This is a genomic window from Paenibacillus apis (assembly GCF_018333295.1).
Lineage (GTDB): Bacteria > Bacillota > Bacilli > Paenibacillales > Paenibacillaceae > Fontibacillus > Fontibacillus antibioticophila.
Window position 1 is genome coordinate 1 of record NZ_BORS01000009.1, and the last position, 57,671, is coordinate 57,671.

47 protein-coding genes and 1 riboswitch (1 of these 48 running past the window's edge) are annotated in these 57,671 nt (G+C 50.0%); of the genes, 15 read left to right on the forward strand and 32 right to left on the reverse strand.

Annotation, left to right across the window (positions count from 1 at the left end; all coding sequences use genetic code 11):
- Window positions 1-90: 90 nt before the first annotated feature.
- The 4 genes from KI362_RS13795 to KI362_RS13810 all read right to left on the reverse strand — a co-directional run bounded on the left by KI362_RS13795 (window position 91) and on the right by KI362_RS13810 (window position 8,368).
- Complete coding sequence (locus KI362_RS13795) at window positions 91-453, reverse strand: hypothetical protein (protein WP_301627800.1); 363 nt, start codon at window positions 451-453, stop codon at window positions 91-93.
- A 207-nt stretch (window positions 454-660) separates the two neighbouring features.
- A complete protein-coding gene (gltB, locus tag KI362_RS13800) occupies window positions 661-5,253 on the reverse strand; it encodes a glutamate synthase large subunit (protein ID WP_301627801.1) in 4,593 nt (1,530 codons plus the stop codon).
- 240 nt (window positions 5,254-5,493) lie between these two features.
- Complete coding sequence (locus KI362_RS13805) at window positions 5,494-7,686, reverse strand: YhgE/Pip family protein (RefSeq protein WP_301627802.1); 2,193 nt, start codon at window positions 7,684-7,686, stop codon at window positions 5,494-5,496.
- Between the two features lie 94 nt (window positions 7,687-7,780).
- Window positions 7,781-8,368 carry a TetR/AcrR family transcriptional regulator gene (locus KI362_RS13810; RefSeq protein ID WP_212938775.1) on the reverse strand — a complete coding sequence of 196 codons (588 nt, stop codon included), beginning with the start codon at window positions 8,366-8,368 and terminating at the stop codon, window positions 7,781-7,783.
- A 266-nt stretch (window positions 8,369-8,634) separates the two neighbouring features.
- Here KI362_RS13810 and KI362_RS13815 point away from each other — a divergent pair, with 266 nt between their 5' ends.
- The gene (locus KI362_RS13815) at window positions 8,635-9,831 is read left to right on the forward strand and encodes an MGDG synthase family glycosyltransferase (RefSeq protein ID WP_301627806.1); all 1,197 of its coding nucleotides are present in this window, start codon (window positions 8,635-8,637) and stop codon (window positions 9,829-9,831) included.
- Here the strand turns inward: KI362_RS13815 and KI362_RS13820 are convergent.
- Window positions 9,822-10,673: a cell wall hydrolase gene (locus KI362_RS13820; protein ID WP_301627808.1), complete on the reverse strand. Its 852-nt coding sequence runs from the start codon at window positions 10,671-10,673 to the stop codon at window positions 9,822-9,824. The genes KI362_RS13815 and KI362_RS13820 overlap by 10 nt on opposite strands.
- Window positions 10,674-10,944: 271 nt before the next feature.
- Here KI362_RS13820 and KI362_RS13825 point away from each other — a divergent pair, with 271 nt between their 5' ends.
- Window positions 10,945-12,642, forward strand: coding sequence for a methyl-accepting chemotaxis protein (locus KI362_RS13825; RefSeq protein WP_301627809.1), 1,698 nt, complete (start codon window positions 10,945-10,947; stop codon window positions 12,640-12,642).
- 75 nt (window positions 12,643-12,717) lie between these two features.
- Here KI362_RS13825 and KI362_RS13830 read toward each other — a convergent pair whose 3' ends face one another.
- Complete coding sequence (locus KI362_RS13830; protein WP_301627811.1) at window positions 12,718-13,182, reverse strand: Dps family protein; 465 nt, start codon at window positions 13,180-13,182, stop codon at window positions 12,718-12,720.
- Window positions 13,183-13,471: 289 nt separating this feature from the next.
- Window positions 13,472-13,849, reverse strand: coding sequence for a DivIVA domain-containing protein (locus tag KI362_RS13835; protein ID WP_301627813.1), 378 nt, complete (start codon window positions 13,847-13,849; stop codon window positions 13,472-13,474).
- Window positions 13,850-14,043: 194 nt separating this feature from the next.
- Between KI362_RS13835 and KI362_RS13840 the strand changes: the two genes are divergently transcribed.
- Window positions 14,044-14,982, forward strand: coding sequence for an MraY family glycosyltransferase (locus tag KI362_RS13840; RefSeq protein WP_374705665.1), 939 nt, complete (start codon window positions 14,044-14,046; stop codon window positions 14,980-14,982).
- Window positions 14,983-15,070: 88 nt separating this feature from the next.
- On the opposite strand, the gene tatA is transcribed toward KI362_RS13840, so the two are convergent.
- Window positions 15,071-15,271 (reverse strand): twin-arginine translocase TatA/TatE family subunit, encoded by a 201-nt coding sequence (gene tatA, locus KI362_RS13845; RefSeq protein WP_301627814.1) that lies wholly within the window; start codon window positions 15,269-15,271, stop codon window positions 15,071-15,073.
- An 89-nt stretch (window positions 15,272-15,360) separates the two neighbouring features.
- On the opposite strand from tatA, the gene ytaF reads away from it, so the two are divergent.
- The 3 genes from ytaF to KI362_RS13860 all read left to right on the forward strand — a co-directional run bounded on the left by ytaF (window position 15,361) and on the right by KI362_RS13860 (window position 17,403).
- A complete protein-coding gene (ytaF, locus tag KI362_RS13850) occupies window positions 15,361-16,008 on the forward strand; it encodes a sporulation membrane protein YtaF (protein ID WP_374705666.1) in 648 nt (215 codons plus the stop codon).
- Between the two features lie 146 nt (window positions 16,009-16,154).
- Window positions 16,155-17,087 carry a hypothetical protein gene (locus KI362_RS13855; RefSeq protein WP_301627818.1) on the forward strand — a complete coding sequence of 311 codons (933 nt, stop codon included), beginning with the start codon at window positions 16,155-16,157 and terminating at the stop codon, window positions 17,085-17,087.
- Window positions 17,050-17,403, forward strand: coding sequence for an NHLP leader peptide family RiPP precursor (locus tag KI362_RS13860; protein ID WP_306432839.1), 354 nt, complete (start codon window positions 17,050-17,052; stop codon window positions 17,401-17,403). Before KI362_RS13855 ends, KI362_RS13860 begins: the two co-directional genes overlap by 38 nt.
- 35 nt (window positions 17,404-17,438) lie before the next feature.
- On the opposite strand, the gene KI362_RS13865 is transcribed toward KI362_RS13860, so the two are convergent.
- The 4 genes from KI362_RS13865 to KI362_RS13880 all read right to left on the reverse strand — a co-directional run bounded on the left by KI362_RS13865 (window position 17,439) and on the right by KI362_RS13880 (window position 25,255).
- Window positions 17,439-19,334, reverse strand: a complete 1,896-nt coding sequence (locus KI362_RS13865; protein WP_301627820.1) for a sensor histidine kinase — start codon at window positions 19,332-19,334, stop codon at window positions 17,439-17,441.
- A 265-nt stretch (window positions 19,335-19,599) separates the two neighbouring features.
- Window positions 19,600-22,821 carry a cellobiose phosphorylase gene (locus KI362_RS13870; RefSeq protein WP_301627822.1) on the reverse strand — a complete coding sequence of 1,074 codons (3,222 nt, stop codon included), beginning with the start codon at window positions 22,819-22,821 and terminating at the stop codon, window positions 19,600-19,602.
- A 13-nt stretch (window positions 22,822-22,834) separates the two neighbouring features.
- Window positions 22,835-24,175, reverse strand: coding sequence for a glycoside hydrolase family 30 protein (locus tag KI362_RS13875; RefSeq protein WP_301627824.1), 1,341 nt, complete (start codon window positions 24,173-24,175; stop codon window positions 22,835-22,837).
- Between the two features lie 72 nt (window positions 24,176-24,247).
- Window positions 24,248-25,255 (reverse strand): LacI family DNA-binding transcriptional regulator, encoded by a 1,008-nt coding sequence (locus KI362_RS13880; RefSeq protein ID WP_301627825.1) that lies wholly within the window; start codon window positions 25,253-25,255, stop codon window positions 24,248-24,250.
- Window positions 25,256-25,455: 200 nt separating this feature from the next.
- Here KI362_RS13880 and KI362_RS13885 point away from each other — a divergent pair, with 200 nt between their 5' ends.
- Window positions 25,456-25,632: a hypothetical protein gene (locus KI362_RS13885; RefSeq protein ID WP_187375120.1), complete on the forward strand. Its 177-nt coding sequence runs from the start codon at window positions 25,456-25,458 to the stop codon at window positions 25,630-25,632.
- A gap of 81 nt (window positions 25,633-25,713) precedes the next feature.
- The gene (locus KI362_RS13890; RefSeq protein ID WP_049894752.1) at window positions 25,714-26,031 is read left to right on the forward strand and encodes a hypothetical protein; all 318 of its coding nucleotides are present in this window, start codon (window positions 25,714-25,716) and stop codon (window positions 26,029-26,031) included.
- A 72-nt stretch (window positions 26,032-26,103) separates the two neighbouring features.
- On the opposite strand, the gene KI362_RS13895 is transcribed toward KI362_RS13890, so the two are convergent.
- The 4 genes from KI362_RS13895 to KI362_RS13910 all read right to left on the reverse strand — a co-directional run bounded on the left by KI362_RS13895 (window position 26,104) and on the right by KI362_RS13910 (window position 30,913).
- Window positions 26,104-27,219 carry a Ger(x)C family spore germination protein gene (locus tag KI362_RS13895; RefSeq protein ID WP_301627830.1) on the reverse strand — a complete coding sequence of 372 codons (1,116 nt, stop codon included), beginning with the start codon at window positions 27,217-27,219 and terminating at the stop codon, window positions 26,104-26,106.
- Window positions 27,216-28,364, reverse strand: coding sequence for a hypothetical protein (locus KI362_RS13900; RefSeq protein WP_301627833.1), 1,149 nt, complete (start codon window positions 28,362-28,364; stop codon window positions 27,216-27,218). Before KI362_RS13900 ends, KI362_RS13895 begins: the two co-directional genes overlap by 4 nt.
- The gene (locus KI362_RS13905) at window positions 28,351-29,706 is read right to left on the reverse strand and encodes a spore germination protein (RefSeq protein ID WP_301627836.1); all 1,356 of its coding nucleotides are present in this window, start codon (window positions 29,704-29,706) and stop codon (window positions 28,351-28,353) included. Before KI362_RS13905 ends, KI362_RS13900 begins: the two co-directional genes overlap by 14 nt.
- Before the next feature lie 142 nt (window positions 29,707-29,848).
- The gene (locus tag KI362_RS13910) at window positions 29,849-30,913 is read right to left on the reverse strand and encodes a diguanylate cyclase (protein ID WP_301627837.1); all 1,065 of its coding nucleotides are present in this window, start codon (window positions 30,911-30,913) and stop codon (window positions 29,849-29,851) included.
- Between the two features lie 197 nt (window positions 30,914-31,110).
- On the opposite strand from KI362_RS13910, the gene KI362_RS13915 reads away from it, so the two are divergent.
- The 6 genes from KI362_RS13915 to KI362_RS13940 all read left to right on the forward strand — a co-directional run bounded on the left by KI362_RS13915 (window position 31,111) and on the right by KI362_RS13940 (window position 37,046).
- Complete coding sequence (locus tag KI362_RS13915) at window positions 31,111-31,869, forward strand: threonine/serine exporter family protein (protein WP_301627839.1); 759 nt, start codon at window positions 31,111-31,113, stop codon at window positions 31,867-31,869.
- A 28-nt stretch (window positions 31,870-31,897) separates the two neighbouring features.
- The gene (locus KI362_RS13920) at window positions 31,898-32,344 is read left to right on the forward strand and encodes a threonine/serine exporter family protein (protein WP_301627840.1); all 447 of its coding nucleotides are present in this window, start codon (window positions 31,898-31,900) and stop codon (window positions 32,342-32,344) included.
- 76 nt (window positions 32,345-32,420) lie between these two features.
- Window positions 32,421-33,212, forward strand: coding sequence for an SDR family oxidoreductase (locus KI362_RS13925; RefSeq protein WP_301627842.1), 792 nt, complete (start codon window positions 32,421-32,423; stop codon window positions 33,210-33,212).
- A gap of 137 nt (window positions 33,213-33,349) precedes the next feature.
- Window positions 33,350-34,846 (forward strand): spore germination protein, encoded by a 1,497-nt coding sequence (locus KI362_RS13930; RefSeq protein WP_301627844.1) that lies wholly within the window; start codon window positions 33,350-33,352, stop codon window positions 34,844-34,846.
- Window positions 34,847-35,944: a GerAB/ArcD/ProY family transporter gene (locus tag KI362_RS13935; protein WP_301627846.1), complete on the forward strand. Its 1,098-nt coding sequence runs from the start codon at window positions 34,847-34,849 to the stop codon at window positions 35,942-35,944.
- The gene (locus KI362_RS13940; protein ID WP_301627848.1) at window positions 35,934-37,046 is read left to right on the forward strand and encodes a Ger(x)C family spore germination protein; all 1,113 of its coding nucleotides are present in this window, start codon (window positions 35,934-35,936) and stop codon (window positions 37,044-37,046) included. Before KI362_RS13935 ends, KI362_RS13940 begins: the two co-directional genes overlap by 11 nt.
- A gap of 9 nt (window positions 37,047-37,055) precedes the next feature.
- Here KI362_RS13940 and KI362_RS13945 read toward each other — a convergent pair whose 3' ends face one another.
- From KI362_RS13945 to KI362_RS13975, 7 genes are all read right to left on the reverse strand, one after another.
- A complete protein-coding gene (locus KI362_RS13945; protein ID WP_301627850.1) occupies window positions 37,056-38,234 on the reverse strand; it encodes an SGNH/GDSL hydrolase family protein in 1,179 nt (392 codons plus the stop codon).
- Window positions 38,225-39,802, reverse strand: a complete 1,578-nt coding sequence (locus KI362_RS13950; protein ID WP_301627853.1) for a histidine kinase N-terminal 7TM domain-containing diguanylate cyclase — start codon at window positions 39,800-39,802, stop codon at window positions 38,225-38,227. The genes KI362_RS13945 and KI362_RS13950 overlap by 10 nt, the downstream gene beginning before the upstream one ends.
- 80 nt (window positions 39,803-39,882) lie before the next feature.
- A complete protein-coding gene (locus KI362_RS13955) occupies window positions 39,883-41,037 on the reverse strand; it encodes a GGDEF domain-containing protein (RefSeq protein WP_301627854.1) in 1,155 nt (384 codons plus the stop codon).
- A 222-nt stretch (window positions 41,038-41,259) separates the two neighbouring features.
- Window positions 41,260-42,231, reverse strand: coding sequence for a DMT family transporter (locus KI362_RS13960; RefSeq protein WP_044477317.1), 972 nt, complete (start codon window positions 42,229-42,231; stop codon window positions 41,260-41,262).
- A 125-nt stretch (window positions 42,232-42,356) separates the two neighbouring features.
- A riboswitch (FMN riboswitch) is annotated at window positions 42,357-42,514 on the reverse strand.
- A 192-nt stretch (window positions 42,515-42,706) separates the two neighbouring features.
- On the reverse strand, window positions 42,707-43,591 hold the full coding sequence (locus tag KI362_RS13965) for a MetQ/NlpA family ABC transporter substrate-binding protein (protein ID WP_301627858.1): 885 nt from the start codon (window positions 43,589-43,591) through the stop codon (window positions 42,707-42,709).
- Window positions 43,592-43,641: 50 nt separating this feature from the next.
- Window positions 43,642-44,304, reverse strand: a complete 663-nt coding sequence (locus KI362_RS13970) for a methionine ABC transporter permease (RefSeq protein WP_301628170.1) — start codon at window positions 44,302-44,304, stop codon at window positions 43,642-43,644.
- Between the two features lie 10 nt (window positions 44,305-44,314).
- Window positions 44,315-45,064, reverse strand: a complete 750-nt coding sequence (locus KI362_RS13975) for a methionine ABC transporter ATP-binding protein (protein WP_301627860.1) — start codon at window positions 45,062-45,064, stop codon at window positions 44,315-44,317.
- Window positions 45,065-45,315: 251 nt separating this feature from the next.
- Between KI362_RS13975 and KI362_RS13980 the strand changes: the two genes are divergently transcribed.
- Window positions 45,316-46,305, forward strand: coding sequence for a hypothetical protein (locus KI362_RS13980; protein WP_301627861.1), 990 nt, complete (start codon window positions 45,316-45,318; stop codon window positions 46,303-46,305).
- A gap of 255 nt (window positions 46,306-46,560) precedes the next feature.
- Here the strand turns inward: KI362_RS13980 and KI362_RS13985 are convergent, their stop codons facing one another.
- The 9 genes from KI362_RS13985 to KI362_RS14025 all read right to left on the reverse strand — a co-directional run.
- On the reverse strand, window positions 46,561-46,872 hold the full coding sequence (locus KI362_RS13985) for a YciI family protein (protein ID WP_049894746.1): 312 nt from the start codon (window positions 46,870-46,872) through the stop codon (window positions 46,561-46,563).
- Between the two features lie 48 nt (window positions 46,873-46,920).
- Window positions 46,921-49,329, reverse strand: a complete 2,409-nt coding sequence (locus KI362_RS13990; protein ID WP_301627863.1) for a glycoside hydrolase family 65 protein — start codon at window positions 49,327-49,329, stop codon at window positions 46,921-46,923.
- Between the two features lie 46 nt (window positions 49,330-49,375).
- Window positions 49,376-50,470, reverse strand: coding sequence for a carbohydrate ABC transporter permease (locus tag KI362_RS13995; RefSeq protein ID WP_301627864.1), 1,095 nt, complete (start codon window positions 50,468-50,470; stop codon window positions 49,376-49,378).
- Window positions 50,470-51,564 (reverse strand): carbohydrate ABC transporter permease, encoded by a 1,095-nt coding sequence (locus KI362_RS14000; RefSeq protein WP_306432842.1) that lies wholly within the window; start codon window positions 51,562-51,564, stop codon window positions 50,470-50,472. The genes KI362_RS13995 and KI362_RS14000 overlap by 1 nt, the downstream gene beginning before the upstream one ends.
- Window positions 51,565-51,702: 138 nt before the next feature.
- Entirely contained in the window at window positions 51,703-53,121 is a 1,419-nt protein-coding gene (locus KI362_RS14005; protein ID WP_301627867.1) for an ABC transporter substrate-binding protein, read from the reverse strand.
- Window positions 53,122-53,429: 308 nt separating this feature from the next.
- Entirely contained in the window at window positions 53,430-54,443 is a 1,014-nt protein-coding gene (locus KI362_RS14010; protein ID WP_301627869.1) for a LacI family DNA-binding transcriptional regulator, read from the reverse strand.
- Window positions 54,444-54,599: 156 nt separating this feature from the next.
- Window positions 54,600-55,898, reverse strand: a complete 1,299-nt coding sequence (locus KI362_RS14015) for an S-layer homology domain-containing protein (protein WP_301627870.1) — start codon at window positions 55,896-55,898, stop codon at window positions 54,600-54,602.
- Between the two features lie 177 nt (window positions 55,899-56,075).
- The gene (locus KI362_RS14020; protein WP_301627871.1) at window positions 56,076-56,849 is read right to left on the reverse strand and encodes a protein-glutamine gamma-glutamyltransferase; all 774 of its coding nucleotides are present in this window, start codon (window positions 56,847-56,849) and stop codon (window positions 56,076-56,078) included.
- 90 nt (window positions 56,850-56,939) lie between these two features.
- A protein-coding gene (locus KI362_RS14025) for an ABC transporter ATP-binding protein (RefSeq protein ID WP_301627873.1) crosses the window boundary here: on the reverse strand, window positions 56,940-57,671 show its end. 1,023 nt of this gene lie beyond the right edge of the window; 732 of the gene's 1,755 nt are visible here — the last part of the coding sequence; its start codon lies off the right edge, out of view; it ends in the stop codon at window positions 56,940-56,942.

Sequence of the window (57,671 nt, forward strand, 5' to 3'; positions counted from 1 at the left end):
TCACAGCTTGCATTTTAAATTCTTCATTGTAGCGCTGACGCTGCTCTCCCATAGCGGACACCTCTTTCATCGTTAAGTATATTATTGGGGTCACTTAACGCTGTGTCCACTTTTTATTCTAGACGCATTCTGCACTATAATTTCCATACGAGCGACCACATCAGCATTTTTAATGACTTTCTGCACTATAATCGCCATACGAGCGACCACATCAGCATTTTTAATGACTTTCTGCACTATAATCGCCGAACGAGCGACCACATCAGCATTTTTAATGACTTTCTGCACTATAATCGCCATACGAGCGACCACATCAGCATTTTTAATGACTTTCTGCACTATAATCGCCATACGAGCGACCACATCAGCATTTTTAATGACTTTCTGCACTATAATCGCCGAACGAGCGACTACATCAGCATTTTTAATGACTTTCTGCACTATAATCGCCAATCGTCACATGAGCTCCCAACGCACGAGTGCCCGGCCGACCAGGGCTAGCCCCTAGATCTTCTCGCGAGCGAGCAAGCGATGATGCCAGTGGCTCTAGTGGCTCTGGGCCTAGTGGCTCTCAGTTGCTCTAGTGGCTCTCAGTGGCCGGCCATAGTCTCTCAGTTGCTCTAGTGGCCCTAGCGGCTCTCAGCGGCCCTAAAGCTGCCGCTAGTTGCCGGATCCAGCCAACTCGCGTGTGTTGGCTTCAAAGGCTGCCAGCAAGGCAGCTTCGCCCTGCAGCCCTGCGGCCTCAACCTTGCTGATCTGCTCCAGCATCCGCTTGTAATCCTTCGGAATAACGCGGACAAAACGCGGCAGCAGCTCGCTCCAGTTGTCCAGCACACGCCGCCCGGCGGCGCTCTCGGTGTAGAGCGTATGGCGGCTGATCAGCGTGCGAAGCTGCTCCACCTCAGCTGGCTCGCTAACCGGCTCAAGCAGCACCATCTCAAGGTTGCACCGCTTCACGAAATCGCCTTGCACATCAAGCACATAGGCGATCCCGCCGGACATCCCGGCCGCAAAGTTACGGCCCGTACCGCCGAGCACTACGACCCGGCCGCCTGTCATGTACTCGCAGCCATGGTCGCCGACGCCCTCCACGACGATGTCCGCGCCGGAGTTCCGGACCGCGAACCGCTCCCCGGCAATACCGCGAATGTACGCTTCCCCGCCGGTCGCACCGTAGAAAGATGTATTACCTACGATGATGTTCTCTTCAGCGGCGAACGTGGCACGCGGTGAAGGCTTCACAATGATCTTGCCGCCCGACAAGCCCTTGCCGGTGTAATCATTGGCATCGCCTTCCACCGTCAGCGACATCCCCTTCGGCACGAAGGCGCCAAAGCTTTGCCCCGCCGATCCCTCGAACCGGAACGCAATCGTATCCTCCGGCAGACCGGCCGCACCGTATTTGCGGGTCACTTCGCTGCCCAGGATCGTCCCTGTCGCCCGGTTCACGTTGCAGATCGGCAGCACAGCATTAACCGCCTCGCCGCGCTCCAGTGCCGGCTCCGCCAGACTCAACAGTGCCGTCACGTCCAGCGTCTCCTCCAGCCCGTGATTCTGCTGGCGTGTGCAATAACGAACGCTGCCTTCCGGCACTTCCGGCATGTGCAGCAGAGCCGTCAGATCCACGCCCTTCTTCTTCCAATGGTCGACTGCCTTGAAGGTGTCCAGGCAGTCCGTCCGCCCGATCATTTCATCCAGGCTGCGGAAGCCGAGCTCTGCCATCCATTCGCGCAGATCCTCTGCCACAAAGGTCATGAAGTTGACCACATGCTGCGGATCTCCGGTGAAATTCTTGCGAAGCTCAGGATTTTGCGTAGCTACCCCTACCGGGCAAGTATCCAATTGGCATACGCGCATCATAATACATCCAACCGCTACAAGCGGCGCTGTGGAGAAGCCATACTCCTCAGCTCCAAGCAGGGCGGCTACGGCGAGGTCGCGTCCCGTAAGCATCTTGCCGTCCGTCTCCAGCACAACCCGGTCGCGCAGGTGATTAAGCATCAGCGTCTGATGCGTCTCGGCCAGCCCAAGCTCCCAAGGAAGCCCCGCGTGGCGGATCGAGCTCTGCGGCGAGGCTCCTGTGCCGCCGTCATAACCGCTGATCAGAATAACATCCGCGCGTCCCTTGGCCACGCCGGCCGCAATCGTGCCAACGCCGGCCTCCGAGACCAGCTTCACATTGATTCTTGCCCGCGGATTCGCATTCTTCAAATCATAAATCAGCTCAGCCAGGTCTTCGATGGAATAAATATCATGATGCGGCGGCGGGGATATCAAGCCTACACCCGGTGTCGATCCGCGAACCTCAGCCACCCAGGGATATACCTTGCGGCCCGGCAGTTGCCCGCCTTCGCCCGGCTTGGCGCCCTGAGCCATCTTGATTTGAATCTCATCCGCATTGACCAGGTAGTTGGAGGTTACGCCGAAGCGTCCGGAAGCAACCTGCTTGATCGCACTGCGGCGCAGATCCCCGTTGGCATCCGGAACATACCGGGCCGGGTCCTCTCCGCCTTCCCCCGTATTGCTCTTACCGCCGATCCGGTTCATTGCGATGGCAATCGTCTCGTGGGCTTCCTTGCTGATCGAGCCAAAGGACATGGCCCCGGTCTTGAAGCGGCGCATAATCGAAGAAGCCGGCTCAACCTCCTCCAGCGGCACCTTCGGTCCTGCCGGTTTCAGCTCCAGCAAAGAACGAAGCGTGAGGAACTTTTCATGTTCTCCCAGCACAAGGCTCGTAAACTTTTTATACGTCCCGTAATCTCCGGTCCGCACAGCCTGCTGAAGCAGGTGAACCGTCTGCGGATTGAACAGATGCTCCTCCCCGTCGCTCCGCCACTGGTACTCTCCAATAGAATCGAGCACCTTATCCCCATCCAGATGGTTGAAGGCACGGCGATGATGGGCCAGCGTCTCGACGGCGACCTCTTCAAGCCCGATACCTCCGATCCGGGACGGTGTCCAGGTAAAGTAACGGTCCACAAACTCCTCGCGCAAGCCAACCGCCTCGAAAATTTGAGCTCCCCGATAGGATTGAATCGTTGAGATCCCCATTTTGGACAAGGTCTTTATGACGCCTTTCGTTGCCGCCTTGATGTAATTGTAAACGGCCTTTTGCAGCGTAACTCCTTGCAGCAAGCCTTGCCGGATCATATCGTCCAGCGTCTCGAAGGCCAGATAAGGATTCACGGCACTCACGCCATACCCAAGCAGCAGGGCAAAGTGGTGCACCTCCCGTGGCTCGCCTGATTCCAGAAGCAAGGCTACCTTTGTCCGCGTCTCCTCATGAATCAAATGGTGATGCAGACACGATACCGCAAGCAGAGCCGGAATGGCCGCATTCTCCGCACCCACCCCGCGGTCAGACAGAATGATTACATTATGTCCCTTCGAGATAACACGGTCAGCAGCCTCACAGAGCGTATCCAGCGCTTCACGCAGTCCTTCTGCACCGCGACCTGCTTCAAACAAAATCGGAATCGTGGCAGCCTTGAAGCCGGGACGGCGGATATGCCGCAGCTTGGCAAAATCCTCATTGGACAGAATCGGAGCTTCCAGACGGATTTGACGGCAGCTCTCAGGCTCTGGCTTCAACAGGTTCCGCTCCGCCCCGATCATGGTCGCCGTCGAGGTAACCAGCTCTTCGCGGATCGCATCAATCGGCGGATTCGTGACTTGCGCAAACATCTGTTTGAAATAGTTATACAGCCGCTGGGGCTGCTCCGAGAGCACGGCCAACGGAGCGTCGTAGCCCATCGAGACAATGCCTTCCGAGCCCGTAAGCGCCATCGGTTCAAACACCTTGCGCAGATCCTCAAAGGTATAGCCAAAGGCCATTTGCCTCTGTGAAATATCGTCGCCGCGTTCGTCCGGAAGCTCTGGGGCTTCAGGCAAATCCTCAAGCGACAGCATATGCTCGTTCAGCCACTCCTGATACGGGTTCTCCTTGGCGATCGAGGCCTTGACCTCTTCGTCGGAGATGATCCGCCCCTCCTTGGTATCCACCAGCAGCATCCGTCCCGGACGAAGACGATCCTTGTACAGGACCTCCTCCGCAGGGATATCCAGTACCCCTACCTCCGACGACAACACAATCAAATCGTTCTTTGTCACGTAATACCGGGAGGGACGCAGACCGTTGCGGTCCAGAATGGCGCCAATCTGCACACCGTCGGTGAAGCCCATGGCTGCCGGTCCATCCCACGGCTCCATCAATGTACTGTGGTATTCATAGAACGCCTTTTTATCCTCATCCATCTCCGCGTGATTGCTCCAAGGTTCAGGCACCATCATCATGGCTACATGCGGCAACGAACGTCCGCTCAAGTAGAGGAACTCGAAGGTATTATCAAACATCGCTGTATCCGATCCATCCGGATTGATAACAGGCTTTACCTTTTCCAGATCGCCTCCAAAGGTTTCCGTCTCGAACAAGGACTGGCGTGCTCGCATCCAGTTGACGTTGCCCCGAAGGGTGTTAATCTCGCCGTTATGAATCATGAAGCGGTAGGGGTGGGCGCGTTCCCAGCTTGGAAAAGTATTCGTGCTGAACCGGGAGTGCACCATCGCAATGGCTGATTCAAGCAGTTCATTGTTCAGATCCAGGTAAAACTGCCCTACTTGTTCGGTTGTAAGCATTCCCTTGTAGACAACTTTGCGGCAGGACAGACTGGATACATAGAAGGCATCTCCTTCCTTCAGACCGCTATAACGTATCGCCTGCTCGGCACGACGCCGGATGACATACAGCTTCCGCTCGAAATCCAGCTCCGAGCCTATACCAGCACTGCGCTCAATAAATACTTGCCGGACGAACGGCTTTGCCTCACGGGCGGATTTGCCAAGCATATGATCTTCTGTCGGCACCGTACGGAAACCGATCAGACGCTGTCCTTCCTCTTCGATAATTCGTGCAAGCTCACGTTCTTGTTGCTGCCGTACTTCTTCGTCCTGAGGCAGAAACAGCATCCCTACCCCGTAATAGCCGGGGGCGGGCAATGGATAGCCCAGCTTCTCGGCTTCTGATTGCAGAAATCGGTGAGGGATTTGCAGTAAAATACCTGCGCCGTCACCGGAATTCGGCTCACTGCCCTGACCGCCGCGATGTTCCATATTGGCCAGCATGGTAAGCGCCTGAGCAACGATATCATGCGATGACTTGCCTTTAATATGAGCAACGAAGCCCATGCCGCAAGCATCCTTTTCAAATGCGGGATCGTAGAGTCCTTGCTTTGGTGGTATAACGGTATGTTTCATGATCAGCGCAACCTTTCTATAGATAAAATATCCTAAATAAACGACAGGTAATGTTAGTATTTTTATTCTAACGGAAAATGGTTGCGGTGTTTTTGCACTATCTTCTCTTTCTTTTGCACTAAACTTGATTTTTTTCAGGATTTTATTGGCGATTAGGGACAAAAATCCTTATAAATGACAAAAGTCCGTCCCCCGGAAGCCTCCGGGGAAACGGACTCAGTTCAGGACATGCGATGCGGACTATGCCTGCAGAGCCATATCCACATTTGTACTTTCACGCCGATCCTCATTCTTGCTATGGGTCAGGAAGTAGACCAACGTAATGGCTAGGAAGCAGAATGCATACATACACAAAATTCCTGCTTGCTGCCATACACTGCCCATGTCTCCAATGGAAATAACGGCCTTATAGCCTTTGACACTATATGTCATTGGCAGTAATGGATTGAATACCTTCATCCAGTTCGGAATCAGCTCCAGCGGGAAGGTACCGGCCGATGTGGTCAGTTGGAAGATCAGCATCAGGATGGCCAGGAAGCGGCCAGGATTATCCAACCAGGTAACCAAAGCCTGGATAATAAACATATAGCTTAGACTGGTAATGAAGCTGAACAGATAAAATAACGGGATGTTCGTTACCTCAAGTCCCAGGCCATACAGGGCCAGTGCAGCAGCCAGCAAGGACTGCACCAGACTCATGCCCGTAAAGGAAAAGGTACGGCTAACGAACCGATTCCACCCGCTCGCCCCAGCTACCGTTGAAGCGCGCAGCGGAACAACCAGCGTAGAGATCAAAGCTCCCACGAATAACCCCAAGGACAAGAAGTAAGGGGCAAAGCCGGTGCCATAGTTAGGCACCTCGCTAACCTTCTCTTCTTGAATCGTAATCGGCTCAGCATACATATTCACCAGCGCATCCGATTTCTTGACGCTGGAGGTCTGATCTGCCGCATCATTCAGCTTAGCAGCCAATTCTTCCGATCCCTCAGCCAGCTGATCCATGCCGCTCTTGATCTCTCCGGCTCCGGCATCCAATTGCTTGGAGCCGTTAGCCAAGGTCGATACACCGCCTGACAGCTGCCCCATACCTCCTGCAATCTGCCCGGCGCCCGCACTCAGCTTGCTCGCGCCTTGCGCCAGCACATTACTGCCTGCAGCAGCTTCAGTCAGCTTGCTGTCAAACAGGCTCATCCCATCAACCAATTGAGTCTGACCTGCCGTGAGCTGACTTGCGCCTTGTACTAGCTGCTGTTGCCCTTGTACAAGCTGTTCACTGCCTTGTAGTAATTGCTGCCCTGCAGCGTGCAGCTCCTGTCCGCCAGAGAGCAGCTGTGCCTGGCCTTGGGCAAGCTGGGTACTGCCCTGAGCTACCGCTTTGCTGGCAGTTACCAGCTGTTGCACCATCGGATTCTTAGCCAGCTCCGGATTTGCCTGCACCAGTTGCTCCAGTCCCTGAGCAACTCCTTGTGCGCCTTCAGCCACCTTATTGCTTCCTTCTACTGAGGATTGCAATCCGGCAACCAGTGAGGCACTGCCTGCCTCTGCAGCTGTAAGTCCGGAGTGAAGCTGCTCTGCACCTTGTGCGGAAGCCTTAAGTCCCTGCTCCAATTGAGCGCCGCCCTGCTGTGCCTTTGCAGCCCCATCCGCCAATTGCTTATGAGCCGTGGACAGTTGCTGGAGGCCGCTGTTCAGGGAAGCCGCTCCTGTACTCAGCTCTGTTGCCCCTTGATTCAGGCTGGAGGCTCCTTGCTGAAGCGGGGAGATCCCCTGGCTCAGCTGTGCTGTTCCCTCTGCGAGCTTTGCCAGATTCTTCTTCAGCTTCTCGGCGCCGTCGTCCAGCTTGACTGCCCCTTCGTTGATCTTGGACGCACCGCTGCCTGCCTCGCCTAGGCCACCGGAAATTTGCTCCACCTGATCCAGCAAGGTCTCTGTATATGCCTCCGTAACCTTGGCGGATACCTTGGATTTGATCTCCTTCACTGCGGTGCCGCCAATCTGTGCTGCCAGGAAATTGTAGCCTTCATTCGGCTCATACAGCAATTCGGCCGGCTGCGGATTCTCATCCATCAGCGTCGTTGCCTGTGATGAGAAGTTATCCGGAATGACGATGGTCATATAGTATTTATTGGACCTCATCCCCTCTTCCGCTTGCTCGCGAGTCACAAAGTCCCAGGCAAAATCATTCCCCTTCCTGAGCTCATCTACCAGTTCATCGCCAACCTGCAGCGATTGCCCGTCGAACTCAGCGCCTGCATCCTCATTGACAACGGCTACCGGAATCTCATTCATCTTGCCATAGGGATCCCAAAATGCCTTCAGGAACATTCCGCTATACAGTACGGGAATAAATAGGACGACAATGATCGGTATAATGACCTTCGGTTTCTTGAAGGAATTGACCATGTCTTGAAAAAATACTGAGACTGACTTCATGTTGATCTTCTCTCCTTAGTATTGCTCTCTCTAATTTACTAACTATATAAGTTTGAACTAATGATTGTAATCGGGGTCTGCATGTGAAATATGCTCACAATGACTTCTCCGGAGACAAGCCGCCTGCAACAAATCGCTGAACGAATTCTTTAATCTGCTCCTTGCTTAGCGGCTCATGGATTTTGTTCCAATCGGAAGTGAGGGCAATATACAGCTTCATCAGGACAAAGGATACCACCTTGGGGTCCAGCCCTGATACTTCGTTGCGCTGCATCGCCCGCGTCACCTGCTTCTCGAGATAATCCAGAATGGCATGCTCGATCGTCTCAAGACCTTCACGCGCCTTGGGTGTCCCGAAATCACGGACCTCCTGGAACAACTTGATCAGCAGATTGTGCTGAGCCCGATATTCCAGCAATTTATCGACCGTATGGTACAGGTTATCGAAGAAGGTTCGGTCATCCCGCAACTCTTCCTCTGCGATCCGCCGCATATCCAGAATGACAGAGCGAAGAATCTCATCGAACAGCTCTTCCTTATTCGTAAAAAAAGTGTAGATTGTCCCTTTGGCGACATTTGCGATTTTGGCGACCTGGTCCATCGTCGTCGCTTTATATCCGAATAATGCGAACGATTTCTCAGCAGCTTCAACGACCAGTCTCCTTCGATCTACTACAGCCATAATCGGCACCTCCCAATCAAGATAAAACATCAAAATGACTAAAAATCAATTTTGGTCATTTGGTCATAAATCACTTTAACACGCCTATATCTCATTTGCAAGTGGTATTTCATGCAAGTTTCATTTCAGTTTTCACTCGTGATCAGCCTTTGCTTAATCCCCGACTTTAGTCCAGCCTGTGACCCGCCCGCAGACTCTGTACCATTTCCCAACAAAAAAATAAACTGGAAATGCGGATGATTCCTTACTCCGCAAATCCAGTTTGAATGATGCAGGTGATATCTATGCTTAAGAAGCAAACCGTGCTGATCCTTTCGGAAGGCTTTGGCTGCGGACATACGCAAGCCGCTCATGCACTTGCCGCCGGCTTGGAAATAACGGATTCGCGCATTCAGGCAAGGGTGCTTGAACTGGGTTCCTTCCTAAACCCAAGAATCGCACCGATGATTCATGCAGCATATCGGACTGCGATCTCTACTAACCCCGGAATGATCGGCAAGCTATATCGCAATCAGTATGAGAAACCGCTGGGCGGATTTTCTGTATTAGCCCTACATAAATTATTTTACAGCCAGGCCTACCAGACCATCCAAGAGCTGAAGCCGGATTTCATTATATGTACCCATCCGATTCCATGTGCGATCGTCTCACGCTTGAAGGAGTCCGGGCTGGAGATCCCGATGTACACTTTGATTACAGATTATGATGCCCACTCCTCCTGGATTCATCCCGGCGTCGATTGTTATTTTGTCTCCACGCCGGAAGTCCGGAGCCTGCTTATGCAGCGCGGAGTACGTAGTGAAGCCATTCAGGTGACAGGCATCCCCGTACACCCCGATTTTTGGACCAAGCAAGATAAGGGTCTGGTCCGGAGTCAACTGGAATTGGCAGATCTGCCTACGGTAATGATGATGGGAGGGGGCTGGGGGCTGCTGTATAACGAGGCATTAATCAAGACCATCTCCGCTTGGAGGGAGCACGTTCAGTTTATCTGCTGCACCGGCAGCAATGACAAATTAGCCGCAAGGCTGAACCGTCTTACGGAGCTGCAGCATCCCCATATTCGGGTGCTTGGCTTCACCACAGAAATCAGTAAGTGGATGGATGCCTCCGATCTGCTGGTGACCAAGGCGGGAGGTATGACCTGCACCGAGAGCATGGCTAAAAGATTACCCATGTTGTTCTATGACTCCATCCCGGGACAAGAGCTGAAGAACCAGGAGTATTTTGTCAAAAACGGTTATGGTCTTGCCTTGTCCTCCACGGATTTGCTGGATCAGTTGCTCGCTCAGGCCTGCTTTGGAGCACGTCAAGAAGGCGGCAGTCCTATGGCGGAAATCTGCAAATTCACCTCCCGCAGTACGATGCCTTCCCCGTATCGCCCGGATCTTTGCATCAGGCAAATTGCAGGCATTCTAATGCCCGGGACGCAGGAACTGAGCCTCAGTCAGGCTTATTTATAGAAGGTATGGTTACCGATGGCTTTTGCTTCATCCTTGGTTTTGGCGATCGTCAGATCGCTAGCCAGCTTCAAGGACAGGAAATAATACGTATCGTCGGTAACTTCCTTTCTACCGTTCAACGCTTCATTAACCGCTGCAATTGTCTCCTCATCCGCTGTAACTCTTTTCAGTCTTCCATTATGAACCGGACTGAATTGAGATTTTTGATAGATTACTTCTTTGATAGTGTCGGGGAAATTAGCTGACCGTAGCCGGTTCAAAATTACGTTTGTAACCGCAATCTTGCCCTCGTACGGCTCTGCCTCTGCCTCTGCCATGACGATTTTCTGCAGCAGCAGCAGTTCTTCATCAACCAGAGCGTAGCTCCATTGAGCATCCTTCTGCTCAGCTGGACTCAGCAGCTCGGTTCGGGTGAAGAATAATTTGTCGGGGGGACCTGCAGGCTGAGATATCTCTTCGCCATTCTGCAGGGATTTGTTATTATTTTGTTGCAGCAATATTCGTTCCCTGTTCATTTCCTCGAGCATGACACAATGACTGATCCCTATCTCCTCCTCTGTTATCCCCTTCAGTTCAAGGGTAATCAGATGAGGCATAAAGGACAACGCGTGCTCCGCACTGCTATCTCCTTGCATAGGCCTCTCTACTAATAGACTTGGTTCTTCTTTGGCTGGCAGAGCCTGCAGACTTGCAGGAACTAAAATATGAACCGAGCCGGACTCCAAAGTCCTTTCCTTTTCCGGCACAGCTTCATCTTCTCCCAGCAAGCAGATGGATCCTGCTCCTACCAATATCACGCCAAGTAATAAAGCGACATAAGAATTTTGTCGAAAAATTTGCATTTCAAACTAGACCTCCTACAACTATCCTATATCTTTCTATCTCTCTTTTTTATGTAACCGCAATATTAACTTTTGAATACTTCATCCAAGAAGTTAACTATTCTGTTTTACATTCTTCTTACCCATCATGTCAAGTTCGTGGATAATATAATCATTGTTCGATTTTTCGACACAGAACCTTAATATAGTCCATTTTGCTCATATCACATCCTATATATAATGATGCATGTAGCATTTAGTACCATATCTTATATGACTGGGGATAGTCCACATGGGATTTGCTAGAAAAATAACATCAGGAATCATTGCCGTTCTAATATTAGTCAGCGTACTAATCGGCTTTTTCAGCTACAAGACGGCTTATCGTCAAGTTGAAGAGTCAGTCGGTATTGAGACTGTCGGTTGTGCGAATATTACAACCGGTCTCGTTGATCCGGCCGTCATTGCCGGCCTTGCCCAAGGAGACAACAGCGGACTTGCGGCTCTGGAAGAGCGGCTTAACTGGACGGTGGATCATAAGTCACTGTTCAAGGAAGTATTCATCATGTCGCTTGATGGGACAATCCTTGCCGCCGACCAGAATCTGAAATCCCGCGGTTATCAAGCCGGGGATGCTTTTTATTTTAATGAAGCAGATCGCGAGGCCATTCAGAGCACCAAGCATTCCGTATACACCAAAATCTACTCCTTCGAAGGTGCCGATCTTCTCAGCGGATACGGTCCAATCTACCAGGATCATGATCATACGAAGGAAATTGTAGGCCTCATGGTAATTAACTTTGACGCATCGATCATTCAGGAACGAACCTGGGAGATCATTGCCTTGCCGTTTGCCATTGGCGGCGGAGTATTTTTGCTGGCGATCATCGTCACCTACATATTTATCCACCGCATGGTTCGTCCATTGGAGAAGCTGTCGCTCAGCGTCAATCGGGTTGCCGAAGGCGATCTGTCTCTGAATGAGCCGCCGCTCGCAAGCAAGGATGAGATCGGTAAATTATCAAGGGATTTCGCCCATATGACCTCTAACCTTCGCCAGCTTATTTCAGAAGTTAATGAGACCTCGATGCAGGTCGCTGCTTCCTCGGAGCAGCTGTCTGCCAGTGCTGAAGAGACCGGACAAGCCGGAGAGCAGACGGTACATATTATTCAAGATTTGGCGGACGGCGCAGAGACTCAGCTTCAGAGTCTGGAGAAGAGCTCTTCAGCGCTCCAGGGAATGTCCAATTTCATTGAACGGATTGTAAGCAAGGTCGACAGTGTCTCCAATGAAGCTAATGTATCTGCCCTAGCCTCCAAGGAGGGCGCTACCTCCATGCAGCTTGGCGTCACCCAAATGAATAAAATCGATCACAAGATTACAACACTGGCCTCCAGCATCGATAAGCTCAGCGGCCATTCCAAGGAAATTCAAAGCATTGTTGATGTGATTACCGGGATCGCCGCAGAGACGAACCTGCTTGCCCTGAACGCCGCAATTGAAGCAGCTCGGGCCGGAGAAGAGGGTAAGGGCTTTGCGGTCGTTGCGAACTCCGTCCGCAAGCTCGCGGAACGCTCTGCTTCCTCTTCCTATCAGGTCAGTGAACTGATTAACCTGATTATTCAGCAAATGGAAGCTACTACAGAAACAATGAGTGAAGCTACCCGGGAAGTGAAGCTCGGAACCGATTTAGTCGACAAGGCTGGAAGCTCATTCGAGGTGATCTATCAATCCAACCAATCCTCTGCAACCGCAGTAGAAGAGGTACGTCAAACCGTCCATCAGTTGTCACAGAATGCCCAGCTTCTGGTTCAGTCTATGGAGCAGCTCGTTCATTTCGCCAATGCTACCGTAGACGGGACTCAGACGATTTCCGCTGCTTCCCAAGAGCAGCTGGCAGCCATGCAGGAAGTGGATACTTCGGCGAACTTCCTGTCCGGCTTGTCCGAGAAGCTTCATACCCTGATCGAGCGGTTCAAGCTGTCCTGAACATAGAGAAACGCCCCGCAAACGGTACTACTGCCGATTGCGGGGCGTGGAATATGCGGCTAGCGTTCCGAATCATTATTTGCCCAAGTATGCACTCAGCATCCAGTTATGCTTCTCAATTGAAGTCAGAATGCCGAGCAAAAGATCGCCAGAAGCTTCATCTTGAGCTTCCTCCGCAGCATTCATTCCTTCCTTCAGTTCATTAGCAAGCTTCTTGAAATCATCGATGACGGCACTTACCATCGCTTGCGGAGATTCTCCACCCACTGCTTCGGCAACAGTCGCAATCGAAAGCGATTCGCGAAGTGTCGCTACAGGCTTGCCGCCAATGGCGAGCAGACGTTCAGCGATTTCATCGATGTAGCCTGCCGCTTCATTATAGAGCTCTTCGAACTTTTCATGAAGGGTGAAGAAGCTTCCTCCGGTTACATACCAATGAAAATTGTGGAGCTTTGTATACATTACCGTCCAGTTAGCAATCTGAAGATTCAGATGTCTCTCCAACGCTACTTCGTTTTGAGTCAAGCTTTGATTGGTCATGATTAATATCCTCCATTCATGTTTTCATTTTCAACAGCTCTTTAAGTGAATCATTTCTTTAAATTTAGACTAATTCTAAATCCTGTATTTATCTTATCACTTTGTTTTTGAAAGTGCAATCTTTAAAAGATGAACATCCTATGAAGAAGGGTTGTCCGCTGGATCTTCAATAATGAAGTCTGCTCCTGTTGGGCAGCCCCTATTCATATTCACAGATATTTCCCACATAGCATAGCAAAAAAAATACCGCAGGGCTGCGGCATACATAAATTGGACTGATAACGTATCCTTAATCTCGAATCTGGATTTTTAGCTGCTCCAAACTACGCTCCAGTTGACGTATACCGTCTTCAACCACTCTTCGGTCCACCGATTGTGTCGGGTCGAGCGCTGGCTTGCGCATGGCATTCGCCTTCTTCTCTTCTTCCCAGGAGGCTTGGCGACGCTGAATTTCTTTATATTTATCCAGCAGATCGGTTATGATATCGTAAAAACGCTCATAGTCCACGATCACATCATCAAGAAAGCGGTCGACCTCTTCCTTCTCATAGCCCCTCATCTTCACATCAAAGTCTTTCTCATGAATCGTCAATGCATTTAATTTAATTCCAAGCTGTTTGAACAAGCCTTTCTGATCTTCCAGCTTGCGTGCATAATCATCCTGCATATATATCCCTCCGTACCCAATGCATGTGGTTCCTTGATTCCTTATATAATGTACCATAAATACGCCGGATTATCGATGTTATGACCTTGCGTTCGACTTGAGTGTTCGACAACTTTCCCAAATGTTCTTATAATAGAGCTAGCTAAAAAACTTGCTTGTGGTGGTGACTAATCATTTTATACTTATACTCGTTCTTGCTATCGTTCCTGATTGTGTACTTACTTATCCCGCCGCTTGGCAAACTTGCCTTCCGCTTGGACTTTGTAGACAAGCCTCGCGAGGATGTCGAGCGCAAGCTGCATCGCAAGCCGATTCCGCTGACTGCCAGTTATGCCATCTTTATCGGCTTCTTTTCATCCTATTTGCTGCTGACAAGAGACTTCTCCTATGAGACCGGAGCATTGTTCTTGGGAGGAGTGTTATTGCTCGCCATTGGAACTGTGGATGATTGGTACAAGACCAAGGGCAAGGACTTTCCCGCTCTCCCGAAGTTTGCCGTTCAAGTCTCGGCTGCGATACTGGTATTCTTCTCGGGGATTTCTTTTACGGGCTTCGTAAATCCATTTAGCGGCGACTATGTCCTGCTTCCGATCTGGCTGCAATTCATACTGACCATTCTCTGGATCTTCGGAGTAACTACGGTCATTAATTTCTCGGACGGCCTGGACGGCCTCGCCGGCGGCTTATCGGCGATCTCCGCGGCTACCTTGTTTATAGTCGCCTTAACCAAGGGACAAACGACATCTGCAATGCTGTCCATTACGCTAATCGGTGCGGCGCTTGCCTATTTACGTTACAACAAACCGCCTGCGAAAATATTTATGGGCGATGCCGGGGCAACCTTCCTGGGCTTTATCCTTGCCGTAATTGCTCTGGATGGCGCCTTCAAGCAGGCCACCGTCTTGTCGTTATTCATTCCTGTCCTTGCACTCGGAGTTCCGATTTTTGATAATTTATTTGTCGTAATCCGGCGCTTCCTGCAAGGGAAAGCCATCTATGAAGCAGATGCAAGTCAGGTCCACTATCGCCTGCTTCGAGCAGGCTTAAGCGGCAAGCAGGCTGTCATGTTCCTCTATCTGATCAGCACCTGTCTGGGTCTCTCTTCAATCATACTTCTACTCCTGCAAGGATGATCAGGTCTTAGGACGGCGCATCGTAGAGAAAACAGGATGTCCCCAACCAGCAGAAGAACTGCTTCGGGACATCCTGTCTTTATTTCGGTCAGGATTTGTTTGTCTCTTGCACGGGCTGGACTTCCTGCGATTTCTGTTCATCCTCATCTCCGCGTGCACCCTTCTTGAATTCCTTAAGCATTGTTCCAAAGCTTCGCCCCAATTCCGGAAGCTTGCTCGGTCCAAATAACAGCAATGCGGCAATAATCAGTAACAGTAAGTGAGTAGGTCGCAACAAATTTTCAAGCACGTTTGTCACCTCTTCGCCATATTTTTGTTAAAATTATACTACACTATTCAGATAACGTCGACAAGAAACCAATTCCTGCTTCTGGGCATATGCTGTGGCATCAAGCTTGCAAAGGAGCGAAATACATGGATATGCTCAGCCTGTTGGCTGCCATTATTATCGGATTGGCTTCTAACCTGGATAATGCAGGAGTCGGAATTGCTTATGGAGTTCGAAAAATACACATCCCCTGGTTCTCCAACCTAATGATTGCTCTCATTTCTTTCCTCGCGACATTACTGTCTGGTATGTTTGGAAATTGGCTAGCTATATGGATCCATCCCTGGATTGGTCAATGGATCGGAACCATTGTCATTGTCTCCGTCGGAGTCTGGGTATTGCTTCAGCCCTATGTGGAGAAGAAGCAGGCCATGAGAGAGCAGGATGCCTCTGTGTTAACCCGGCTGCTCCGCAACCCTGAGGAGGCCGACCGAGACAGTTCAAAGACATTAAGCCTCGGAGAGTCTGTTCTGCTTGGCCTAGCACTTGCAATGAACGCGCTTGCCGGCGGATTCAATGCAGGCATCACTCATCTGAACATCTGGCTCACTTCATTATTTGTCGGCGTATTCAGCTATCTTCTGCTTGCCTTTTGTGCCGGACTGGGAGAGAAATATGCGGCCGATAAATTAGGAAGCCGAGCAACCATCGTCTCCGGATTACTCCTTATTCTTATAGGTATTCATCAAATCCTTTGAGCCCGCCAGGAGATTGTTCCTGCAGGCTCTTTTCTTCTATGAATCTGGGGCAGGGATACAAATTTAAGTTTTAACGGAATTCATGGTATTCTATTCTTACACCTATAGATTTCCAGACTGGCCAATTTAGAGAGGAGGTTCATATCTTGAAATGGCTTTCAAACTATGAAAAAGAGCTTGACCTGGCCTTCTCCGAAGCTGAGTCAATTCTGTATCAGCTTCCCGTTCCTTTTAGCAAGCAGGCTGTAGATTATTTAGACAAATTCCATGCGCTGAAGGAGCATCGTTCCAAGAATTACATATGCTACTTACTTCCGTTCTGGCTTCAGTCTTATGCCGGAATTGATCGGGAGACATGCCGCCGTATCGCGGTAGCTAACTTATTCAAGATGATGTATTTTCATTTAGTTGATGCCTGCATGGATGATCCGGATACAGACGTATCGCAGCAGCTGACACTGGCAGAATTCATTCACATTGAATTCATTAGTGCTTATCAAGAATGTCTGAAGGATCGGGCACCCTTTTGGGTCTACTATAAAAAGTATGTCTCCGAATGGGCTGCTGCTGTATCCACCGAGAAAGTTGCAGACTTTTACTATGAGAATCCGGTGCGATTGGGGCATAAAGCAGCACCGGTTAAGTTGAGCGTGGCTGCCTCCATGATTCTTGGCGGGCGCGAGCAAGAGATTGACATGTTTGAGTCAGCCGTTGACACGGCCTTGGTGACGCTTCAGCTTCTGGATGATTGGGAGGACTGGGAAAAAGACCTTGAGCAAGGCAGCTATAATTCCCTGGTCTCTGTCGTACAAGCCCAACTAAACCTCCCCTCAGGAACACGCCCTTCTCCGGAGGAGATCAGAGAAGGCATGATGGTCCACGATGTATTAAGCGAGCTGTCAGCCCTGGCCAATCGCAACCACGAATCGCTCGAAGCCATCAAGAACCTGGCGCCGGATCTCTATCACTTTCACCATGATCTGGTCAGGAACCTCAATGAAGGGGCGCAGGAGGTCATAAATAACAGACGTATGCTGCTCAATGGGGGACTCGGGTACTGGCTCGCAAAAAACATCTAATATTGCTAGATTAGTGGGTATTATGGTATACTTAATAGGAAAATATAACCATTTTAATGGAAAGGGTGATCTTATGACAACAAGTGCTCTTCAATCACAAGTTATTGAAAAGGCGTGGCAAGATCCTAGTTTTAAGGCAAAGCTTCTTGCAAATCCTAGAGAAGCAATCCAAGAGGCACTGGGAATAGCTCTACCAGAACACATTAAGATTAAAGCTGTTGAAGAGAATTCTGACGAATTCTACGTCGTTTTACCGCCAAGCCCTTCCAAAGCGATTAAATCCGACATCAAACCGCAATTTATCTGGGGTAACTAGAATTAAGGGAGCAGGGATACAGGAAGCTTCGAATCCTATGCAGGATCAACTGCCGGGAAACGAACAATGACTTCTGTCCCTGCTCCCTTTTCACTTCTGAATTGAATCTTACCATTCATAACCTCAATAATTCGAAACGTGACCATCAAGCCCAGTCCCGTTCCCTTTGTCTTATTTGAAAAGTAAGGTTCTCCAAGGCGTGCCAGAACTTCTTCATCCATGCCTTCACCGTCATCCTTAATATGAATGCATATTTCTCCCTTCTCTTCGTATGCCCATGCTTGAATCTCTCCTTCTCCATGCAACGATTCTATGCTGTTCTTGATAATATTGATAAAGGCTTGCTTAAACTTAGAGGAGTTTCCCCTGATATTTAAATCCTTTGGAATTTGTACGGATATTCTGCCCCCTTGTAAATTAGCCATCGGAACTAGAATGCCCTCAATATGGATAAACTCATTCAGCACGTTCAATGTGGTAACTTTACCCACCTCAGGCTTGGCAAAGGTGAGAAAATCGGTAATGATATTAGAGGCTCGATCAAGCTCCTCCAACGCCATACTCAGGTAGACCTTGTCTGCTGTATTTTGCTTGGCTACGAGCAATTGAAGGAAGCCGCGCGTAACCTGCAGTGGATTCCGTACCTCATGAGCCACAGAAGCAGCGAGCTCGCTAATGATCTCCATTTTTTCAGAGCGCTGCAGCTCGTTATTAAACATTTCCAATTGTTTTGAATACTCAACTACCTGATCATGATTCTTGGCGAATCGCTTCCCTAAAATGATAATCAGCGCAATTAAAAAGCACACGATTCCCCATTTCCATAAGAAGAGCTCATAATAAGTTTGCTTGAAAAAGAACCAGATAATTTCCCCTAATCCCAAGCCTGAGAATATCGCAAACCCGATGGAAAAAATCACGGCTTCCTGATTGCCGCGGATAGTATAGATGGTAGAGACAACAATCATTAGGATGAACTGCAAAATCATGAATAAGCCGAGCAATGTCACCGAAAAAAATTCGTATAATCCATCTGTTTTTCCGTTGTTTCCTAGATTTATGAATAGAAGGATAGAGCAAAGTACGGAATAACCCACCTGAAACCTTCCATACCTTGCAATAATCGACTTAAATCCTCTGCCAAAGATGGTCTCAAAGAAAAGTGTAAAGGAAGGTAGCAGGATAAATAAGGATAGGTCAAATAAAGCAACATAAATATTCCCGAAAACTCCATACAATGAGTAAAGAAACGGGGAGTATGTAAGCACCATAGTTCCGCCGGATAGAATAACAAGACACAACGATAACCATCCAGCCATATTTTCGTTTTTAAGAAACAGAGCGCAGATCAACATTATAGCCGCGACAAAAATTAAGGCACTGCCTATAATGAAATCCACAATATTATTCTTGATGTATAATTTTTGGAGATTCTTATAATCTCCAACCAGGACATTTCCTTGCGGGCCTATCCGCTTTATAGAATCAATTCCCATATAGATGATATCCCGGTCTCCATTACGGTCCAGAGGAAGTAAAATTGTATTAACGCTATATCTGTAGTCTCTTTGAGACTCATAAATTAATTCATCGTTTATCTTAACAACAATATGACTGCCATATACCTTTTCAAATAAAATGGCAGGTGACCGCGATGTAATCGGGGGGGCATCTATTCTTACCCATTGCCCCTGTTTCCCCTGAGGGCGCTCTGGAGTTGGCTCATTAGCTTCAACTCGTTCCCAGGCCTGGGATGCCTCCAACTCTTTAGTGCTCATATCCGGATCGAATTCATCAGTCCAAGTCATTTGCCATTCAGGAATAACCTGCTGATCAATATTATTTCCTGCAGAAAATTCAAGTGATACTGCACACAAAACGACGATGCCAAGTATCACGAAGATCGAAAATACCTTTAGAAACCCCTTCATTCCAGCACCCCTGCCAAAATTATTATGCATTCCTCTTACTTCGATAATATGATCAAAAATACCTTTATCAACTTCAATAATATGGTAAAATTACGAGGTTTTATAGCTTTTATACAACAAAATTATTTTACCTTTAATGGAATATTAAATCCATGAATAGTTTTATCGATAAAAAATCTACCTTGCCAAAATAAGAGAGAGCCTTTCAACCTGATGCGTTGAAAGACTCTCTGATTTATCGGCAGATGATACCGAATTTAAACACTTAAGCCAGTTCTGCTGTAATGGATTCTACCAAGCCATTACGCACAGCTTCAGCCAAAGTACCTGTAATGGCGTTACCGTCGATCTGAATCTGCTGTCCATCTCTCTTCACGACCGTCATCCTGCAGATCACAGCTGCGTTTCCGCCGAAAGTATCACGACGATCCGGATTACGATACGTGACTAATGTGCTTCCCAGGAAGGTAAAGGATACTTCTCCCTGATCATCAAAGAGCCATCCCGGCAATGCAGGATTCAACTGCAACTGCAATTCTCCGTCAGCCATACGGAAAATATGCTTCCCGGCCATCATCATCACCCACATGCTGAGGAATTCAGCGGTCGAACCGCTGAGTCTGGCGACGAATCCTCTGCCATGAACCTCCGGATCCGGGTTGACGCTTGACGCGATAAAGGAGGAGTTCTCCAGGGTGCTGCGACCATACACTGCCGGATCCAGGAACGGGATCAGCGATGTTTTCATCTCCGCGAAGAAGGCTTCCTTCAAGCCATTCTTAAGCAAGGAGAGCAAATACTTGTAGCTCATATGCAAGAAGATGGATTCCCGCTCCAGCCAGCCCGGCGTAAACGCGCGAATGCGGCCGATCTCATGAGTCTCTTCATCAAGGCTCACCGAGGTCTTGTACATGCTAAGCTTCTTGTCGAACAGGTCACTGCTGCGAATCACTTCATAGGCTCTTTGAGCCTCTTCCGGATCCTCAATCGTCTTCATCCAGCGTGCCGGTCCTTCCAGGAAGTACGGCAACGGCCGAACCGCAAACTTCTTCACGGTAGCCTTAGGCAGACCGTATCCGCTGATCTCCGCTTCTCCCTGCGCATTCAGTACCGGTTCAAATTCCATGGCTTCAAAGGCAAAATAGGTCGGTGTCAGGCCGTTGCCCAGCTTAACCGCCTCGGCAATACCCTGATTCACTTTGCCCAGCATCTTCAGAACCGCGTCCTCCAGCTCTGACAGGCTCAGCTTGCGCTCCACTCCGCTGATGCCAAAGCGAATCCGATCCCGGTAAGCCTCGCGGGCTAATGATGTCTGATCCCAATAGGCGAAGGAGTCCAGCTTGCCGTCCAAGTGGCTGCCGAGCAGTTCTTTCACTTGATCGAACAAATCGGCGATTTCCTCCGGAACGTCTGCCGTATATGCTCCGTACTCCCGGACGACCTCCAGCACAAATTTCAGCATCCGCTTCAATTCGAACGTCTCGCTCATGCCCGATCCGAACAATCCAGGCAAACCGTTCATCGCATCGTTCCAGCCCGGCTTGTTGCCTTCCATTTCAATTCCCATGCCGAAAGGATCCAGCGTTGCAAACTTGACAAGGGACAGCGACAGCACCTTCACGAACAGGTTGGTCTGATACACCTCTCCGCTGCCGTGCGCCGTCTTCAGCCAGTTCGTGCCCTTAGGTGAAATGCCAAGCCTCTGCAGCTTCTCCTCATCATGCACCAATGAACCATATTGGCGCACCTGCCCGTGATTCAGCACATATTTTTCGCTGCGCGGCAATACTCTCGCCGGACTGTCAAAGAAGGTGTAGTCAGCCTCTTCAAATAACAGCTCCGCCTTACGATCAGGAAAAATATCCAGATAGCTGTCAATCAGATCCATATTGTACGTCCAGTGGTCCGACCAGTACCCTTCGCCGAAGTTAGCCTCAATATTTTGCTTGGCCAGTGAGAACACGCCCGTGAGGAATTGCTCTTCGCTCACATTCAGTCCTACTCCATGGCTGGCAATATAAGAAATCAGCTTGCCAGGCGTGAATTTAGCGTGACATAGCGCTGCCAATTCCTCACGATGATTCTGAACAGCCTTGTCCAGCCAGGCGGACAGTTCGCCGGAACGCTCCTTCTCGACCTGGAAGCTCGTGCCTTCAACTCCCAGCGGGTTATAGCCGTCTGCCTGCATCAGACTAAAGAATGTCTTGATATTGAACGTGCCCACTCTCGGATTAAAGTAAATATCGCTGCGGCGGTTTTGGTTGGCATCGCGGAAGTTGCCGTTCCCCTGCGAGTAATACTCCGGCGCAATGGAGAAGAAATTATAATCCCGCTCAAGATCCCCGTGCTTTCTGGAATAGAGATGGATCACAAAGCCTTCCTTCCCATTCTCAAAAATAAACGGATAGCCCCCGCGCAAGAAATTATCGAGATAATTCTGCTTGCAGTAGGCATCGAAATGCGGCATCGAGGTCTTGGTAGCAATATCGGCCGTCAGGTTCTCAGTCAGTTCCCGGGCTTCCGCGAGCTTCTGCTCCACATAAGCCGGCGAGGAAATATGCCGGGCTTTTTCATTCAGGCGCTCCACACTGTCAAAGTGGCCGATCAGGGTGTATACCTGCTTCGTCTCCCCCGCGGCCAGGTCAGCTGTAATTGCAGAGAATCCGCAAGGGACCTTGTTCTTGCAATACTGCGGTTTCTCAAGCAACTCCTGGATTGATGAATCAGCAAATCCGTCGGGATAGGCGAGCGAAGTGTTCGCTCCAAATACCAATTCAAAGTCTGCAATAGGCGAGAAGCGTCTTCCTTCTTCGTCAAATGACAGGTAAAAATGACCGCTGCGCACTTCACTGACTTCCGCTTCGTCATGCGTACTGGAACGGTTGCGGTAATAGGGGATGCCCTCCTCCAGATTATCGACTTCCATCCAGCTGCGAAGCAGGTTGCCGATCTCCTTGTAGCCGGAGTTCTCCACACCGAACGGCAAGATCTCAGGCAGACCATCGAGCATTTCCAGACTGATCGCCTCGCCGGAAATATTGGTCAGTTCTACTTTACGAACCAGTGCGGCGTAATCATCATTCGGGATGTGGAAATAAGTAACCTTGATCTGCAGTCCCTTCGCTTCATTGCGCTCCTCGATCACGAATTCATTCGCCGAAATGCGCATCGTCCGCTTGGCAGAGGCATCGGGATAAGCGTTCTGAAACGGCTCGTAAATCAATTCCTGATCCTTAAGCTTCACAAACGTCCGGAAGCCCTGCATGGATACCGATTGATAAGTGATGTTGGCAGGCGAAAATTCCATGATCGGACTGTTCTTGTCCCGGATTCCGAAGCTGCATACGCCTTGACCGCGGTTTACATAGAAGGTCCACATCGGTATGCCCTTGAGTCCGGCAAGGCCCGGCAGGAAGCTCGAGAACGGCTTCGCTTTATCAAACTGCTCAATCACAAATGTTTCTTTTTCAAAACCGTATTTTGGCATGGGATTCATCTCCTTATGGTTTAATAAGATAGGTTGCAATCGAATGAGCGGACAGGTGATCGGATACGGAATCGGCACCCAGCTCCAAAGTAAAGTCTTGCCCCGCATCTCCTTCGTTCTGGACAACAACTGCAATGCTTCCGTCCTCATTTTTGAAGGCAGTCATGTATAGATTCGTAATGTCCGATTCCAGGCCGATCCGAACCGCTCCGGGACGAATGTACTTGCTGAAATGGCCGATGTAGTAATACGAGCTATTATAATGAACCGTATCCGTAGTCGTATCAGCGATAATCGGAGCATCACACAAATTGTTCACATGATTCGGCCCGCCCGTCTCATCCAGCACCAGATTCCAGTCCAGATATCCTTCGGTCCAGTTGTTCAAATCACCGATGATGTTGCGTCCGTAGCGTTCGCCGGTGAACCATTCGCCCAGCTTGACGCCGCCCTCCTGGCAGCCTTCTGTAAAGAGCAGATGCTTGTCGGGGAACAGCTCATGAACCTTGCCCACTTCCTCAAAGGCTTCGCTGACATACCAGTGGAAGCCGGTGCCCCATACATACTTGGCTGCTTCCGGATCAGACAGCACAGCAGAGGCGCGTTCCACGATCAGATCCCGGTTATGGTCCCAGATCAGAATGTTCACGTCTGCCAGTCCTTCGCGATGCATCGTCGGGCCAAGATGATCTCGAACGAAATCCCGCTCCTCTTCCCCGCTATAAATACAGGAATCCCAGGTCTGTACAGCCGCCGGTTCATTTTGCACCGTAATCGCCCAGATAGGCACCCCTTCTTCACGGAAGGCCTTAATGAATTTAGTATAATAAAGCGCCCAGGCTTCTCTGAATTCCGGCTTTAACTGGCCGCCATGATTCATTTCTCCATTCGTCTTCATCCAGGCGGGCGGGCTCCAGGGAGAAGCCAGCATCGTAATGTCTTGGCCGGCAGCCTTAGCAGCATCATGGATGAGCGGCAGCACCCATTTCCGCTCGCGGGAAATATCAAAGGTCTTGAGCTCGGCATCATTGTCTTCCACATACGTATAATTGCCCAAAGCAAAATCACAGCTATGAATATGCACACGGCCAATCGTATAGCCGAGGCCTTGTTCGAGATCGAAATATTTGGAGATGACCTCGGCTCTCTTCTCTGGACTGATCCGGGAGAGTGTGTAGGCCGTTGCCTCCGTAAAAGCGCCTCCAAAACCAACAATGGATTGATACGTCCGGGCAGGATCCAGCTTAATGTGAGCTTGGCCCTCTGCGGAATTAACTCCGGCTGCCAATTCGCCTTGATAGGCCAGCCGTTCTCCGGAATCCCGGGAGGTTAGCACTTTCGTCCACTTCGCCATGCAAGAATCGCTCCTTTTTCATTTTTCGAAACCGGTTTCGACTTTACCGAAAAAATAATATATGCTGTAAATTTATTCAATGGCTCGGCAAGAGTCTCTGGCAACAAGCTCTACCGGGATCACTTCCGAAGAGATCGTCGTACCGCCTTCTATTGAATAGATTAACATGTCGGCTGCCTTATTGCCAAGGGCATGGGTGTTCTGGCGAATCGTTGTTAAAGAAGGGGTCAGAAAGCCGGCCATAGCAATGTCATCAAAGCCGATGATAGATATATCCCCGGGGATGCTCAGGCCATGGTCCTTAATCGCCTGCATTGCGCCAATGGCCAGATTATCCCCGGCAGCAAATACCGCCGTCGGAGAATCAACCGCTTGAAGCAGCTGTTCCATCGCAATTTTTCCGCTCTCAATCGTATAGTCATAGCTTCCTTGTATGATGTGTTCCTCACAAATAGGAAGTCGGAGCTCCTGCATTGCTTGAAGGTAGCCTTGCATACGCTTGACACCGGCAAAAGTGTTGCCCCCGCCGATGTGGCCGATCTTGCGATGACCAAGATCATACAAATATTGAACAGCACGAATCGAGCCGTCCAGATTATCGGAATAGACCGTCCCTTTGATCTCTGACTCCTGATCAAGCAATACCATGGGAACATCCGAATCCAGCAGCTCTGTAAAGTCCGGATCACTGTAATCCGGCAGAATACCGACTACTCCATCCACACCGCGAATTTTGCAATGCTCCAGATATCCGCTCTTTTTGCCGCCAATATCCTTGGAGATGAACATTAAATCATATCCGCGCGAGGTCGCGACCTTTTTGAAGCCTTCAATAACCCCTGCAAAATAAGGGTGCAGCATGCCAATGCCCGAGGACTCGTTATAGAGTATCCCAATCGTCCAGGAGCGCTTCGTGGTGAGCGAGCGGGCATGTGCATTCGGCAAATAGCCAAGCTGCTCCGCGGCCTCCAGAATTTTACGGCGAGTCTTCAGGCTGACGTCCGGGTAGTCATTGAACACCTTGGATACGGTGGTTGGAGAAAATCCGGTTAATTTGGCAATATCATAAATCGTGATCACTTGGTCAAGCCCTCCTGCAACAAGATCAACCTAAAACCGTCCGCGAGTTTATGTGTGACATTGTAGACGTCACGCTCCGCTAAGTCAATACTTTGTTTCACAGGCCTGAATCCCGTTTATTAAGTAGACAAACGGATGAAGACGAAGCAATGTGCTGATAAAACGGCTTCCACACTTTACACTCTGAAGGAGGAATTGCAATGTATGATCCGCACGAACGCAACGAGACAACCAATGTAGATGTAGAGCGCAAAGAGGTGCAGCACAGATCCGAGCCGAGCATGGTAGCAGCAACCTTCATCAAATATGCCGCCTACATCATTCTCTTCTTCGGCTTTTTATACTTTATCGTCAAGTACGTATTCCCTAAATTTTGAGTCTCCGCGCGTTGATTTTCCCGAATCAGGGCAAACTTCAACTAAAGCTGAAGCATCGCTTACACAAGGAGATGACAAATCATGCCTAATGAGGATTTTATGAAGGAAGAAAGCGACTTTACCTATGACCGTTACCTGATTCAACGCGATTACCGGCCTGAGAATGATATACCTGCGGATGATCTTCTGCCTCACGATACGCGAATTACGCAAGGAATCAGCGAGTCTGACGAAGGTGACAACGAGGACTACACTGCGCTGGACGATACAGCTCTGCCCAATGTGCCCGACGCGGATGCGGTTCAGCCGGGAAGTCCCGTTGACGGGAGTGCGCCGGACCCGGATGCGATGCCAGGGATTGACCTGCTGAACGGCTTCGATGGTGATGAGAACTCTTAATCAACAAAGCTGCGTTTGAGGGGGCAACGTGTGAAGATCATTTCACACGTTGCCCCCTCAACGCAGCTATTTTTAGCGAATCAGCCCGGTATACTTCATCTTCACATCCGCCTTGACTTGAAATTCAAGCTCCGGATAGAGCTCCTTCCACTGCTGAACCTCCTGCTCATTATTCCAATTTCTTGAGAAATAGCGGAGCCCCCATCCCAGCGGATCTACCCCCAAGCCTTGAAATTTTTGACACAGAGCCTTGATATCCTTCTCCCACTGCTCATTTGCCGCACGGGATACCTCGCGTAATACCGGTCCTGTAACGGGGATTCCTTCATCGTTCATTTCAATCGTTCCACTTCCGCTCACTTTATAACTAACCGTAGCCTTTCCAGCTTTGGCAGGGTTAATTTTATATTCTGATTTCGAGGATTCCAGATAATAATCATAAGCATTCCCTTCTGCCGTGACTCGGAAGCTGGTAATCAGATTTTTGGTAGCCAACAGATTGAACAGTCGGGTCTCATCAGGTGTCAGCGTACCCACCATCTTGGATTTGTTGAATACAGCCAGCTTGTTCACGACAAGCATATCCGGGTCCTGGGTATGCACAACTGGCATGATTGGATCAATCCCGCGCTCTGTCATCTTCCTGGCCAGGTCAAATGAGTATACCGTATGGACAAACGGCGATTCACTGCCATCCTTGCTTAGGGACAGAATCAGGGCATTGCCCGGCACCCTTTCCGTTTTCGGTTGCATTTGGATCACTTCCTTGGCATTGGGAACCCCAACTGCACAGTACATAATCAATTGAAGGTCACGCCGACGGGTCGTCCAGTCCAGCACTGCAGCGATATTCTCCTTGGCTAAGGCCTGCCCGTACACAACAACCTTGCAGTGGCTGAAGTCCAGCTCCTTATCAATTTTAGATTTCATTAGCCGTACGGCCTCTGGAATGCTGGGAGCCAATTGCGTAATCATAATGGACTCCTGAGTGCGAGCGGTGGGATCTCCTTCCGGCAAAGCGGTCTTTAAAGTAACTTCATAAAGATGCTTGGTCTCCGGGTCCTCGGGACGATCCACGCCAATCGCGAGGACAAAGGAACGCTTGTCAATATCCTTGAACTGACATCCGCTCAATAGCGAGACCAGCAAGCCTATCACGCATAGCTTAGCCCACAGGCTTCTTTTCATCTTCTTGCACTTCTCCTTTTTTTCCATACCAGAAATATCAACAACAGGATCAGGGGCATTTCCGCGAAAAACCGAAAGTTTAAAAACCACTGACCTGCCTGAGCCAATTGAACTTGGTTGAGCTCCTCGACCAAATAGACCATGACCGCAGAGAGCATAAAGAGAATTATGGCTTGGATCCACTGACTCTTTCTCGTCTTTTTACCTGTACCCTTCTCTCCGTCCTCGGACTCCCCTTTACCTTCCTTTCCGTTGAAGCAGCCCTTGAACAGCTCCAATCCAACATGCCAGTAAATCACTACCGTAACAAGCGACATACTGAGATAGGTAATGTAAAACAAATACAGAACCCGTTCAACAACAAACGTCTCCATTCGTAAAGAATCCGCAGTTGAGAACCAGCTATAGACATGATCCTCTACTCCGATCGTACCGTGATACCCAATCGGCACAAGCAGAGTAATCAACAGAACGAGAAGTCCTGATACCGGAACCAGCCAGAAATGGCGCAGCTCGAGCTTTAGATTCTGAAAGCTGCGATTGAAAATCGCCAGATTTACATATCCGGTAAACGCGAAGCTGGCTCCGGCAACCGTAACCAGCTTAGGCTTGGTCCATAAATAGGTAAATACCTGCATAACCGAGTCCCAATTAAAGGCGGGATTGATCAAGGCCTTGACTAAAATGAACACCATTGCAGGCAAACACAGCATGAGTACAGTCTCTGTTGCATACAAAATGGAGGTTGTCTTAATACGACTGGCTCCGACCACCAGAATCAAAAAACCTGTCATGACAGCTCTCCCCCGTATATCCGGGCTGATGAAGCGAATCGTGATATCTACGAAGGACAACAGCAGAATACATCCCGCAATAAACCAAAAGATAGAGTATAAGATGAGGAGAGGAGCCGCTGCAGCCTTGGGTAAATAAGTATTGAAAATTTCCGGAAAGCCCTGTCCCTCAAACTGGATAATCAGGCGGGTGAAAATATACATTGTTAAGGTGCAGTAAGCAACCGCAAGCAGAATCGACCAGAATACGCCGTCGAACCTGGTGAGAATAAGAACTCTCGGTACAAGATTGATAATATTGATAACCATACTGATCATAAACAGATAATAGTAGTACCTACGACTTACCATGCTGGTGCCCTACCTTCTCCTTGGATTCCCACAATGTTAGTCTGAAGTAGGGTTTGCCGAAGCTGCGGACATCGGACAAGTACATAATGATTCCGACCACAGAGATCATAACGCCTACTATTCCGAAGAGCATCGCCGTCAGAACAATAATGTACTTGATCACACGGATCGTGTAACCCATCATACTCAGCGGAATCACGAAGTTGGAGATTGCAACGGCGGATACGAGAATGATCATAATATTACTAACAAGCCCTGCCTGGGTAGCTGCCTGTCCCAGAATCAGCCCACCTACAGTGGTTGCGGTCGGGCCAATCGCTTTGGGCAGGCGCAAGCTTGCTTCGGTAAGAAATTCCATCATCAGCAGCATAAAAAGGACCTCCATAAAGGATGGATACGGAACGGCCGCACGGCTGCCTGCAATTAGAAGAACAAGTTGGGATTTTAATATTTCGGGATTGTAAGAGGCAAAGGTGACGTATAACCCGGGCAAGGTCAAGGTTATAAACAATCCGACGTATCGAATCAGCTTCAAGAACTGGCTGACAAGAGGAATTTGTATTTTATCATCCATCGCCGAGAAGAAATCAGTGAATACTGCTGGAGCAATAATGGCAAAGCCAGTCGTATCCATCAGAATGGCAACCTTTCCTTCTGTCAGGTTGAGTACAACCCGGTCCGGACGCTCTGTCACGACCATATTGGGAAAAATCCTGAACCGGTGAGGACTTATATATTTCTCTAATTCTCCGGCAGATTGCAAGATATCGATTTTAACCTTTTTCAGCCGGTCTTTTACTTGTTGGAGTACGCTCGAATCCACCCGCTTCTGATCATAGACGATCGCGATAGCCGTTCTGGACAGGCTCCCCAGCGTCATCGTCTCAACCTTCAATTCTGAAGTCTGATACCTGCGGCGAATTAGATTCAGATTCGTCTCAATACTCTCACTGAAGGCCTCGCGAGGTCCTTGAACAATCGCTTCATTTATCGCTTCTCCGACACCGCCGGACTCCACCTTCACCGAGTTAAACAAATAACTGTTAGGGCCGATACTGACTAAGGTATAGCCCTCTAAAATTCCTTCAATCAGTTTCTGCAGATCATCCGCTTTACCTGTTCCGGGAAAGGTTGCTATATACGCTTCATAGGCTTCCACATCATCCATCTCATAACTGGGAACTACTACATATTGGTACACCAGGTTCGAGTTAGTCACACTCTTCAAATATTGAAGCTGAATTTGTGAGGATGCGCCCAGCGTGATCTCCTCGTAGTCCGATTGCTCGGCCAGCTTCTCTCTCAGCCAGTTTGCAGCATTGCTCGCCCGATGAGTCGTCATTCCCGCAGCCTCCTACATTCATCTGTACATGCCACTATTTTGCCAAATGACCCCACATTCATACATAACGACAAAAAAGCGATACAGGGAATCCTCCCTATACCGCCAGTTTCCAGTTCCATTTCATATTGCAACTGATTCTTCAGCATACCCGGTTCCGGCCCTCCGATTTGGCACGATAGAGCGCCTGGTCTGCCTTGTCAATCAGATCATGCTCCGGAACATCCGGATATGTCGCGCTGCCCGCAGAAATCGTCACCTTAAGCTCTGAGCCGTCCGGCAATAAGAATGGGTTAGACTCCACATTTTGCCGCAGACGCTCTGCAATGCCAAGGACTTTATCCGCTGCGCAATGATCCACAATGACCGCAAATTCCTCCCCGCCCTTCCGGGCAATATGATCGCCGGGCCGGAAGGTGTCCCTTAACACATCCGCCAATTGCGCCAGAACCGCATCTCCTGCGGAATGGCCATACGTATCATTTACCTTCTTGAAATGATCGATATCAATCATAACCAGTGAAAATGGCGTATTATACCGCTTGGAGGACAGTATTTTCTGCTCCATCATAAATTCGAAGGCTCTCAGGTTGGACAATCCCGTCAAGAAATCACGGTTTGCCGCTTCGCGCATAATTCTCAAGGAATCATCCGATTTGCGCAAATATTGAAGCATCATGAAAGTAAACAGGCCGGAAATCAGATAAAGGGGAGTAAACATTCCGATGGTAATCCAAAGCCTTTCCTGAAAAATAACATAGATAAGAATGACACTGGAGCATGCAGAGCACGCCAGCGCCCACCCCCATCTGGGAAAAGACAATTTCCGGCGCTGGATCAGCAGAATGCTGAAGAGGAAGGTGATCAGAATATTTACAGCCCCCAATATGGAAGCAAGATGTAACCCATTTAGGAAAAACAACCGGTAAATCAGAATCAGAACAGCAGAAATCAAACCGGAGAGCCATCCTCCCATATAGACAGACACGAGAATAGGAAGCTGACGAAAGTCAACATAGGCCGTTTGGCCGCTATAAAACCCGGAGTACATCAGGATAATCCCGAATACACCCAGAATAAAGCCAAGTAATACTTCAGTCTCCCATTCCTTCTTGGGATACTTCTGCTGCCATATTCCCCATACAATGTTTCCAAAGAACAAAAACGTCGTCAAAATCGTAAAGTTATAAAACAAGCTTTCAAGCATATTACGTTCCCTCTCAATACAAAAGACCTTACCATCAGCAAGGAAATAATACACAAAGCATAACATATCAAACGCCATAATTCGACAATTTAAAATAATTTTCGACATTCAATGACATCAGGAGATATTTGTGGATGATTCCGCTTTTTGTAAGGCTAATGTATAATGTCCGATAGTAAGCTAAGGGGGTTTGTCCTATGGAAGAATCGCTGATTCCTCCCGATCAGGAGCCGGTGGAGATCTGCCTGCTGGCAGGAAAAATCATGCTGCAGAGCGGTGCAGAGACTTATCGGGTTGAAGATACAATGACCCGACTTGCGACTTCGCTCGGCCTGCCCGGGTCGCAAAGCTATGTAACTCCAACCGGGATTGTGTTTCAGTCCGGAGAGATGCAATGGGCCAAATTGATCAGAATTGTCGAAAGAACCACGGACCTGGAAAAGGTAGCTGCTGTGAATAATATCTCACGACAGCTAGGCAATGGTACCCTTTCTCCGGAAGCTGCATATCAGCAATTAGTTCGGATTGATACGTCCAGGCATGCTTATCCGCTGCCATTGCAAATAGTTGCCGCTGCTATAGCCAGCGGCTGCTTCACATTTATGTTCGGAGGAGTCGGGAAGGATCTCCTTCCCGGCATTCTATGCGGAGGACTGGGATTTGCAGCCTTTCTATGGCTTCATCGGCTGGTTCGGGTCAAATTTTTTGCAGAGTTCACAGCCTCATTAATGATCGGAATCGTCGCTTATCTGTTGGTTCAGATCCATTTGGGAACAGCCTTGGACAAGATTATCATCGGATCCGTGATGCCCCTTGTTCCGGGGCTGTTGATTACGAATGCCGTGCGTGATTTGATGGCAGGACACCTGGTTTCCGGCTTATCCCGAGGCGCAGAAGCCTTTCTCACCGCCTTTGCCATCGGTGCGGGGATCGCGGTTGTATTCACGGTCCTCTGAATATTATTCAGAATCTGGAGGAAGAAGAATGAGTCTAGTGCTGCATAGTCTAGCCAGCTTTGTTGCCGCTGCGGCCTTCGGTATTCTATTCAATGCCCCGAAGCGTACGCTGCTTCAATGCGGGATATCCGGGATGTTGGGATGGGCAGCCTACTACCTGCTTACCGCTCCCTTCAATGCGATCTTTGCTACCGTTAGCGCCACCTTTATAGTAGGATTGGTCAGCCTAATCTTTGCACGAGTCTATAAGGAGCCTGTCATCTTATTCAGCGTATCCGGGATTATTCCTTTGGTTCCCGGCGGACTTGCTTATGATGCCATGCGCAACTTTGTGGAGAATCAATATGATATCGCCGTTCAATTAGCGGCGCAAGCGTTCCTTATCTCCGGTTCTATTGCGATCGGACTGATTCTATCCGAAGTGATGAATCAGATTGCAAAGAGCATTCCAATCAGACGTGCTCCCCGTCTTTGATTGATTCAGGGATGCTGGTTCGGGTAGTTAATTACTGAACCTATAACCATCCGGAATCAGGAAGGGAGAGCTGGCTATGAAGCAAGTTCGTTTGAAGGATCAAGTCGCTGCCGTCACCGGAGGAGGCTCCGGGATCGGCAGGGCGGCAGCAATAAGGTTTGCCCAGCAGGGGGCCAAGGTCTATATGCTTGACCGGACGCCAGAGGAAGCGGAAGAAACGCGGAAGCAGATTGTGGATGCCGGCGGTGAGGCGAAAGTCATTCCTTGCGATATCTCCAAGCCGGAAATGATTGAGCAGGCGTTCGCCCGAATTGCTGAAGAATCCGGCTCTGTTCAGGTCGTATTCGCCAATGCCGGGATCAATGGCACCATGGCTCCGATCGAGTCCATGAAGATCGAGGATTGGGACCAAACGATGGATATCAATTTGCGCGGAACGTTCGCTACCGTGAAATATGCAATTCCGCATATGAAAGAGCACGGCGGAAGTATTATCATCACAAGCTCTATCAACGGGAACCGAGTCTTTTCCAACACTGGATTTTCCGCCTATGCTTCGACTAAAGCAGCTCAAGTCGCTTTCATGAAGATGGCTGCGCTCGAACTGGCCCAGTACGGGATTCGCGTTAATGCGATTTGTCCCGGAGCAATAGAGACTAATATCAGTGACAATACTTATCCAGCAGAGGATATGGAGGAGATTAAAATTCCCGTGGAATTTCCCGAGGGGAGCCAGCCGCTGGAGAAAGGCCCCGGCAAGCCCGAGCAAGTAGCTAATCTGGCCCTGTTCCTTGCCTCGGATGAATCATTTCATATTACCGGAACAGAAGTATATATCGATGGCGCGGAGTCTCTCCTTCGCGGATAAATAAGAGGTACCATCAAAAGCGGCGATGCCATGATTCTTTCCGGCTCCGCCGCTTTTTGCTTGAATCCGGAGATCTCTTTGCATAAACTTCCCTCCCCATCACATAATACCTAAAAATTGCTGTGGAGGGGATAGCCATGTCCATGCTCCAATTCATCAGTAAGTGGGTGCAGGCCAAAAACAAAAAAAACGATCATAGCGACAGTCCGCAGGGCTCTCCACAAGCCCCGGGCCCCCTTACTTTACGGAATGTTCAAGAGGAATTTAAGGATTGCAGCGACCTGACTCACTACACCATGCCCGAGCTCCGGGCAGATTTGCTGTTCTTCGCTCATCAATTGGACGCCCAGGCGTATGAAAGGGATGTTCTTCGTCCTTTGCTGAATATCAAAAGGGAGGAATTGGAGCAATTGCTCCGGCGCTCGCAATTCATTGCTGTCGAGGATGTTGTCCATACCGTTCACGGAATTCTGAATGGTTACGTGGCTCTCTTTCTTCCTCAGGGGGTGTATCTGGTGGATGCTTATGGCCCGGAGAAAAGGTCCATCGAGCAATCCGAATCGGAAAGCGCCATCAACGGTCCGCACGATGCTTTCAATGAATCGCTCGGTACCAACTTGGGACTGATCCGCTCCAGATTAAAAAGCAACCGGTTGAAGGTACTCCAATATACGGCTGGTGAACTCTCCAAGACCAAAATTTGTGTGCTCTACATAGACGGAATAGCTGACATGGAATACGTCCGGGAAATGGAGGAGCGGATTAAAGCCATTGAGTTCAGTTCATTATACGACGGAACGATGCTGACTCAGCTTATCGATGATTTTCCAAACGCTCTGTTTCCATTGTTCCAAACCTCGGAGCGGACGGATATCGCAGTATCCAAGCTGAATGAGGGGAAGCTTGTGTTAATCGAGGAGCATAGTCCCTCGGTGATTATCGCCCCCTCCTCCTTTTTTGAGTTCTTTACCACGCCGGATGATTATTATAATCGGTGGGTAGTAGGATCGGCTTTACGGGTTCTTCGCTACATAGCGTTTCTTATTACCATATGCTTGACGCCTTTATATGTCGCAATCACAACCTATCACTATGAGATGATTCCCGAGAATCTGCTTATTTCCTTGACCGAATCCAGATCCCGCGTCCCGTTCCCTCCCATCATCGAAGCTTTACTGATGGAAGGAACCATCGAAATGCTGCGGGAGGCAGGGGCGCGTCTTCCGACCAAGATTGGACAAACCATCGGTATCGTTGGCGGTATCGTGATTGGTACGGCAGCCGTGCAAGCCGGGTTCACGAGCAATATTCTGATCATTTCTGTAGCCATGTCAGCCATTGCTTCCTTCGTGGTTCCCAGCTATATCATGAGCGGCTCCCTCCGGCTTGTCCGGTTTGGTCTGCTGATTCTGTCAGGTATGCTGGGGAACTTCGGTTTTTGCGCAGGCATCGCCCTGATTATTATCCATTTAGCCAAATTAACAAGTCTGGGCGCGCCTTATACAATACCGGCCGCACCTGTCAAGCTCCGGGACTGGAACGATATCTTTATTCGCGGTCCGTTCTGGGCATTGAACAGACGCCCCTCCCAGACGCGTTCCACGAATGTTAGCCTGAATAAGATGAAGAAATAGGTGATCCCGTTGGCACAAGAAAAGCTTCATCGTTTTTCCATAGCCATGTTGATTTTCAATACCCAGGCAGGCGTCGTGCAGTTCACCCTTCCCAGGACGATTGCCACTTATTTCGGAACCAACGGTTGGATCATCCTGATCCTGGTCTACCTGATCGTCGCGCTTAACATCATGCTGATCAACGCAGTATACCGTCTGGGTAAAGGGAAGTCTTTATTTGATATTTTACAGGGGGGACTGCCGCGCTTCATGCTTATTCCGGTGTATCTGGCTGCGGGAAGTCTCTTTGCCCTGATCGGATGCCTTGTCGTCAAGCAGTACGTGCTGATCTACCAAATGATCATCTTCCCCTCCACCTCGGACTTGATGCTAAAGATATTTGTTGATATCTTGATTTTTCTGTTTGTCACCAAAGGAATCTACAACATGTCCAAAGCCAACCTCCTGATGGTATTCATACTCCTGGCAATCGTTCCCTCAGGCTTTATGTTACTGGGCGACTTTGACCTGCTTCGCCTTTCTCCCTATGTGTTCAAAGAGGGCCGTGACTGGCTGAAGGGATTTGCAAGTGTGTACGCGGCATTCATGGGGTACGAGTTATCGATCCTCCTGTTTCCCTATGCGGAGAACAACAATAAGTGGCTTAAGTATGTCCATCTTGGCAACAGCATCTCGCTGCTCATCTATTTGTTTGTTGCCTTACTGTGCTACGGATTCTTCAATTATCACGAGTTAAAATATTTATCTTTTCCGCTTCTGGACATGTTTGGCTATATGCAATTTCCCTTTGTCGAGCGCATTCAGAATTTTATCTTCAGCCTGTTCCTGTTTAGTATCATTGTAACCTCAGGCATGTACTTCTGGTCGAGCCAGCAAATGTATTCGGCCGTCTTACCCAAAGCCCCCTGGAAACTGCTGCTTTTCCTGATCATGACCTTGGCTATAGGGGTCTCCTACATTCCAAAGTCGCTGATTATCGTTGAACAATGGTTCGATGTACTTAGTCTGTTTGAGATTGGGGCAGCCATTGGATTACCGCTGCTGGCCTTATTAGCAATCCTGATTCAGAAAGGGAGGAGTAAACGTCATGCATCGTAGGGTACGGATCGGCGTGCTCGTGCTAATGTTCCTTACCGTAGCGACAGGATGCAGCAAGGACAATAATATCCTGGAGCGGGCAGGTTATGTCCGGACGGTGGGCTTTGATGCGGAAAAGGGCGACATGATTCGGGTCACTGTCAATATTCCTATCATTATTGCGGAAGCGAGTAAGACGCAGCAGCAAGAGGAGATTTTCTCCAAAATCGTGCGAAGCAGCAAGGAAGCACGAATTCTAATGCAACGAAAAACCAGTCGTAAAATGGTTAGTGGGCAAATCAATACGATTCTGTTCAATGAGGAACTGTCCAGAAGAGGGTTGTGGAGTCATATGGACACCCTGCTTCGGGATTTCACCATATCCAAGCGGACAGAAATCGCAGTTGTGGAGGGCGCAGCGCGTGATATTATCGAGACGCATTTGCCCGGTCACTCCCGAACGAACCAATATATTGACCGGCTGCTGAAAAAAGAGTTTGAAAATCAGACGCTCCCCCATGTGCTGCTGCATCATTTTTGCCGGGACTACTTCGATGAAGGACGCGACCCGATCACTCCGGTTCTCACGAGGTCCGACAAAGACCTTGAGGTCAACGGCATCGCCCTCTTCAAGAAAGATCGCATGGTCGGCAAGCTGAACGCTTCGGATATTTTTTATTTCTCCATCATGTATCACGACCAGAACCGGGGAGAATTCACACTCGGTCTAAATCGCCCTGAACTGTACAGCATTTCATTTCACGCCATCAACAACTCCACCCGCAAAACCATCAGCAAAACGCCCGAAGGGAAATACCGGGTGGAGATTAAGATAGTTATTCACGGAGGAATAACAGAATACATCGGAAATCTGAAGATGAGCACATCTGAACGCGCCGAGCTGGAGCAAATTCTGAGCCGTCATATCGAAGAGGAATGCAACCGCATCGTAAAGAAGATGCAGCAGCTCGGAGTAGACAGCATCGGGATCGGACAGCATATACGAAATAAAGTCAGCTATAAAGAATGGAGAGCCTTCTATAAAGACAATTACATCCAGGATATGGATATCGTCGTTCATACAAGCTTCAAAGTTAAAAACTTCGGCAACTTCTTCTATTAATCGCTTGGATTAATACCAGCGCAGGAACGCCTCGGCAATCCTTGTGCCGGCAAGACCGTTAGGATGCGGATCAAATTCCGAGCTCATATACTGCCGCTGCAGCAGATGTTCATGCGGAGCGGGTTGGGACAGGACCTCCGCAATATCAAACACACGGTCCACACCGCTCAGGCTTAACCCGCGGATCCGTGCATTGACCGTGCGCCAGATCTGCTCCCGCTCCTCCACGAAGTTGAACGGTGGTACGGTGCATAAAATGATTTTTACATCAGGATTATGGTTCTTCAAACGATAGATTATATCCTGAAGATCGGAGAGCAGCTGTTCGGCGGTACGGCAGCCAATATCGATATCATTGACCCCCAAGCAGAGTACAATCTTGTCTTTTCCCTGCTTTGCCTTTCTTAGCCAAGCCGTATCCGTTGCAGCATCATAGGCTCTCGCCCAGCCGGAGCCAAGATTCCATACCCCGCAAGCGGGGCCGAGTTGATTCGCGATTTTTGCGACCCAATAGTCATATCCATCCTGAGCCGTGCGTACGCCCTGCGTGATGGAATCGCCAAAGAACACCAGCTCCTGTACGGTATCCTTCTCATAACCAATCCAGGAGGGCAGCACGAGCAGGTTGTCCGATTTGCGAAATCCATCCTCATTCGGCTGAGCCGCCCGGAAGCCTGGGGCATCATAGGCTGTCACCAGCATCTGCTCTGTATTGTAAGGAATTGAAGCACCCGGTCCCGCAGAAAGGGTCCAGCTAAACATCAAATCATGCCCGTCGGGCAAGTAAATTTCAACAGGATCGCTATAGAACTGTTCTCCGGGAAGCACATCCCTCGTGCCCGTTCCTCCAAAGGTCAGATGTACCAGCGTTCCTTCATTGTAGCTGCAGTTGTGGTCTATTCCTCCATCTGCAATACAGGCAGCTTCAATACGCCATGCCCCGCCTTCGCGTCCAGCCCAGGCGATTGTTCCCTGCTCCCAAGTCGAATCCACGGTATTCGAGAAGCCGAAGCGCAGCTTCAATGTTCCTTGCTCCCGCAGCCGGATCACCGTGCGATAAGTGTGGGTAAAAGGCTCCTCACGCACCATAATAAAGTTGGACGTCGTAGCCACTACCGTAGCCGACGTATATCCGTTCAAGCTTTGCGATTGCTCCATAACCTCATATCCCTTCAATATTAATAGCAAAAATAATTAGAAGCGGTGCTTACGCGATTTCGGCCGTTCTTCTTGGATGCATAGAGCGCTTTGTCCGCCTCCGTAAAGATACTCTCCAATGGAGCGCCATCCAGACGTGACTCCGCCACGCCGAAGCTTGCCGTGATCCCAATCTCTCCGGCAGCACAGTTCAGAGGGACGCGTTCAATTTCCCGGCGAAGCTCCTCCGCACACAGAGCAGCCTCCCGCAAGTCCAGTCCAGGCAGAGCAGCCACGAACTCTTCTCCCCCATATCGGCCCAATATGTACTCGTTAGCGAGCCACTCCTTCAGGATTGAGGCGATATGCCGAAGTGCTAAGTCGCCAGTATCATGACCAAAGAGATCATTGATCCGCTTGAAATGATCGATATCAATCATCATTAAAGAGAATGGCCGATTATTTCGATTGGCCGCCTCCAGCTCTCTTTGGCTCTCTTGCATGAAATAAGTTCTGTTATATATATCGGTAAGCCCATCGTAAGTAGCCAGTCTGCGAAGCTCCTCCTCCAATCGCACTTGCTCGGTCACATCCAGGACTGTATATGTACGGCCTACAAACTGGCCTCTCCGGTTAATGACCGGTGAGGATTGAATTTTGTAATGGCAAGCCTCATGACCGATATTCCAGCCAACTTCCTTGATATGAGTCAGATTGGAATCCGGGTAGAACTCAAAGATTTCTTCATCAAAATCCTCAGTCAGTCGAATCTGGTTGACCGGTCTGGCGATACAAGCTGCCTGAAGCCCTGGAATCATCACTTCTGCCGCGGGATTATAATCGGCCAGGAAGCCTTGTGGATCAACAACTAATACCCCGTCCCGCATACTATCAAAGATATACTCCCTAGCCACCGGAGAGGCGACCAGCAAGCCGGAGGTTCGAATCGCCCACATATAAAAGAAAGAAGTGATCCACATAATCAGCGGTACCGGGTCCATTTGATAAGGGGTCAGACCCATTAAGTAGATAAATGCGGCTACCCACGGCAGGGCAAAGCCGATAAACAAAGCAATCAATTGGCTGCGGAGCACATTTTTACGGCGGTTCCAGTACCGGAGCAGCAAGAAAATTCCCGTCAGAATGCAACTCACCGTATAGCTGCCATGAACGATGTACCATTCACCCATATTCATATCCATCATCGGTGACGGCGCGTCTGGATTAAGATAGACGTCTTGGTAGAACAAATGATGATATTCATTGGTCAAGACGAAGAGAAAGGTTAGCGCCGGTATGACAAGCAGAAGCATAATATTCCGTCGAGTGACATACTTCTCCATTCCGACATAATACATAACTAGCGCCAAGCTCAAAGGCGAAATGAAGGGCATGCCAAGATACTCAAGTTTAACCCAGTACATAATCTCTTCCAGCGAGGTACTGGCAAGCTCCATAGAGAAACCAAACGAATAAATGGCCGAGCAGATTGAAATCCAGAAGAATAGTCTAATTCCCGAATAACGATTGCGATTGACATAGGAATAAATGGTCAGCAGCACGCTAAGCACGCCGGACAGAGCAGCCAGGACAATAAAGATGCTTACTGAAGAATTCACGATATTCTCTGACCCCAATTTCGCATTAAGATAATTATTCCTATCGTAGCATAGAGTATAAACCACAGAAAGAACTCATTTTATCCCCATGGGATATCTACTCGCGCTGCACGATTCCGCCCGAGTTGCTTGGCTCGATAGAGCGCCATATCACTCGTCGTATACAGCTCTTCCAACGGTATCTCCCGATCGGAGGGAACCGTGACAATTCCCATGCTGATCGTGCTTGCTTTAAGCCCGTAACGAATCTCCAGGGATTCCACTGAACGACGAACCTGTTCTGCGACGGCATCCGATTCCTCCACTCCCGCCTCCGGCAAAAGAATTGCGAACTCGTCTCCTCCGAATCTACCGAATAAACTTGAAGTCTCAAGAATGCTGCTGACAATGAAGGCGATATTCTCCAGAACCCGATCTCCGGCGTCATGTCCGTAACCATCATTGATCTGCTTGAAGTGATCGATATCCAGAAGAATAAAGCTGGCAGGACTCTTCCGGTCCTTTGCTTCCAATAGCTTTTGAGCCTTGAGGGTAAAGGATCTGCGGTTCAGGGCCCCTGTCAGATCATCGTAGCTTGCCAATTTTAACAATTGCCGATCTGCCCGCTCCTTTGACAGGAGAACAAAGCCCGTATTTCCTAGCATCATAATCAGATACAGAGTCAGGAAGGATAGATTCTGATAAAGCCCGGGCTCAAACATCGATACCGGAAACATCGGAACCAACGACAAGATTGTCCTGCACAGCAGACCTATTAAAATTACAAGATACATATAACCGGTGATCAGCCGCAGTGCCGACCTCCGCGGAAGGGCGATCATCCGGCGTACCGGAGGAATTAAAAAGACAGCGATTGACAAAGAAACTACCGTAATTCGGAGCCCTTCTGTGTTGTAAAAAACAAGGATGCCGCAATAGGCGAAAATTGATACAATTGTAAAATAATTATAGAAAAGGCGTGCGGTAGCGTCGAATCCACCGACTACCGTTAACAGCGCTTTGGTCTCCAAAGATACCCCAAGCAGCAATAAAATGTTGGCAAATGCAAGCAGCAGGATATGGTCAGTGATCGTCGGGACAGACATCAGGATCCATGTAGCCGCCTGAAGCCATTTCGCTGCATAAAACGTACTGACAGCCGGGTCCTTAACCTGCTTGTGCTTATAGGCGATAATCAGGATTACGGTACACAAGTGTCCCAGAACCAGCAGGATAAAGACAGTTTGCATATCCATTTGAATTCGCATAGGGTTCAGATCCATTTCTTCTTCATCTTATGTTGTCCAATTTAATGTTGGCCGGATAAGCCATTCGGCTTCAACCTTGCTCTGTATAATACCAGAAAAAGCCTGCTTTTTCGAATGGATTTTGAAAATACAAAAAGCGGCCCCGTCTGCTTTCAAGACAAGGCCGCTTCTGGTTAGAAACGTAGAATTACTATATATTATAAGGGGCAATCAGGACTGGACTGTTGCAGGCTTGCTTTGTCTGGAAATTACAAACAGCACCGTCCAGATCAACAGGAAGCCGACCGCTTGCGCCACAGTAATCTTTTCCTGAAATGCGAGCCAGTTCACAAGCACACCAACCATCGGGAAGCTTAATTCCGCAAGAGTAGCCACCGATGCTTTAGTCGTTGTCAGACCTTTATAATACACCAACAAGCTCAACAGTCCCGGCAATAATGCCTGCCCCAGCAGATTCAAGGAAAAGCCTGCAATTCCCGATGTACTGCTTGGAAAGCTCCATGCCACTCCTTCATTCCAGGTAATTGCGAGCAGCAGCGGAAGCGCCAAAATGAAGCGGAGTGCGGTCACGGTCTCATACTTCATCTGACCGACCATCAATCTCCCCATCACCGTCGAGCCGCCCCAAAATGCCGCAGCACCCAGCGATAACAGGCTGCCGACTTGAATGAACTCGTTCCAATGACCGAAAGGAATCGTAAAGCCGAATGTCAGAAAATACGTGCCGATGATGGCTACAGTGAGCAGAGACGAGAAATGCTTCGGCAGTGATTCCTTCAATAATAATCTGGCAAGAATGATTGCAAACAACGGCTGCATCTTCTGCAGCAGCAATACCGCGTTAAAATTGCCGCCCTCCAGGGCTTTCGTGAACAGGATTGTAGCGATGGCTGAGCCGCCCCAGGAGATGAACAGCAGGGCACCCGCTTGCTTCCATTTCAAGCCCAGCAGCTCCCGTCGGTTCTTCCACAGGATCGGTGCCGCAATGACCCCAATGATGGCATGCTCGAGCAGAACCAATTGAGCCGACGTAATATAATCTAGCAGAATGATCCGGAATAACGGATCCACACCCCAAAGGGCCGCTCCCAGCACAACCAGCCAGAATCCGCTCTTTGAACGCGAACCTGTTACGGTTAAAGGTGAACTTCCTTGCAGTCTTACACTTGATGCATTATCCATATTCCCTGCTCCTCTGTCTGAATATGGGGTCTCTCGCAGAAAACCCCCGACATTGACCTGAGTCAACATTCGGGGGCTGATCAAATAAGCATGGCAAAGCCCGCTAACGGGCATGCACGCCTATCTTTGATCTTCTCCCATCCGGACTTTACCGTCGGCTCTGGAATTTCACCAGATCAGTCGCCAATCTCATCGTTAGATAGACTGGAGAGTCGCGGGCTCGTGTTATCCGCAGATAACAATCACCGCCGGTCAGGAATTTCACCTTACCCCGAAGATCCATATTCATTTGAATTTTATTGTTTGTTAAGCTGATTTCATAGTACTGCGACGTTTTGTGTTCCTCTGTAACAAAAATCACAAGCGCTGCGCATTTTGTTTCTGTCTTTTCATGAAAATGAAATCATGTTTACATTATATCATTTTCATGGCAGAATGGAACCCTCTATTTCCATGAATCCTGATGCCGACCGCTCTATTCGAATGCCGGAATCGCAATTTCACTGTAATTGTCCTCCAGGAATTGCTTCACTTCCGGTCCCGACAGACGCTCTGCCAGCTTGCGGATCGGCTCTGAATCCTTGTTATCTTCACGGGCAACAAGTGTAATTGCGAACTCGGATTCCGTCGTCTCCGTCAAGAGTGCATCCTTCTTGGGAGTCAGCCCTAATGGACTTGCATAGGCTGGTGTCATAAGCGCGATATCTGCATCATCCAGCATTCTGGCCAACATCAGAAGATCGACCTCTTCAAATTTAAAGTTGTGAGGATTTTCGGTAACATCAGCAACGGTAGCTTTAATGCCAACCCCGTCCTTCAGCTTGATGTATCCCGCCTTGTCCAGCATAACAAGCGACCGTCCCAGATTCGTTGAATCGTTGGCAACGGCAACTACCGCTCCATCCGGCAACTCGTCCATGCTCTTATAGCGCTTCGAGTAAACGCCGTAGACAGCGTGATAAATCGGCTGAATGGCCACCAGATTAGAGCCCTTGCTTGCATTGTATTCCTTCATGTAGGGCACATGCTGGAAGAAGTTCGCATCCACTTCCTTGTCAGCCAAGGCATCATTGGGCTGAACATTATCGGACAGCACAACAAGCTCCAGATTAATGCCGTCCTCCTTAAGCAGCGGCTTGATTAATTCAAGCATATCCGTCATTGGCGGAATTAAAGTAGCTACTTTCAGGGTGACCTCCTGCTCCACTGCCGTGCCTTCGTTTCCTGCATTCGAGCTTGTGTCCGGTTCAGCCGCTCCGGAGGTGTTACTCTTGGCACAGCCCGCACTGATCAGCATCAGAACCACCATCAATGCCGCTATCCACCCTTTAGACCCTCTTCTTGTTCCAGTATGCTTCATCATCAACATCCTCCCACTATTCTTTAATTTCCAAGCTTTCAGCTTGTTATTTATCGCTTATCCAGCCAGCGGGACAACAAGCTCCCGAACAACTGAATAAACTGAACGATCACAATCATGAGCAGAATAACCGCCAGCATCAGTTCCGTCTCGAAGCGCTGATAGCCATAGCGAATCGCAAAATCTCCAACCCCGCCTCCGCCGACCACCCCCATCACCGTCGAGTAAGAGATGAAGCTGATCATGGAGTTGGTCAGTCCAAGAATCAGACCGGACCGTGCTTCGACCAGCAGAAACTTGAACATGATCTGCAGACGCGTAGCCCCCATCGCCCGGGCGGCTTCCAATATGCCGCGGGGAACATCATGGAGCGCTTGCTCCACCTGACGGGAATAGATCGCCAGCGATACAACGGCCAGCGGGACAGAAGCAGCAAGGGTACCGATCGCAGTGCCTACCAGCCACCGGGTTACCGGGATCATAAATACAACGAATAACAAAAAGGGAAAGGAACGAATAATGTTTACAAAGCCGTTCAATACTTGGTTCCAGAAACGGTTCTCATACAGCTGTCCCTTTGCCGAGAAAAAGAGAAGAACGCCCAGGGGCAAGCCCAGCAGAATTGCGGCGGCCAAGGAAATGCCCACCATCATGAGCGTCTCCGAAATGGCCTCGGCGATCTGTGCCTGATATTGCGTGACCCGTTCGAGCATCAGCTCTACATCAATCACCCGGCATCACAGCCTTTCCAAGCAGCTGTTCCCTGTAGGACAACACGATGCCCGAGCCCTGTGCTCGGGCTTGTTCCAACGGAAAGCTATCGACAATTCTCCCCCGGTCCATCACAGTAACTTCATTACAGATAGCCCGAATGACCTCCATCTCATGGGTTACGATGACAATGGTTACACCGAGCGATTCATTCGCATGTCTAAGGACATTCAGAACCTCCATCGTCGTCCCCGGGTCCAGGGAGGACGTAGGCTCGTCACATAAGAGCACGCGCGGACGAGGGGCAAGGGCCCGTGCTATCGCTACACGCTGCTTTTGTCCGCCGCTCAGACTGGCAGGATACTCTTTCGCCTTGTCCTCCAGGCCAACAAAACGCAAACATTCCTGAACCCGCTCCGCTCTGGACTTCTTTGGCTCTCTGGCCATTTCCAGCGGAATCGCCACATTGCCGCTGACAGTTCGGTTATGCAGCAGATGAAATTGCTGAAACACCATCCCCATCTGCCTGCGCAGGGAGCGAAGGTCTGCTTCAGTCATCTGCATCAGGTCTTGCCCATCAACAAGCACCGAGCCTCGATCCGGACGTTCGAGGACATTCATAATGCGCAGCAACGTTGATTTTCCCGCTCCGCTCGGTCCGATAATTCCGTGAATGCTTCCTTCCCGAATGTGCATCGAGACAGCTTCAACCGCCGAAGTTTCTCCTGAATAACTTTTGCTAACCCCTTGCAGGGTAATCACGGTCTAACACCTCCAGTTCAGAAGCAGCCGACATCAATTCATTCTTGTATTAATACTTTTATCTCTCTGTTACAATGTAATTTTCCTCATAAGTATAGATTATTAAACCATCTGTGTCACTATTTTTATCACATTTTTTATTGACCATCGGTTCTTATCCTTTATTTGGCGCGAAACCTTTTTCCGCTAATCCGCGTTTAGAGTATGTTAGAATGCTGTAATTCATTACAAGAAGGGGGATTGAATCTATCATGATTTCAACCAATAAAAAAGCAATGCTCGCGGCTGCAGCCGTGTGCTCTGTTCTCTTACTAAGCGCATGTACCAATAATTCCGTTGCTCCGAATTCCAATACAGGGACCGTTCAGGAGAATAGTCAAAACCAATCCGGACAGAATCAGAATTCTACGAATCCGGATCATAGCTCTAACTCAGACAGCACAGCGGCTTCGGAACAGCTTGTTAGCGAGTTTCAAAGTTTGCTGGAGCAGGGCGGCAAGCTTCCCGAAGCGTTTCAATTCCTTGACAAGCATGCCGATCAGTTGAAGCCCGAACACGCTTCCCAGATGCTGTTAGCGCTGGAGGATGCCCAAATCGAAGACCTTCAAAGCTTGTTAGATCAGTATTTCTCAGGCAACAATCAGGAACAGATTGCCGGAATCTATGAAATCGGCGACAGCCTGGAAGAACTAATCCATAAAGCGGAGGATGCGGACTTGAAGGCTCTGCTTCAAGACACGCTTGACAGCGGATACCAACTGAACACGGCTGAAGGCATGTTCGGACCGGAGCTGGATTATCGCCGTACGGCGCAATACAGTGATATCGCCACAGAAGATACAGCCGCTTATTTAAAACTAAAGTCTGCCGAATCGGAGCAAGCTTCACAGCGCGATGCAGCCCTCGTCATTCCGTGGGAAGAGCTGCTTAAGCGGGCAGTTGATGCGGAGGATTTCCTTAACAACTATCCGGATTCCTCCAGCAAGGAAGATGTCGCTGCCATGTTCAGCAACTACAAGAACACCGTATTCCTAGGTGCTAACAACACCCCGTTGTTCGCTTATGAGAATAAAGTAATGGATACAGAAGCTCGAAAAGCATATTCGGATGCTGTCGCTGGGGATACAGCGGCTGAAGGAACGCTTCTCGGCGATTTGAAGAAATTTATGGACGAAGCCGCCAAATCGGATTACAAGCTCACCGATTCCCTGGAGCAATTTAGAGAGCAGCTAATTAAATAATTTAAGTAAACAGTTGGATGAACGTAAAAAAGCAAAAAAGCAGCTTGGGCTCTTGGAGCCAGGCTGCTTTTTTCATGGGCTTTGTTTTGTTTATAGTCCCTTTCTAATGATGCTGCGTGCAAGGGGCAACGTGTGAAGTGTGCTTAAGATCGCTGTTGCTCGCGAATTTCTTGATGGGATTAATCACCACACCCGATTGCGGATGAGCTCCGTCCCGGATACAGTTCTTTATAATGCAACAACTTATTTAATCATTTAGCCCATGCCCATGTGTCCATTGGATGCCGTCGACAGCTCCCAAGTCCTCAGCTCGTAAGACTCCGTTCCCGAAGAGACATAAGGATCGGCTTCGGCAATCGCCTTGGCTTCATCATATGTAACCCCCTTTAGAATGACCATCCCGCCCCGATAATCGGCAAACGGGCCGCACAGCTCAAGCTTGCCCTGATCATCCAGCTGCTTTAGGTGCTCCACATGAGCCCGGATCAACGCCTCCGACATTTGTTTACCTGCATTCACGGTTAGTAAAATCACGTAGCGGATATCTTCTTCTCGCGTCTCGTACAAGATTCTCGCCTCCCATATACATCCTGTAAAGGTTGCTGTATACAGGCATTATAGCGCATTTCGAGTTAAGCGCACACCTCGTTCAGGGAGAACCTCCACCTCTTGTCCACCGTGCCGGATTCTCAGTGCCTCCCCTTCAACCAAGGAATAGGCAACTTCCTCATGGCTAATAAAGACCTCAAGCAGCCTCCCCTCCTTGGCCACCCGGAAGCGAAGACTGTTCCAGCCGGCAGGAAGCGCAGGCGTAAAAGACAGGACACCGTCCCCATACATCCTCATTCCTCCGAACCCTTGGACCACCGCCATCCATGCCCCGGCCATTGCCGCCGTATGCAGCCCGTCCTTCGCGTTTTTGTTCACATCATCCAGGTCCATCCTTACCGTCCGGCGAAAATACCGATACGCTTCCTCCGCCTCGCCGATCTCGGAAGCAACGATGCTGTGAATGCAAGGCGACAAAGAGGAATCATGCGTTGTAAGCGGCTCATAATAGCGGTAGTTCCGCACCTTCTCCTCCATGGTGAACCGGTCTCCAAGCAGGAACAGAGCCATGACGAGATCCGCCTGCTTCAGCACCTGATGTCTGTAGATGACAAGCGGGTGGTAATGCAGCAGCAGCGGATAGTTGTTCTCCGGTGTGCCTTCAAAATCCCATTTCTTCTTGAGCAGGAACGTATCGTCCTGGGCATATATACCAAGCCCCTCATCCTTCGGCACATACATCGATTCCCCGGCCCGCTTCCAGTCGGCGATCTCAGACTCCAAGAGTCCGATCTTGCGCTTCAGCCGCTCATAATGATCCGGATAGTTTGAACGCAGCCGCTCTGCGGTCCGGCAGGCAAAACGCAGCTGCTCCTGCACCATAAGATTGGTATAGGCATTGTTATTGACAATCGCCGTATATTCATCCGGCCCTGTTACCGCATCAATGCAGAACGCACCGCCGCGCGCCGGATTGTAATGTCCAAGGTCAACCCAGAACCGGGAAGTCTCGAACAGAATTTCCGCCCCCATCTCCGCCAGAAAAGTCTCGTCACCGGTTGCCAGCACATATTGCTGCAGACCGTAGCAAATATCAGCATTAATATGGACCTGAGCCGTTCCGGCAGGAAAATAGGCTGAGTTCTCCTCGCCTGCAATCGTCCGCCAAGGGTACAGCGCGCCTCTCTGGGACATGACGGCAGCCCGCTCTCTGGCTTTATCCAGCGTCCTGTAGCGAAACTCCAGCAGTTTCCTTCCAATCTCCGGCAGCGTATACGTAAAGAACGGCAGGGTATACATTTCCGTATCCCAAAAATAATGTCCTTCATAGCCCTCGCCGGTCAGGCCTTTTGCCGCGATATTCGTCATCCCGTCCCGGCCGGTCGACTGCAGCAAGCCAAAGGCATTGAAGCGTACGCCTTGCTGCATTTCCGGGTCTCCGACGATTTCTATATCCGCTTTTCCCCAGAAGTAGTCGAGCGCCTGCCGCTGCTCCCCGGCCAGGGAGCCGAAGCCGCCATGCCCGGCGGACTCCAGTATCTCCCGGCTAAGCTTGAGCAGTTCTTCCTCAGGATAGTCCCGCGAGGTATGGTAAGCTATGAATTTCGTCAGCTTGCCGGATTGCCCGGCTTCCAGGCGAAAGTCCAACCGAATGCCGAGCTGGCCAGCATCGCTATATTGAACGGGAGCTTCGCCTCCCGGCACCTCCAAGGAATGGCTCATCGCGGTAACCAGTGCAAACCGTGTCCGACGGGTGCGATGTCTCATCCAATACATCAGCCCGTCTTCCCGGAAGCCGCTGTCCTCCAGGAGCAGGCTCGGCTCGCTCCGCCGCGCGCCTACCCGAGGATCGGACGAACCCTCCGGACCAGCGGCTACAGGATTCATCAGGGATATCCAGGATAAGCCCCCTGAAAAGTTAAGCGCCGTTACCTCATATTCCACAGCTGCCAAATGCTTGTGCTCCAGCGAGACCAGCCTTCGGGTTGTAATGCGAACCTGATGCCCGGCAGGGGATTCCCATTTTACATGCCGGTAGAGCATCCCGCTTTGCATGTCCAGAATCCGTTCCGATTTCAGGACCATGCCGGTATGCAGATGAAAAAGCTCTCCCTCTACTAGCAGAAGAATCGCCTTGGCGTCAGGCACGTTCAGCATGGCATGGTTCTGGTCCGGATATCCATATGCCCCCTCCGGATAAACGATGGGTTCCGTATCATAGAAACCGTTCAGATAATTCCCTATAACGGAGGAGCCTGACGCACCATGGTAGCCTTCCTCCAAATTGCCCCGCATCCCGATATACCCGTTCCCCAAGGCAAACAAGCTTTCATTCTTCTGATGATCCTCTTCCTGGTGTCCCGTCTCCCGGATACACCACTCATCGCGATACAGCGGTTCCTGACCAGAAGCATATATTTCCGTATTTAAGCTCATGTTCATTTTCAACTCCGTCTCCGGTGGTACAGGCAGCAATCCCTGCCCGGCACCTCTCTGTATATTACGGTTACCAGATGAAGCATCAGCCCTTGACTGAGCCGCCCATCAACCCCCGTACAAAATACTTTTGCAGAAGGAAGAATATCGCCAGCGGCATTAGCATGGAAATGAAGGCTGCCGAGGTCAGGAGATGCCAGTCGTTGCCCCGCGAGCCGACAAGATCGGCAATCTTCATCGACATGACTTGCACATCCGGCTGGTTCCCAATGAAGATCAGCGAGACAAGATAGTCGTTCCACACCCACAGGAACTGGAAAATACCGATGGATGCCAATGCAGGCACCGATAAAGGCAAGATCAGCCGGGAGAAAATCGTGAAATGACTGGCTCCGTCAATAAACGCCGACTCAAACAGATCCTTCGGCAGTTGGCTAATGAAGTTGTACATGAAATAGGTCACCAGCGGCAGTCCGAAGGCGGTGTGAGCAAGCCAGATGCCCAAGTAGCTCCCGTTCAGCCCCAACGCCGTGTAATCCTTAAGCACCGGAATCAGCGCTACCTGCAGCGGAATGACCAGCATAGCAATAATAATCGCAAAGATCGTCTTCCTCCCCGGGAAACGAAGCCATGCGAAGGCGTAAGCGGCAAAGGAAGCGATCAAAATCGGAATCACTGTCGCAGGCACCGCAATCGTGAGCGTATTCCAGAACGCCTGGGACATTCCGCTGCCGCGCTGCACCGTCTCGCTGCCGTCCGCGGCCTTAAGCCGGTATTCCTTGCCGGACAGCACGTTTTTGTAATTATCCAGCGTCAAGGCCGGATTGAACTGCCAGCCCTGCTCCATCACGCTTAACGTGCGAGCCCGGCGGTTCTCCCACATCAACCGTTCGCCATCGACCATGACGCCGGATTTCAGTTGCTCGTCCGTGAAGGTTTTTCCGCCGACTTCAATGGGCTCCCTAAGATCCAGGTCCTTCGATAGCTGTACCGTCTCCCCCGACTTCACCCAGGATTGATGAGGGAATACCTTCCACCATCCGGTGCTGAGGATATCTGCCGCCGGGCGGAAGGAGGAGATGAACAAGCCGAGCGTAGGAACAAGCCAGATCAGGCAAATGAAGCCGAGCACCAGATTGACAAGCAGCTTGCTGGACTTTCTCTTTTTGCGGCCGGCCATCAGAATCCCCCCTGCTTGCGAAATTGGCGTAAATTGATGATGATCACCGGAATGACCGCGATGAGCAGGACAATCGCCAAGGTTGATCCGTAGCCAAAGTTGCGGTACATGAAGAACTGGCGGTAGAACTGCGTGGCTACAACCTCGGTATCGTACTGGCCTCCGGTCATGACCATGACGACATCAAAGATTTTCAGCGTAAATACGATAATTGTTGTCGTTACCGTCAGGATGGTTCCGGAAATATAAGGAATCATGATGCGGAAGAAAATCTTGATCTCTCCCGCTCCGTCCACCCGGGCAGCCTCCAGAATATCCTCGGGGACGCCCTTAATCGCTGCGGAAAAGATCACCATCGCAAAGCCCGTCTGCATCCAGATGAGAATCAGAATGAGGAACAGATTGTTCCATGGTTGAAGCATACTCGTCCAGGCCTGCGGCTCTCCGCCGAAAAACGTAACGATTGCGTTCAATAGGCCGATTTGCTCGTTCCCCGGCTGATAATAGTACACGAACTTCCATATGACCCCTGCAGCAACGAAGGAGATGGCCATCGGCATGAAAATAATCGACTTCGCCAGCTTTTCAAAGCTGCTTCGATCCGCAAGAATGGCGATCAACAAGCCAAGGGTAACGCAGGCCAAAGTGCCTATGAACACCCACAGAAGATTGTTGCGCAGCGCAATTCCCATCAGCCTGTCGCTGAAGATCGCGGCATAATTGTCCAGGCCGACGAATTGGTCCGAAGCCGCGTTGAAGAAGCTCAGATAGAGCGTGCGAAGCGCGGGCATGAATACCAGCCAGCCCAGGAGCAGGATTGCCGGGCCGATAAATATGATTGGCAGCACCTTGCGCCGGACCCGGTCCGGATACTGCTCGGCTGCCCAGTTCAGAGAATAATAAATCTCGTACACGCCCAGCACGCCCCACAGGACCGCAAGGAATGCGGTCACCAGCGGATTCAAACCCGAATCGCGGAAAAATAAAAAGATGGCTCCATGGACCACGATGTTGGCGAGGATGACGAGCAAGGAAATCAGGACCGCCTTAACCGGGACATTCCGCTCGGACGTTCCGGACGAAGGAGCCTTCATCGGTGCGGCCGGTGTCGTCTGTGAACTCATGTCTTACTCCTCCTTGGGCTGCTGGCTGTCACAGCCATAGCCGAAAATGAAGAAGGCGGCGCCTGCCGAACCTATCCTTGGCAGGGCGCCATCCTTCCTGAATTCAATCTAATTGCTCCAGCCGGACTGAATTTGCTCCATGGCTTGGTCTAGGGTCGCGGCCCCGCTCACGTAGTCGGTCATTCCTTTCCAGAACGTGCCTGCGCCGACTTTGCCCGGCATCAGATCGGAGCCGTCGAACCGAAGTGTGGAAGCCTCTTGCACAAGCTTCGCCATCCGGCGGTCAGACTCGGAGCTGTACCAGTCCAGAGAAGCATCGTTCATCGGTGCGATCACGCCGCCCGACTGCACCCAGCTCTTAATGGATTCCCCGGTAGTAAAGAACTCCATGACTGCGCGAACCTCAGGCCGGTCATTAAACATGGCGTAAATATCGCCCGCTACCAGTACCGGTTTGCCATATTGCTCATCGATCGGCGGCAGGTAGAACCAGTCATAATCCTCATCGACCTTCGTCCCTTCAGGGAAGAAGCTTGTAATAAAGTTCCCCTGGCGATGGAGCCATGCCTTCGGCGGATTGTCGAACATCGGAACTGGAGCATCGCCGAACGGAGTCGTTACAATCGATTTGGTCCCGCCGTACACATAGTCCGGATTCATCCAGATCTCCGACATTTTTTCCACAGCGTACTTGACTTCCGGGGATGTGAACGGCAGTTCTCCGCTTACCCATTTATCATAATTTTCAGGAGTGGTCGTACGAAGCATAATATCTTCGACCCAGTCCGTGGCAGGCCATCCTGTCGCTGCGCCGCTTTCAATTCCAATCGTCCAGGCCGGATCGCCGTCCTTGGCAATTTGCTCGGTAAGGTCCATCAACTGCTCCCATGTCTCTGGAACTTGATAACCCGCTTCTTCAAACTGCTTCTTCGGATACCAGACGAGACTCTTCACATTACTCCGGTTCCAAATACCGGCCATAATCTGACCGTCCTTGCCCTCCATCGTCGCCATGTCCAGCCAGCTCTGGTTATAGTTCGATTTCAGCTTCTCTTGATCCAGGATCGGTGTCAGATCGATCACCTTGCCGGTCTTGGCGATCGAAGCGAGCAGGCCGGGCTGCGGAAAATCGGCGATATCCGGCGCATTGCCGCCATCCACGCGAATGTTGATCGTTGCTTCGAACTCCTTGGAGCCTTCGTATTGAATATCGATGCCCGTTTTCTCCTCAAATTCCTTGATGCTCGTCTCGAAGTTTACCTGGTCCGCATCTACAAACGGTCCGAACATGGTCACCTTCGTCCCCTTGTATTCGCCTTTAAACGCCAGCTCTAGCGGGGAACCGCCCTCGTCGCCTGCGGAGTCATTTCCATCCGTACTATTATTGGATCCGGCATTATTGCTTGGCGCTGGGGCCGGAGGTTCATTATTCGCAGCGTTATTGCCTCCGCAGGCGCTAAGCAGCATGGTTATCGACAGACAAAGAATCAGAAGAAGTGAATAATTCCGCTTATTAGCTTTTCTCATCTCGCTACATCCCCTTTAATTGTTTTCACTGCCAAAATCGGTTCATGCACGTGATTTTGCGCTTCAACGTCCTGTTCGTTCTTATCCGCCCTTGGTTCGGATCACCTCCTTGCAAAGCTTTTCAAAATTGCGGGTTGCATGTTGCAAGTTACGAGTGCGAGTAAGGTATGCTTAGTTGGTAAAGGTTCTGTTTGCTTTAACACGAGGTAGTTTGAAGAAATTCTGTAGTATGCCCGCTGAATGTATGCGTTTGCAATATTGATACCGTAGATTGTGAAAAGCTTTTCAAAATGCACGATGAAAGTGAGCTAGCTCACCGTCCCTGCCGATTCTCTAATAATCAGTTTATGCAGCAGCTTCTCCCGCATGATCTCCGTTTGGCCGGTTGTGATCAGTTCATGCAGCTTCTCGGCAGAACGGTATCCGAGTTCAAAGGTAGGCTGAGCAATCGTGGTCAGCTTGGGAATATATATACCGGCCATCCGGACATTGTCGAAGCCGATAACTGACACCTGTCCCGGGACGGACACCCCCTGATCCTTCAGATAAGAGATTGTCCCCATGGCAAATTCATCGGCAACGCAAAAGACGGCCGTGGTATCGGGATACTCCATAAACAGCTCGTGAGCGGCTTCATAGGCATGCTCGAAATAATGAGCGGCATGCTTAACTCTGCCCAAGAGGCTTGCGGCATCAATCCCACCGTCGGAGAGTGCGCGTAAATAGCCTTTAAGCCGCGGCGGTCCGGAGACGGAGTTGACATCATTGAAGCCCATCATCGCGATCCTCTGATGACCGAGCCCGATCAGATATTTAACAGCATCATAAGCAGCAGCTTCATCGTCCACCTCAATCGACGGAATCTCGAACTCATCACTATGGGAGGACAGCATCACTACGGGAATTCGATAGGCCGACAACTTCTCATAATACTCAGGGGACATTCTATCGCTGGCAAACACGATACCGTCCACCTGCTTCTCATGAAAGGTATCGATGTACGATAGCAGACGAGCCGATTCCCGGTCGGTATTGCAGATCATCAAGCTGTAGCCCAGCTTGTTGCAGGCTTCCTGCATTCCGCGAATGATACCTGCATAATACATGTTCTCAATATCGGGAATAAGCAGGCCTAGCGTGAAGGACTTTCGGTATATCAGCCCGCGTGCAAAAGAATTAGGCTGGTACGACAGCTGCTCCACAGCCTCCAGCACCTTCCGGCGCTTACTTTCTACCACGCTCTGAGGTGAATTCATCACTCTGGACACTGTGCTGATTGATACGCCTGCTAGCTTAGCTACATCCCGTATGGTTGCTTTCATCTTGTATTCATCCTTTTCACTTTGAAAAGCTTTTCAAGAGCATTGTAGCAAAAATCTCTCCCCGATACAATCCTTAATTTGAAACGCTTACATTTCCCCAAAGAAAAACGGCCGCCCCAGTCGCTCGGACTTTCCAGGGCAGCCTATTCCCGTTGCTTATTTGGTGGTAGCGATCGAGAATACGACCGTCTTGTTCTCGTTGTCGACCAGAAGATTAACGGTATATCCGCCAACCTCTGCCTGCTTGGAAGCGATCGAATGTCCAGCTTCCACCTCTTCGCAAATGGCGTTAAACCAGCGATGGAAGGCAATTGCCTCATAAGTAAACAGCCGGTTGCCGAACAACTCGACAGCTTCCTTGTTACGGGCCAGGGTCCCTTCCCGCAGTCTGACCGTGATCCCGTAGGTGTTATAAGCAGGGTCCAGCCATAGCGCCACCTCTTCCTTAGCCGTAGCCGAATTGGCGCTCGCACCCAGATTTCCCATACTAGATGCATTGAGCACAGCTTGCTTCTCCTTATCATCCTTGAACAGCCGCAGTGTCGTATCCAGCAAATTGTAGTTGGTTCCCCTCAGTTTGCCTGCCTCCACTAATGTATCGTACATGTCCAGCATCTTCTGATCCGGAAAGGCTACAATTTTGTAGCTCCCGGTGGATGCTGGCACAATACGCTGCAGTTGATCCTTCTCCGGCTTCATCGGAATCCGCTTAGACTTGTCCGTTAGACGAGTCAAAATAACCAATGCCTCTGCACGCGTTACATAACGGCCTACCCCGAAATTACCGTCAGGATATCCTTCCATAATTCCCTTGATCAGCGACTCTGCAATAAATCGCTGCATTCGTTCGTTGCCGCTGGTCAAATCCCCGTAATTACGGGCAACAGACAGGCTGAACTCTGCATCCTCAAGGTACTCTGTTTCCTGCAGTGTGTAGTAGATTAACTCCGCCACATTTTCCCGGGTCATGTTCGCCTGGAAATCGCTGTACCGGCTCTTGTTCAAGAAATTCAAGTCGCTTGCAACATCAATATACGGCTTCGCCCAATATCCGGTCATGGCAGGCTTGAAGTCAAAATAACGGTAATCCTGCTTGAGAATGGTTCTATTCTCTTCGGTCAACGAATCAAGAAAGCTGCTGCGCCAGCTTCGTTCCTGGTTGGGGTGCTGCTCGCTGAACGAGAGGATCAGCATCTTGACAAATTGATCGACCTTAACCGGTTCTGTCGGTCTGAAGCTGCCGTCAGGGTACCCGTCAAGAATCCCCTGGCTTACCATAGCCTCGATCTCGGGGCGGGCCCAATGGGTAGCCGTATCTTTAAATACAGCCTGTCCGCCATCGGCCGATACGCTGCGAACTCCAGCACCGCTGCCCAAGCCTGCAAGCAAGCAAAGACATACTATTGCCTGTATAACAGGTAAGAGCCTGCGCTTTTGAATGGTTTTGCTTTCCATGAATAATGCCTCCTGAACAATGGATGACAGCGCATATAAATACTGCGCATGCCGCTATTATCCAGAAAACCATAACTGCTTCGGCTTGTGAATAGGCCCCGCGTCGGCTTATATACAACCTAATGACCTAGCATTCCAGAAAAAAAGCCTGGGTCGACCGAATAACATCGTTCGATCTCACCCAAGCACAAAGACCTGTCCCCCAATTCTCGCTACACCGGACTTTAGCCTGTAAGTATAGGCATAATCCAGAGCCTCATACTGCTCCAGGAGATGCGCCGGAGTGAGGCTTCCCGGTCTCCTGCGCATATTAAGGATGCGCAGAATCTCCTCGGGGCGGCGGATACCGAGTCCATGGGCAAAATATACACCGCCAGGAAGCTGGATCGCATTTTCCCCCCGCCATTCGGGATTGGTCGGATTGAAGTCCGGATTATTGAAATAGCGAACATCGCCCGGATAGGACGTGCCCGTCGTCCTGGATATAATCCTCAAGTCACTGTCATACTGCCAGTCATAAAGCACCAGTCCGCCAAAATAAGTGTTAAAGGATGCTTCGCCAATCGCTCCGAGTACCGCCTTGTATAACACAATCACCATTGCCGTTGCACACTCGAAAGCATAGAGGCGGCCGTTTCGGAAAATGTCAGTGATTCCTTCTGCCGGTGTCACGCCGCTTCGCAGCCTGAAGGCCCCGCTGGGCTGAAGCTGCCAGTAGCGTTCATTGCAGTAAGATCCCTCGAAGGTTGCAAAGGTGGCACCACTGTTATTCAAATCTATTGCCGCCTCTGTAATCCTGCTTCTAGTCGTCAGTTCGAACTCCAGCACCGCAAGGGATTCATAAGCATACGTTTCCGGGCTAAGCTGCATCTGCCGCAATATATCCCTCTCCATCATGGTCAGATTTAAAGTATGCAGCTGGGAAGCCTCGCCCGGAGGAAGTTGGATCATCGTCATTCTCCCTTCCTGGTTTGTAAGAAGTAGCATTTACATTACTATACTCCAGGAAGGTATGTCCGGTGACATTCACCTATAATGCATTTATCGCGAACCCTCTGCTTCCCCAGTGAACTGGCTGTTATACAGTTCCGCATAATAACCGCCGCGGGACAGCAGTTCCTCATGGCTGCCGCTCTCCACAACATCTCCATCCTTCATATACAGGATCACATCCGATTCACGGATCGTTGACAACCGGTGGGCAATCACGAAGCTCGTTCTTCCCTGCATCATTCGCTGAAATGCTTGCTGGATACGAATTTCAGTCAACGTATCAATACTGCTCGTTGCCTCATCAAGAATCAGCATGGGCGGATCGACCAGCATAACTCTTGCAATGGTGAGCAGTTGCTTTTGCCCCTGGGACAACTGTTCTCCGCTCCCGCTAATGACCGTATCATAGCCCTCTGGAAGCCTTTTGATGAAGGAATGGGCATTCGCCGCTTTGGCGGCAGCGACAACCTCAGCCTCGGTGGCCTCAGGCTTGCCGTAGGCAATATTTTCGCGGACTGTACCGCTTTTCAGCCACGTATCCTGGAGCACCATACCAAAAGCCTGACGAAGACTGTCACGGGTCATCTCTTTAATATTGACGCCTCCAATCCGAATTTCCCCGGCATCCACATCGTAAAAGCGCATCAACAGGTTGACCAGCGTTGTCTTACCCGCCCCCGTCTTTCCAACGATTGCGATTCTGGTTCCCGGAGGCACCGTCAGATTCAAATCTGAGATCAAGGGCCGGTCCGGCCGATAAGCGAATCGAACATGACGGAA

What these genes read in the sequence shown, in the direction of transcription:
- KI362_RS14020 (WP_301627871.1), bottom strand. Translation starts at nt 56,849, where the DNA reads ATGATCCAACTTCCTCCGGGCGAGGCTTCCCAGCTGCATACTTTAAAT.
- KI362_RS13805 (WP_301627802.1), bottom strand. Translation starts at nt 7,686, where the DNA reads ATGAAGTCAGTCTCAGTATTTTTTCAAGACATGGTCAATTCCTTCAAG.
- KI362_RS13980 (WP_301627861.1), top strand. Translation starts at nt 45,316, where the DNA reads ATGATTTCAACCAATAAAAAAGCAATGCTCGCGGCTGCAGCCGTGTGC.
- KI362_RS14005 (WP_301627867.1), bottom strand. Translation starts at nt 53,121, where the DNA reads ATGAGAAAAGCTAATAAGCGGAATTATTCACTTCTTCTGATTCTTTGT.
- KI362_RS13905 (WP_301627836.1), bottom strand. Translation starts at nt 29,706, where the DNA reads ATGACGACTCATCGGGCGAGCAATGCTGCAAACTGGCTGAGAGAGAAG.
- KI362_RS13925 (WP_301627842.1), top strand. Translation starts at nt 32,421, where the DNA reads ATGAAGCAAGTTCGTTTGAAGGATCAAGTCGCTGCCGTCACCGGAGGA.
- KI362_RS13810 (WP_212938775.1), bottom strand. Translation starts at nt 8,368, where the DNA reads ATGGCTGTAGTAGATCGAAGGAGACTGGTCGTTGAAGCTGCTGAGAAA.
- gltB (WP_301627801.1), bottom strand. Translation starts at nt 5,253, where the DNA reads ATGAAACATACCGTTATACCACCAAAGCAAGGACTCTACGATCCCGCA.
- KI362_RS14010 (WP_301627869.1), bottom strand. Translation starts at nt 54,443, where the DNA reads ATGAAAGCAACCATACGGGATGTAGCTAAGCTAGCAGGCGTATCAATC.
- KI362_RS13915 (WP_301627839.1), top strand. Translation starts at nt 31,111, where the DNA reads ATGGAAGAATCGCTGATTCCTCCCGATCAGGAGCCGGTGGAGATCTGC.
- KI362_RS13875 (WP_301627824.1), bottom strand. Translation starts at nt 24,175, where the DNA reads ATGGCGAAGTGGACGAAAGTGCTAACCTCCCGGGATTCCGGAGAACGG.
- KI362_RS13910 (WP_301627837.1), bottom strand. Translation starts at nt 30,913, where the DNA reads ATGCTTGAAAGCTTGTTTTATAACTTTACGATTTTGACGACGTTTTTG.
- KI362_RS13890 (WP_049894752.1), top strand. Translation starts at nt 25,714, where the DNA reads ATGCCTAATGAGGATTTTATGAAGGAAGAAAGCGACTTTACCTATGAC.
- KI362_RS13930 (WP_301627844.1), top strand. Translation starts at nt 33,350, where the DNA reads ATGTCCATGCTCCAATTCATCAGTAAGTGGGTGCAGGCCAAAAACAAA.
- KI362_RS13835 (WP_301627813.1), bottom strand. Translation starts at nt 13,849, where the DNA reads ATGCAGGATGATTATGCACGCAAGCTGGAAGATCAGAAAGGCTTGTTC.
- KI362_RS13940 (WP_301627848.1), top strand. Translation starts at nt 35,934, where the DNA reads ATGCATCGTAGGGTACGGATCGGCGTGCTCGTGCTAATGTTCCTTACC.
- KI362_RS13820 (WP_301627808.1), bottom strand. Translation starts at nt 10,673, where the DNA reads ATGCAAATTTTTCGACAAAATTCTTATGTCGCTTTATTACTTGGCGTG.
- KI362_RS13995 (WP_301627864.1), bottom strand. Translation starts at nt 50,470, where the DNA reads ATGGCCGGCCGCAAAAAGAGAAAGTCCAGCAAGCTGCTTGTCAATCTG.
- KI362_RS14015 (WP_301627870.1), bottom strand. Translation starts at nt 55,898, where the DNA reads ATGGAAAGCAAAACCATTCAAAAGCGCAGGCTCTTACCTGTTATACAG.
- KI362_RS13965 (WP_301627858.1), bottom strand. Translation starts at nt 43,591, where the DNA reads ATGAAGCATACTGGAACAAGAAGAGGGTCTAAAGGGTGGATAGCGGCA.
- KI362_RS14000 (WP_306432842.1), bottom strand. Translation starts at nt 51,564, where the DNA reads ATGAAGGCTCCTTCGTCCGGAACGTCCGAGCGGAATGTCCCGGTTAAG.
- KI362_RS13815 (WP_301627806.1), top strand. Translation starts at nt 8,635, where the DNA reads ATGATGCAGGTGATATCTATGCTTAAGAAGCAAACCGTGCTGATCCTT.
- KI362_RS13955 (WP_301627854.1), bottom strand. Translation starts at nt 41,037, where the DNA reads ATGGATATGCAAACTGTCTTTATCCTGCTGGTTCTGGGACACTTGTGT.
- KI362_RS13960 (WP_044477317.1), bottom strand. Translation starts at nt 42,231, where the DNA reads ATGGATAATGCATCAAGTGTAAGACTGCAAGGAAGTTCACCTTTAACC.
- KI362_RS13830 (WP_301627811.1), bottom strand. Translation starts at nt 13,182, where the DNA reads ATGACCAATCAAAGCTTGACTCAAAACGAAGTAGCGTTGGAGAGACAT.
- KI362_RS13825 (WP_301627809.1), top strand. Translation starts at nt 10,945, where the DNA reads ATGGGATTTGCTAGAAAAATAACATCAGGAATCATTGCCGTTCTAATA.
- KI362_RS13920 (WP_301627840.1), top strand. Translation starts at nt 31,898, where the DNA reads ATGAGTCTAGTGCTGCATAGTCTAGCCAGCTTTGTTGCCGCTGCGGCC.
- KI362_RS13885 (WP_187375120.1), top strand. Translation starts at nt 25,456, where the DNA reads ATGTATGATCCGCACGAACGCAACGAGACAACCAATGTAGATGTAGAG.
- KI362_RS13895 (WP_301627830.1), bottom strand. Translation starts at nt 27,219, where the DNA reads ATGAAAAGAAGCCTGTGGGCTAAGCTATGCGTGATAGGCTTGCTGGTC.
- KI362_RS13970 (WP_301628170.1), bottom strand. Translation starts at nt 44,304, where the DNA reads ATGCTCGAACGGGTCACGCAATATCAGGCACAGATCGCCGAGGCCATT.
- KI362_RS13865 (WP_301627820.1), bottom strand. Translation starts at nt 19,334, where the DNA reads ATGAAGGGGTTTCTAAAGGTATTTTCGATCTTCGTGATACTTGGCATC.
- KI362_RS13860 (WP_306432839.1), top strand. Translation starts at nt 17,050, where the DNA reads ATGGGGGACTCGGGTACTGGCTCGCAAAAAACATCTAATATTGCTAGA.
- KI362_RS13870 (WP_301627822.1), bottom strand. Translation starts at nt 22,821, where the DNA reads ATGCCAAAATACGGTTTTGAAAAAGAAACATTTGTGATTGAGCAGTTT.
- ytaF (WP_374705666.1), top strand. Translation starts at nt 15,361, where the DNA reads ATGCTGTGGCATCAAGCTTGCAAAGGAGCGAAATACATGGATATGCTC.
- KI362_RS13900 (WP_301627833.1), bottom strand. Translation starts at nt 28,364, where the DNA reads ATGGTAAGTCGTAGGTACTACTATTATCTGTTTATGATCAGTATGGTT.